This is a genomic window from Stenotrophomonas sp. AS012628, assembly GCF_010608305.1.
Taxonomy (GTDB): Bacteria; Pseudomonadota; Gammaproteobacteria; order Xanthomonadales; family Xanthomonadaceae; genus Stenotrophomonas; species Stenotrophomonas geniculata.
Genome location: NZ_VMBJ01000018.1, coordinates 1 through 57,671, shown reverse-complemented (window position 1 = coordinate 57,671; position 57,671 = coordinate 1). Strand labels below are relative to the sequence as shown.

General features: G+C 67.1%; 47 protein-coding genes (1 of these 47 running past the window's edge). 26 read left to right on the top strand and 21 right to left on the bottom strand.

Annotated features, from left to right (window positions below):
* The 3 genes from G5A07_RS10310 to G5A07_RS10300 all read right to left on the bottom strand — a co-directional run.
* Positions 1-422 carry the 5' portion of a flavodoxin gene (locus G5A07_RS10310; RefSeq protein WP_191863282.1) on the bottom strand. The gene continues 46 nt to the left of window position 1, outside the view, so 422 of the gene's 468 nt are visible here — the first part of the coding sequence; the start codon lies at positions 420-422; the stop codon falls past the left edge of the window.
* 25 nt (positions 423-447) lie between these two features.
* Positions 448-1,488, bottom strand: coding sequence for a ribonucleotide-diphosphate reductase subunit beta (locus tag G5A07_RS10305; protein WP_010485189.1), 1,041 nt, complete (start codon positions 1,486-1,488; stop codon positions 448-450).
* Positions 1,489-1,587: 99 nt separating this feature from the next.
* On the bottom strand, positions 1,588-3,951 hold the full coding sequence (locus G5A07_RS10300; RefSeq protein ID WP_010485187.1) for a ribonucleoside-diphosphate reductase subunit alpha: 2,364 nt from the start codon (positions 3,949-3,951) through the stop codon (positions 1,588-1,590).
* A 431-nt stretch (positions 3,952-4,382) separates the two neighbouring features.
* Between G5A07_RS10300 and G5A07_RS10295 the strand changes: the two genes are divergently transcribed.
* Together G5A07_RS10295 and G5A07_RS10290 are read left to right on the top strand one after the other, a co-directional pair.
* Positions 4,383-5,360: a zinc-binding dehydrogenase gene (locus G5A07_RS10295; RefSeq protein WP_191863281.1), complete on the top strand. Its 978-nt coding sequence runs from the start codon at positions 4,383-4,385 to the stop codon at positions 5,358-5,360.
* Between the two features lie 231 nt (positions 5,361-5,591).
* Entirely contained in the window at positions 5,592-8,219 is a 2,628-nt protein-coding gene (locus tag G5A07_RS10290; RefSeq protein WP_191863280.1) for a TonB-dependent receptor, read from the top strand.
* Between the two features lie 107 nt (positions 8,220-8,326).
* Here the strand turns inward: G5A07_RS10290 and betT are convergent, their stop codons facing one another.
* On the bottom strand, positions 8,327-10,306 hold the full coding sequence (betT, locus tag G5A07_RS10285; RefSeq protein WP_010485181.1) for a choline BCCT transporter BetT: 1,980 nt from the start codon (positions 10,304-10,306) through the stop codon (positions 8,327-8,329).
* 193 nt (positions 10,307-10,499) lie between these two features.
* Positions 10,500-10,880 carry a VOC family protein gene (locus tag G5A07_RS10280; protein ID WP_010485179.1) on the bottom strand — a complete coding sequence of 127 codons (381 nt, stop codon included), beginning with the start codon at positions 10,878-10,880 and terminating at the stop codon, positions 10,500-10,502.
* 150 nt (positions 10,881-11,030) lie between these two features.
* On the opposite strand from G5A07_RS10280, the gene G5A07_RS10275 reads away from it, so the two are divergent.
* The 3 genes from G5A07_RS10275 (at position 11,031) to G5A07_RS10265 (ending at position 15,508) form a co-directional block, all read left to right on the top strand.
* Positions 11,031-11,549, top strand: a complete 519-nt coding sequence (locus G5A07_RS10275; RefSeq protein ID WP_191863279.1) for a sigma-70 family RNA polymerase sigma factor — start codon at positions 11,031-11,033, stop codon at positions 11,547-11,549.
* Positions 11,546-12,490, top strand: a complete 945-nt coding sequence (locus G5A07_RS10270) for a FecR domain-containing protein (protein WP_191863278.1) — start codon at positions 11,546-11,548, stop codon at positions 12,488-12,490. The genes G5A07_RS10275 and G5A07_RS10270 overlap by 4 nt, the downstream gene beginning before the upstream one ends.
* 69 nt (positions 12,491-12,559) lie before the next feature.
* Positions 12,560-15,508, top strand: a complete 2,949-nt coding sequence (locus G5A07_RS10265; protein ID WP_191863277.1) for a TonB-dependent receptor — start codon at positions 12,560-12,562, stop codon at positions 15,506-15,508.
* 142 nt (positions 15,509-15,650) lie between these two features.
* On the opposite strand, the gene G5A07_RS10260 is transcribed toward G5A07_RS10265, so the two are convergent.
* Both G5A07_RS10260 and G5A07_RS10255 read right to left on the bottom strand, forming a co-directional pair.
* Complete coding sequence (locus G5A07_RS10260; protein ID WP_049437687.1) at positions 15,651-15,974, bottom strand: SMR family transporter; 324 nt, start codon at positions 15,972-15,974, stop codon at positions 15,651-15,653.
* Entirely contained in the window at positions 15,974-16,327 is a 354-nt protein-coding gene (locus G5A07_RS10255) for an SMR family transporter (protein ID WP_010485170.1), read from the bottom strand. The genes G5A07_RS10260 and G5A07_RS10255 overlap by 1 nt, the downstream gene beginning before the upstream one ends.
* A gap of 150 nt (positions 16,328-16,477) precedes the next feature.
* Here G5A07_RS10255 and G5A07_RS10250 point away from each other — a divergent pair, with 150 nt between their 5' ends.
* Positions 16,478-17,329 carry a LysR family transcriptional regulator gene (locus tag G5A07_RS10250; protein WP_010485168.1) on the top strand — a complete coding sequence of 284 codons (852 nt, stop codon included), beginning with the start codon at positions 16,478-16,480 and terminating at the stop codon, positions 17,327-17,329.
* 72 nt (positions 17,330-17,401) lie between these two features.
* Here the strand turns inward: G5A07_RS10250 and G5A07_RS10245 are convergent, their stop codons facing one another.
* A complete protein-coding gene (locus tag G5A07_RS10245) occupies positions 17,402-18,322 on the bottom strand; it encodes a M14 family metallocarboxypeptidase (protein ID WP_191863276.1) in 921 nt (306 codons plus the stop codon).
* 131 nt (positions 18,323-18,453) lie between these two features.
* Between G5A07_RS10245 and G5A07_RS10240 the strand changes: the two genes are divergently transcribed.
* The 3 genes from G5A07_RS10240 to G5A07_RS10230 all read left to right on the top strand — a co-directional run bounded on the left by G5A07_RS10240 (position 18,454) and on the right by G5A07_RS10230 (position 23,179).
* Positions 18,454-20,535, top strand: a complete 2,082-nt coding sequence (locus G5A07_RS10240; protein WP_191863275.1) for a TonB-dependent siderophore receptor — start codon at positions 18,454-18,456, stop codon at positions 20,533-20,535.
* A gap of 62 nt (positions 20,536-20,597) precedes the next feature.
* Positions 20,598-22,370 carry a chloride channel protein gene (locus G5A07_RS10235; RefSeq protein WP_049481304.1) on the top strand — a complete coding sequence of 591 codons (1,773 nt, stop codon included), beginning with the start codon at positions 20,598-20,600 and terminating at the stop codon, positions 22,368-22,370.
* Between the two features lie 92 nt (positions 22,371-22,462).
* On the top strand, positions 22,463-23,179 hold the full coding sequence (locus tag G5A07_RS10230) for an MgtC/SapB family protein (protein WP_024957423.1): 717 nt from the start codon (positions 22,463-22,465) through the stop codon (positions 23,177-23,179).
* A gap of 15 nt (positions 23,180-23,194) precedes the next feature.
* Here G5A07_RS10230 and G5A07_RS10225 read toward each other — a convergent pair whose 3' ends face one another.
* Positions 23,195-23,602 carry a MerR family transcriptional regulator gene (locus tag G5A07_RS10225; protein ID WP_019337863.1) on the bottom strand — a complete coding sequence of 136 codons (408 nt, stop codon included), beginning with the start codon at positions 23,600-23,602 and terminating at the stop codon, positions 23,195-23,197.
* 63 nt (positions 23,603-23,665) lie between these two features.
* Between G5A07_RS10225 and G5A07_RS10220 the strand changes: the two genes are divergently transcribed.
* Positions 23,666-24,493, top strand: a complete 828-nt coding sequence (locus G5A07_RS10220) for a class I SAM-dependent methyltransferase (protein ID WP_029550798.1) — start codon at positions 23,666-23,668, stop codon at positions 24,491-24,493.
* 85 nt (positions 24,494-24,578) lie between these two features.
* Here G5A07_RS10220 and G5A07_RS10215 read toward each other — a convergent pair whose 3' ends face one another.
* The 4 genes from G5A07_RS10215 to G5A07_RS10200 all read right to left on the bottom strand — a co-directional run bounded on the left by G5A07_RS10215 (position 24,579) and on the right by G5A07_RS10200 (position 32,210).
* Positions 24,579-24,869 carry a hypothetical protein gene (locus G5A07_RS10215; protein WP_014037513.1) on the bottom strand — a complete coding sequence of 97 codons (291 nt, stop codon included), beginning with the start codon at positions 24,867-24,869 and terminating at the stop codon, positions 24,579-24,581.
* Positions 24,870-24,990: 121 nt separating this feature from the next.
* Positions 24,991-25,827: an OmpA family protein gene (locus tag G5A07_RS10210; protein WP_043401444.1), complete on the bottom strand. Its 837-nt coding sequence runs from the start codon at positions 25,825-25,827 to the stop codon at positions 24,991-24,993.
* A 61-nt stretch (positions 25,828-25,888) separates the two neighbouring features.
* Positions 25,889-30,994 (bottom strand): YadA-like family protein, encoded by a 5,106-nt coding sequence (locus tag G5A07_RS10205; protein WP_191863274.1) that lies wholly within the window; start codon positions 30,992-30,994, stop codon positions 25,889-25,891.
* A gap of 235 nt (positions 30,995-31,229) precedes the next feature.
* Positions 31,230-32,210, bottom strand: coding sequence for a helix-turn-helix domain-containing protein (locus G5A07_RS10200; RefSeq protein ID WP_010485148.1), 981 nt, complete (start codon positions 32,208-32,210; stop codon positions 31,230-31,232).
* A gap of 686 nt (positions 32,211-32,896) precedes the next feature.
* Between G5A07_RS10200 and G5A07_RS10195 the strand changes: the two genes are divergently transcribed.
* From G5A07_RS10195 to G5A07_RS10135, 13 genes are all read left to right on the top strand, one after another.
* Positions 32,897-33,088, top strand: coding sequence for a Flp family type IVb pilin (locus tag G5A07_RS10195; protein ID WP_019337868.1), 192 nt, complete (start codon positions 32,897-32,899; stop codon positions 33,086-33,088).
* A 65-nt stretch (positions 33,089-33,153) separates the two neighbouring features.
* Positions 33,154-33,699: an A24 family peptidase gene (locus G5A07_RS10190; RefSeq protein WP_191863273.1), complete on the top strand. Its 546-nt coding sequence runs from the start codon at positions 33,154-33,156 to the stop codon at positions 33,697-33,699.
* A complete protein-coding gene (locus G5A07_RS10185; protein WP_049437704.1) occupies positions 33,696-34,172 on the top strand; it encodes a TadE/TadG family type IV pilus assembly protein in 477 nt (158 codons plus the stop codon). The genes G5A07_RS10190 and G5A07_RS10185 overlap by 4 nt, the downstream gene beginning before the upstream one ends.
* A 23-nt stretch (positions 34,173-34,195) precedes the next feature.
* On the top strand, positions 34,196-35,233 hold the full coding sequence (cpaB, locus tag G5A07_RS10180; RefSeq protein WP_171954439.1) for a Flp pilus assembly protein CpaB: 1,038 nt from the start codon (positions 34,196-34,198) through the stop codon (positions 35,231-35,233).
* Between the two features lie 18 nt (positions 35,234-35,251).
* Positions 35,252-36,610 carry a type II and III secretion system protein family protein gene (locus G5A07_RS10175; RefSeq protein WP_191863272.1) on the top strand — a complete coding sequence of 453 codons (1,359 nt, stop codon included), beginning with the start codon at positions 35,252-35,254 and terminating at the stop codon, positions 36,608-36,610.
* 27 nt (positions 36,611-36,637) lie between these two features.
* Complete coding sequence (locus G5A07_RS10170) at positions 36,638-37,894, top strand: fimbrial protein (protein WP_049455076.1); 1,257 nt, start codon at positions 36,638-36,640, stop codon at positions 37,892-37,894.
* Positions 37,879-39,228 (top strand): CpaF family protein, encoded by a 1,350-nt coding sequence (locus tag G5A07_RS10165; protein WP_010485132.1) that lies wholly within the window; start codon positions 37,879-37,881, stop codon positions 39,226-39,228. The genes G5A07_RS10170 and G5A07_RS10165 overlap by 16 nt, the downstream gene beginning before the upstream one ends.
* Positions 39,229-39,230: 2 nt before the next feature.
* Entirely contained in the window at positions 39,231-40,187 is a 957-nt protein-coding gene (locus G5A07_RS10160) for a type II secretion system F family protein (protein WP_049410331.1), read from the top strand.
* A gap of 28 nt (positions 40,188-40,215) precedes the next feature.
* Positions 40,216-41,151: a type II secretion system F family protein gene (locus G5A07_RS10155; protein ID WP_010485128.1), complete on the top strand. Its 936-nt coding sequence runs from the start codon at positions 40,216-40,218 to the stop codon at positions 41,149-41,151.
* The gene (locus tag G5A07_RS10150; protein ID WP_010485125.1) at positions 41,151-42,047 is read left to right on the top strand and encodes a hypothetical protein; all 897 of its coding nucleotides are present in this window, start codon (positions 41,151-41,153) and stop codon (positions 42,045-42,047) included. The genes G5A07_RS10155 and G5A07_RS10150 overlap by 1 nt, the downstream gene beginning before the upstream one ends.
* Positions 42,044-42,502, top strand: coding sequence for a DUF3613 domain-containing protein (locus G5A07_RS10145; protein WP_191849546.1), 459 nt, complete (start codon positions 42,044-42,046; stop codon positions 42,500-42,502). The genes G5A07_RS10150 and G5A07_RS10145 overlap by 4 nt, the downstream gene beginning before the upstream one ends.
* Positions 42,503-42,510: 8 nt before the next feature.
* A complete protein-coding gene (locus tag G5A07_RS10140; RefSeq protein WP_191863271.1) occupies positions 42,511-44,670 on the top strand; it encodes a TadG family pilus assembly protein in 2,160 nt (719 codons plus the stop codon).
* 99 nt (positions 44,671-44,769) lie between these two features.
* Complete coding sequence (locus tag G5A07_RS10135; RefSeq protein WP_043402505.1) at positions 44,770-45,483, top strand: DUF2968 domain-containing protein; 714 nt, start codon at positions 44,770-44,772, stop codon at positions 45,481-45,483.
* 69 nt (positions 45,484-45,552) lie between these two features.
* Here the strand turns inward: G5A07_RS10135 and G5A07_RS10130 are convergent, their stop codons facing one another.
* Positions 45,553-45,939, bottom strand: coding sequence for a hypothetical protein (locus G5A07_RS10130; RefSeq protein WP_071305362.1), 387 nt, complete (start codon positions 45,937-45,939; stop codon positions 45,553-45,555).
* A gap of 186 nt (positions 45,940-46,125) precedes the next feature.
* On the opposite strand from G5A07_RS10130, the gene G5A07_RS10125 reads away from it, so the two are divergent.
* Positions 46,126-46,950, top strand: a complete 825-nt coding sequence (locus G5A07_RS10125) for an alpha/beta hydrolase (protein ID WP_053443200.1) — start codon at positions 46,126-46,128, stop codon at positions 46,948-46,950.
* A gap of 101 nt (positions 46,951-47,051) precedes the next feature.
* On the opposite strand, the gene G5A07_RS10120 is transcribed toward G5A07_RS10125, so the two are convergent.
* From G5A07_RS10120 to G5A07_RS10090, 7 genes are all read right to left on the bottom strand, one after another.
* A complete protein-coding gene (locus tag G5A07_RS10120; protein ID WP_191863270.1) occupies positions 47,052-48,701 on the bottom strand; it encodes an MFS transporter in 1,650 nt (549 codons plus the stop codon).
* Complete coding sequence (locus G5A07_RS10115; protein ID WP_053443202.1) at positions 48,695-49,978, bottom strand: alginate export family protein; 1,284 nt, start codon at positions 49,976-49,978, stop codon at positions 48,695-48,697. The genes G5A07_RS10120 and G5A07_RS10115 overlap by 7 nt, the downstream gene beginning before the upstream one ends.
* Positions 49,957-51,804, bottom strand: coding sequence for an amidohydrolase (locus tag G5A07_RS10110; RefSeq protein WP_191863287.1), 1,848 nt, complete (start codon positions 51,802-51,804; stop codon positions 49,957-49,959). The genes G5A07_RS10115 and G5A07_RS10110 overlap by 22 nt, the downstream gene beginning before the upstream one ends.
* Before the next feature lie 119 nt (positions 51,805-51,923).
* Positions 51,924-52,349: a DoxX family protein gene (locus G5A07_RS10105; RefSeq protein ID WP_191863269.1), complete on the bottom strand. Its 426-nt coding sequence runs from the start codon at positions 52,347-52,349 to the stop codon at positions 51,924-51,926.
* 2 nt (positions 52,350-52,351) lie between these two features.
* Positions 52,352-53,008: a hydrolase gene (locus G5A07_RS10100; protein ID WP_010485105.1), complete on the bottom strand. Its 657-nt coding sequence runs from the start codon at positions 53,006-53,008 to the stop codon at positions 52,352-52,354.
* Positions 53,005-53,448 carry an AraC family transcriptional regulator gene (locus G5A07_RS10095; protein ID WP_019337880.1) on the bottom strand — a complete coding sequence of 148 codons (444 nt, stop codon included), beginning with the start codon at positions 53,446-53,448 and terminating at the stop codon, positions 53,005-53,007. The genes G5A07_RS10100 and G5A07_RS10095 overlap by 4 nt, the downstream gene beginning before the upstream one ends.
* 50 nt (positions 53,449-53,498) lie before the next feature.
* Positions 53,499-53,831 carry a hypothetical protein gene (locus G5A07_RS10090; RefSeq protein WP_019337881.1) on the bottom strand — a complete coding sequence of 111 codons (333 nt, stop codon included), beginning with the start codon at positions 53,829-53,831 and terminating at the stop codon, positions 53,499-53,501.
* Between the two features lie 96 nt (positions 53,832-53,927).
* Here G5A07_RS10090 and G5A07_RS10085 point away from each other — a divergent pair, with 96 nt between their 5' ends.
* Entirely contained in the window at positions 53,928-56,957 is a 3,030-nt protein-coding gene (locus G5A07_RS10085; protein ID WP_191863268.1) for a sensor histidine kinase, read from the top strand.
* On the top strand, positions 56,950-57,603 hold the full coding sequence (locus G5A07_RS10080) for a response regulator transcription factor (protein ID WP_010485096.1): 654 nt from the start codon (positions 56,950-56,952) through the stop codon (positions 57,601-57,603). The genes G5A07_RS10085 and G5A07_RS10080 overlap by 8 nt, the downstream gene beginning before the upstream one ends.
* Positions 57,604-57,671: the final 68 nt, after the last annotated feature.

The following is a 57,671-nucleotide window of genomic DNA, read 5'->3' as shown; positions in this document are numbered from 1 at the left end:
TGGGCCAGGACCGCATCGGTCCAGGCATCGATGGCCCCGGCATGGCGTTGGCCATGCGGCATCTGTTCGATCTCCAGCGGCGGATAGTCGCTGCGGAAATAGCGGATCAGGCGGTGCACGGCGCCGCAGTAGTACTCCTGCCCCCACTGCGTTTCGCCGGTGCCGAACACCGCCAGCTGCCGTGGCCGCTCGCCGCGCTCGGCGATGCCGGCCACCCATGCCTTCATCTCCGCCGGCGTGCGGCCGGCGTTGTCGGTCCAGCAGCCCAGCAGCACCAGGTCGGCCTCATCGGTCGCCAGCGGCGGTGCCTGGCGCAGGTCGTCGGCCTCCTGCCAGTGCACCGCATGACCGGCAGCGCGGCAGCGTTCGGCAATCTGCCGGCCGAGTTCGCGGGTGTTGCCGCTCAAGGAGGCGACCACCATCAGGATGCGCAGCGCGGCGACAGGCTCAGAGATCGTCGAAGCCGTTGTCGACGTTGGTCTTCTTGTAACTTGCATTGCGCATCTCGAAGAAGTCGGTCTTGGTCTCGGTGAAGTTGTCGGCGTAGGCCTTGATCCACGGCATCACGTTGTCGGTGGTGTCGCTGTACAGGCGCTCGATGCCGAGCATGCCGGCCATCTTGTTGGCGCGGTATTTCACGTAGCGCACCATCTCGTCCACGTCGATGCCATCGATGCCATCCAGCACCTCCGACGACCACTGCGTCTCAAGCTCGATGGCATGTTCGAATGACTGGTGCACATAGGCGGTCAACTCATTGGTCTGCAGCTCGGGGTTTTCACCGATGATGGCGCGGATCAGCTCGCTGATGAACTTGGTATGGGCCAGCTCGTCGCGATTGATGAAGCTGATGATCTTGCCGGTGCCGTTCATGCGGTTCTGCCGCACCATGTTGTAGAAGTAGGCGAAACCGGAATAGAAGTTGATGCCTTCCAGGATCGAGGACTGGATCAGCGACTTGAGCAGGGTCTCGGCGGTCTTCTCGCGCATGAAGTCGTCATACGCGCTCATGATCGGGGCATTGCGCTTGATGATGGTCGGGTGGGTGCGGGCGATCTCGAAGATGCGGTTCTGGTTCGGCAGGTCGGTGATCGAGGCCAGTACGTAGCTGTAGCTCTCGTTATGGATCACTTCCTGCTGGCCGATGATCGCCGCATTGGCATGCGCGGCCGGGTCAGTGATGTACTCGGCGACGTTGTAGATGAAACGGGTCTGCGGTGAGTCGAGCGTGGCCAGCAGGCCGATGATCGAATCGTAGGCGTTCTTTTCGCGTGCGTTGAGCTCGCCGTACTGGCGGGCATCGAGCTTCATGTCGACCTCGTCGGGAATCCAGAAGTTGGTCGACAGCTCCTTGTAGGCCCGATAGAAGGACGGATACGGGATATCGTTCCAGTTGAGGATGCCGCTCGTACGGCCGTTGATGATGCCGGTGCTGCGGTTGGGATGGCGCGGTTCGAGGATCTTGATGCGGTCGAGGGGGGTTGCCATGGTGTTACCTGCAGGGGGTAGCGCCGGGCCATGCCCGGCGGAATGTGCGACGGCCGCGCGATGCGCTCGCCGGGCGTGGCCCGGCGCTACCGTGGATGGTCAGCTGGAGCACCATTCGCATTCGCTGATGTCGATGTCGTTGGAGCGCACGTAGTAGGTGGTCTTCAGGCCTTCGCGCCAGGCGCTCAGGTGCAGCTCCAGCAGGGTGCTCGCGCGGATCGTGCTCGGCACATACAGGTTGAAGCTGATCGACTGGTCGACATGGCGCTGGCGGCGGGCGTTCTGGCGCACGCTGGCGAACTGGTCGACCTTGTAGGCACCCTTCTCATAGTACGGCCAGGTTTCCAGCGACAGGCCCGGGGCCGCCACCGGCCGCCGGAAGTCCTTCTTTTCCTCGTAGTAGAACGCGCTGTAGATCGGATCGATCGACGCGGTGGAACCGGCAATCTGCGCGGTGCTCATGTTCGGCGCGACGGCCAGCAGCCAGCCGTTACGCAGGCCGTGCGTGGCGACCTCGCGGGCCAGGCTGTCCCACGCGGCCCCGCTGTAGTCGCGGTCACGGAAGTAACGCCCGTTGTGCCAGTCGCTGCCCGCGAACATCGGGTAGCTGCCCTTCTCCTTCGCCAGCTGCGCGCTGGCCTGGATGGTCAGGAAGTTGATGCGCTCGTAGAGACGGTCGGCCAGATCCTCGGCATCCGGTGATTCCCACTGGATCGCCTGTTGCGCCAGCAGGTGGTGCCAACCGAACGTGCCCAGGCCGATGGCGCGGTACTTGCGGTTGGTGATGGTGGCCTGCGGCACCGGCAGCGCGTTGAGGTCAATCACGTTGTCGAGCATGCGCACCTGGATCGGGATCAGGCGCTCCAGCACGTCGGTGGCCAGCAGGTCATCCGGCGCACTGATTGCCCGGCCGAGGTTGATCGAGGACAGGTTGCAGACCACGAAGTCACCGGCGCGGCGCGTGGTGACGATCTGGTCGCCGCTGACGATCTCCTGGATCATCCGCGTCGGACTCATGTTCTGCAGGATCTCGGTGCACAGGTTGCTGGAATAGATCATGCCCGCGTGCTTGTTCGGATTCCGGCGATTGACCTCGTCGCGGTAGAACAGGAACGGGTTGCCGGTCTCCAGCTGGCTGAGCATTATCCGCTTGAACAGATCGATCGCCTTCACCGTGCGGCGGCTGATGCGCTCGTCGGCCACCAGTTCGGCATAGCGGTCGCGGAAGCTGCCCGCACCGCGCGTCTCATCGTAGAAGTCCTGCAGGTACCAGCCCTTGGCCTGCTTCACCTCGTGCGGGTCGAACAGGTACCAGTCGGCGCGGCGCTCGACCGCTTCCATGAACAGGTCGGGCACGCACACCGAAGTGAACACATCGTGCGCGCGCAGGCGCTGGTCGCCGTTGTTGAGGCGCAGGTCCATGAACGCTTCGATGTCGCGGTGCCAGATGTCCAGGTACACCGCCACCGCGCCCTTGCGCTGGCCAAGCTGGTCGACCGACACCGCGGTGTTGTTGAGCTGCTTGATCCACGGCACCACGCCGCCGGAGGAATTGGCCACGCCCCGGATCGGCGCGCCGCTGCTGCGCACATAGCCCAGGTAGGCGCCGACGCCGCCACCGTGCTTGGACACGCGGGCGATATCGGTGTTGGAGTCATAGATGCCCTGCAGGCTGTCGTCCACCGTGTCGATGAAGCAGCTGGACAGCTGCCCACCCACCTTGCCGGCATTGGCCAGGGTCGGTGTGGCGACGGTCATGTACAGGTTGGACAGCGCCCAGTACGCCTCGCCGACCAGCTGCATGCGGCGTTCGCGCGGCTTTTCCTCCTGCATCAGGTACAGCGCGATGGTCAGCCAGCGCTCCTGCGGCAGTTCGTAGACCTCGCGGCTGCGGTCGCTGGCCAGATAGCGCGTGGCCAGCAGGTACAGGCCGTTGTAGGCGAACAGGCGGTCGCGCTCCGGGTCGATCATCTCGCCGGCCTGCTGCAGCTCTTCCTTCGAATAGCAGCGCAGGATGTCGTTGCTGTAGATGCCGCGGTCAGCCAGGCTTTCCTGCAGGCCCACATACGAACCGTACTTCAGGCCGACGTCGTAGAAGCGGTTGCGGCTGGCGCGCTTGTACAGGCGGCGCAGGTAGATGCGCGCGGCAAACTGTTCCCACTCGGGTGCAACCAGGTCCACCCGCGATTCGGCCTCGCGGATCAGCAGATCGACCAGGTCGTCGGCGCTGATGCTCGGTTTGCGCTCGACCATCGCCTGCACCACGCGGCGATAGTCGCTCACGTCCAGCTGCGGGAACTCGGCATGCACGGCGTCGATGCTGCGCTGCAGGCGCTCGGCCTCGAACGGCAGGCGGCGGTTGCCGGCCTCCTTGGTGATCCAGGTCGGCACGCGCTCGCCACCGGCGCGCAAGGCGTCGCCGGCGCCGGCCAGATCGGCCACGCGGAAGGTACTGTCGGTCATGGTGGTGAAACTCCAGGCTCGCACGCGCGTTGGCGGTCGATGCCATGGCGGCCCTGAACGCGATACCGGCGCACGGGGCGAACGGGTGGATTGCCAGGGCACGGGAACGTAGGTCGTCGGCATCTGCCTGCGCCTGCGGCCGGTATCCGGGCCGTGGGGGCGACCTGCGTCCGCACGATGGCGGCCGCGTCGACACGGCAAGCCTTCAGGGGCGGGCCGCGGGACGTTTGCTGCATGTCCGGCGGCGGCGGCTGACCGGGAGTGACGGCCACAACATAGTGGGGATATCCCGAACCGTCAACACAAGATGCGGTAATCAGCACATGTCGCGACGATCAGTCGCAGGATGCCGTGTTGCAGCTGCGGCGCCTTGTCGACAGCCCCTGCGTCCCCAGTTCGGTACAACATCCACTTTCCCCGGAACACCACCCATGCGCGCTGCCCAGTACCCCTCCTTCGGCAACCCGGCCGACGTCCTTGCCATTGCCGATGCGCCGCTGCCCGAGCCCGGCCCCGGCGAGGTGCGCATCCGCACCGTGCTGGCCTCGATCCACAACCACGATCTGCTGACCGTGCGCGGCCTCTACGGCTACAAGCCGACCCTGCCGGCGATCGGTGGCAGTGAAGCGCTGGGCGTGGTCGATGCACTCGGCGATGGTGTCGACGGCCTGCAGATCGGCCAGCGCGTCGCCGCAGCCTCGGTACACGGTACCTGGGCCGAGGCCTTCATCGCGCCGGCACGCATGGTGATTCCGATGCCGGAGGCGATCCCCGACGAAATGGCCGCGCAGCTGATCGCCATGCCGCTGAGCGCGCTGATGCTGCTGGAGTTCCTGCACGTCGAGGCGGGCCAGTGGATCGTGCAGAACACCGCCAACGGCGCGGTGGGCAAGTCGCTGGCGATGCTGGCGCGGGCGCGTGGCGTGCATGTAGCCAACCTGGTGCGCAATGCGGATGCCGTCGCACAGTTGCAGGCCCTGGGTATCGATCATGTGTTCGACACCTCGGTGGACGGCTGGAAGGATCGCGTTCGTGAAGCGACCGGCGAAGCACAGGCGGCGGCCGCCGTGGATTCCATCGGCGGCGACGCCAGCGGTGACCTGGTCGACCTGCTCGGCCACAACGGCACGCTGGTGTCGTTCGGCGTGATGAGCGGCGAACCGATGCGCATCCCGGCCGGCGGCCTGATCTACAAGGAAGCGACGGTGAAGGGCTTCTGGGGCAGCAAGGTCAGCCAGGCGATGGCGGTGGAGGACAAGCGCCGGCTGGTTGGCGAACTGCTGAAGCGTGCGGCTGGCGGCGAGCTGACCTTGCCGGTGGAGAAGATCTTCGCGCTGGACGACATCGCCCAGGCGGCGAAGGCCGGGGCCGGTTCGGGCCGCAACGGCAAGGTGCTGCTGCGGCCTTGATGGGCTGGCATTGCCTTCTGTAGAGCCGAGCCACGCTCGGCTGCTTCCGGTCAGTGCGCGGAGCCGAGCGTAGGCTCGGCTCTACAGCAGCGTGCGCACCAATGCTCTGCACTCCTCGCACCGTTCGTTAAGAACCTGTGATGTATAACTGAATGCGCTTTCGTCATTGGAAGGCGCATGTACCTACATGCGGTACTGACGGCTCCTCCCCCGTTCGGCGTTGTCGCTTCCATGTACCGCACCACCCTGAACCTGCTTGCCGGCGCGATCGCGCTGGGCCTCACCGCCGGCGCTGCCGGTGCCGCTGAATCCGCCGACACCGGCAAGGACAGCACCACCCTCGGCACCGTGCTGGTGACCGGTTCCAACATCAAGCGCAGCGATACCGCCGGGCCCAACCCGGTGCAGATCGTCAGCCGTGAACAGATCGAGCAGACCGGCCGCTCCACCCTCACCGACGTGCTGCGCAACCTGTCGGCCAATGCCGGCAACAGCTTCGACGAGCAGTACACCGGCAGCTTCGCCGCCGGCTCGGCCTCGATCGGCCTGCGTGGCCTGTCGCCGAAGAACACACTGGTGCTGGTCAACGGCTACCGCGTGTCCAACTTCGGCTTCGCGCTCAATACCCAGGACACCTTCGTCGACCTCAACGCGCTGCCGATCAGCGCGGTGGAACGCATCGAAGTGCTGAAGGACGGCGCCTCGGCGGTGTATGGCTCCGACGCCATCGCCGGTGTCATCAACATCATCCTGCGCAAGAACTTCCAGGGCGTGGAAGTCGGCGGCGGCTTCGGTACCGCCACCCAGGGCGGCCTGGACGAACGCAAGGCCAACCTGCTGGCCGGCTTCGGCGACCTGGAGCAGCAGGGCTGGAACGTGCTGTTCGGGCTGGACCTGCTCAAGCGTGATCGCCTCGACGCCGACCAGCGCGCCTATACCCGCAGCGGCGATTTCCGCGACAAGCCCGGCGGACGCCTGGCCGGCTGGTCCACCGCCGGTGGCAATTGGCTGTCCAACCCGCGCGCGCCGCAACCGTTCGCCAACTGCCCGGATGGCAGTCAGCTGCGTCCCTACAGCGATTTCGGCAGCACCCTGCCCGGCCAGGCCTGCGCCTTCAACGCGCAGCCGTTCAAGACCCTGCAGCCCGGCGCCGAGCGCCTGCAGGCGTCGTTGAGCGCGACCTACCGCTTCAATGACAGTGTCGAAGCGTTCGCCGACGTGCTGTACAGCCACAACAAAGCCGACCAGATCTTCAGTGCGCCGCTGACCGTTGGCCCTGGCCTGCGTGCCTACAACCCGGCTACCGGCACGCTCATCGACGTGCCGGCGGTGCTGCCGGTCGGCCATCCCAACAACCCGGGCAGCACGCCACTGCCGTTCGAGTACACCTTCTTCGACCTCGGCCCGCGCCTGAAGGACAACACGCAGGTGTTCTACCGTGCCCTGGCGGGCGTGCGCGGCAGCGGCGAACGCTGGGACTGGGAAGTGGCGGCACTGACCTCGCAGAGTGCACAGCGCGAGTACGTCGACAACTTCGTCAATCGCTATGCGTTCGAGCAGATCCTGCGCGAGGGCAGCTACAACTTCCTCAACCCGTCCAGCACGCCGGGCGCGCTGGATGCACTGCGCCTGCAGACCAAGCGTCCGGGCTGGTACAAGCTGCACGCGTTGAACGTGAAGGCCTCCACCTCGCTGTGGGAGATGCCCGCCGGTACGGTCGGCTTTGCCTGGGGTGCGGAGTTCCGCAAGGAATCGCTGGACGCGCGCACCAGTGCGCAGGTGCTGTCGGGCACCGAACTGCGTCCGGCCATCAACGTGGTCAATGGCGAGCGCCAGGTCAGCGCCGCCTATGCCGAACTGAGCGTGCCGCTGCACCGCACGTTGGAGCTGCAGGTGGCCGGTCGCGGCGATCACTACGATGACTTCGGCAAGGCGTTCTCGCCGAAGGTGGCGCTGCGCTGGCAGCCGCTGGACAGCCTGCTGCTGCGCGGCTCGTTCTCGCGCGGCTTCCGCGCACCCTCGCTGCCGGAGATCGCGCCGGGCCAGACCGTCAGCTACGGCTCGGTGATCGATCCGCTGGATCCGCTGCAGCCCGGCGGCAGCCGTGGCGTGACCAACATCCGCACCGGCAACCCGGATCTGAAGGCGGAGCGCTCGCGCAACTTCAACGTGGGTGCAGTGTGGTCGCCGGATGCCGATACCAGCATCGGCCTGGACTGGTACCGCATCGAGCAGGACAACCTGGTCAAGCCAGACAGCGCGCAGTTCATCGTCGACAACCCGACGCTGTTCCCCGGTCGCGTGCAACGTGATGCGCAGGGACGCATCCAGTTCATCACCAACCAGTACGCCAACCAGGGCGAACTGACCACCTCGGGCCTGGACCTGGACGCCAACCGCACCTTCCGCACCGTGGGCTGGGGCACCTTCACCGTGGCCGGCAGCTGGACCCACCTGCTCAGCTTCAAGCAGCCGCTGGTGGCTGGGCAGGCACCGTATGACGGCGCCGGCAACAACCGCCACGGCGCGCTGCCGCGTACCCGCGGCACCACCTCGTTGAACTGGGCGGTGGGCGACTGGAGCAGTACGCTGAGCCTGCAGTACGTGAGTGGCTACGACCAGCGTGTGGCGACGGCAACCAGCAACCCGGGCCTGCGCGACCGCATCAAGCCGTATCACCAGCTGGACCTGTACGTAGCGTACGAAGGTATTCCCAACACCACGCTGTCGCTGTCGGTGCTGAACCTGACCGACAAGGACCCGCCGTTCGACCCCGCCGGTGGCTCCAACGGTTTCGACATCAGCCAGTACAACCTGCGCGGACAGTTCGTCTCGCTGGGCGCTCGTTACAGGTTCTGATTGCCACTGTAGAGCCGAGCCATGCTCGGCTGCTCTTCCGACACCGAGGAGCCGAGCGCGGGCTCGGCTCTACAGGGGGTGCGGACCAACGGTCCGCCCCCACCGCATCACCGGCTCAGGTGCAGGAACTGCAGGTGCCGTTCGTACTGGCTGATGATGTCGTTGATGATCTGCTTGCGGCTGTAGCCCACCAGGTCGTAGTCCTGGCTGCCTTCGAACAGGTGCACCTCGGCGCGGTAGTAGCGCTGGTTGCGCAGCTGCTGTGCGGCGAACGACGGGGTCAGGTAACCGCTCAGAATCACCCGGTACAGGAAGTCCTGCTGCTCGCCATGGTTGACCGTCAACTCCATGTCGCCCGCCTCGAAGCGCGTGGCCACGTCCCAGCCCTGCCCGCGCAGCTGCTCGGCCACCGCTTCCATCGCCGGCTTCACCGTGTCATCCATGAAGCGGTAGACCTGGTCGCGCACCGGGAAATGCATCGCCTGGCTCAGGCGCTGGCGCCAGCCCTGGTGGTGGCGATCGTCGCCGATCAGCGGCGATGGCCGGTACTGCAGCGCGCGCTTGCGGTGCGATTCGTCACTGAAGGCGCGGGTCAGCCCCCACATCATCAACAACAGGATCGCCGAGAACGGCAACGACGCCAGCACCACCGCCGATTTCAGTGCGTCGATACTGCCGGCCAGCAACAGGCCCGCGGTCAGCACCGCGATCACCGTGCCCCAGAACACCCGCAGCCAACGCGGACCATCATCCTCGGGTGCGCCGCCATGCGAGGACAGCGTGGACAACACCACCGCCCCCGAGTCGGCCGAGGTCACGAAGAAGATGAAGCTGACCAGCACTGTCACCGTGATCACCGCGCGGCTCCAGGGGTAGCCGTCCAGCAGCGCATACAGCACGGTCGGTGGATCATCCACCGCCAGCTGCGCCAACTGTTGCTGGCCGTGGTGCAGCACCTGGTCCAGCGCGCTGTTGCCGAAGATCGACAGCCAGGCCAGGGTGAAGCCCAGCGGAATCAGCAGCACGCCGAACACGAATTCGCGGATGGTGCGGCCGCGCGAGATGCGCGCGATGAACAGCCCGACAAAGGGCGCCCAGCCGATCCACCAGGCCCAGTAGAACACCGTCCAGCCGCCCAGCCATTCCGGTCGGCCGCCGTAGGCATACACATCGAAACTCTTGCCGACCACGCTACCGAGGTAGTCGCCCAGGTTCTGCATCAAGGTGCTGAACAGGTACTGCGTCGGCCCGGCAAACAGCATGAACAGCACCAGCGCGATCGCCAGCAGCATGTTGATGTTGGCCATCCAGCGCACGCCTTTCTCCACGCCGGAGACGGCCACGGCCACCGCCGCGCCCATCATCGCCACCACCAGCATGATCTGCACCAGGTTGGAATGCGGGATGTTGAACAGGTGCGCCAGCCCGGCATTGAGGTGCAGCACGCCGAAGCCCATGTCGGCGCCGATGCCGAACACGGTGGCGACGATGCCCAGCGCGTCCACGGTGTAACCGATCGGGCCATTGATGCGCTTGCCGATCAGCGGGTACAGCGCCGAGCGCAGTGCCAGCGGCAGGTTGTGGCGGTAGGCGAAGTAGGCCATCGCCATCGCCGCCAGCGCGAACACACCCCAGCCATGCAGTCCCCAATGCAGGAACAGCAGCTGCATGGCCTGGCGCGCGCCGGCCTCGCCCGCCGCCGGATCGCCCTGCGGCGGCTGCAGGTAGTGGGTCAGCGGCTCGGAAACGCAGAAGAAGAACAGGGTGATGCTGATGCCTGCAGCGAACAGCATGCCGGCCCAGGAGAGGTAACTGAACTCCGGTTCGTCATGGTCGGCACCGAGCTTGATGCCACCGTACTTGGACAGCGCCACGCCGACCACGAACACCAGGTACAGGGTCATGGCCAGCAGGTAGTACCAGCCGACGTTGAGTGCGGCCCAGTCCTGCGCCTTCAGCAGCAGGCGGCCTGCGCCCAGCGGGAACAGGCTGACGAACAGCGCGAACGCCACGACAACGATCGCCGCGAAGGCGAACACAGGCCGAAGGGTGCGCACCGGGGATTGTTGCGGCTCCAGTACATCCATGGGGCGGCGTTCTCCGGTAGATCAAAGGGTTAGCCGACCGATTGTGGCTGAACCGCAGTGGACAGAGCATGAAGTTGTGGCCAGCGGTCACAGGCCCGATCCACCATTACGTGTTATCACGCGCGCGCCGGCAGACGCCTGCGAGCACAGCCGCGCGCACTGCCTGCGACGCGGCCACGCGCGTACTGTCCAATTACGACATCACATGCACCGCGCACAGCTTGTTGCCATCCGGGTCGCGCAGGTAGGCCAGGAACAGCTGGCGCCCGGCCATGCTGCGGATGCCGGCCGGGTCTTCGATGGCGGTGCCGCCATGGGCCACGCCGGCGTCCTGCCAGCCACGCACGGCCTCAGCACTGTCGAGGGTGAAGCCGATGGTGCCGCCGTTGGCGTGGCATGCCGGCTGACCGTCGATCGGCGCGGTGACGATGAACATACGGCCATCCTTGAAATACACCAGACGGCCCTTGTCATCGAAGACGCCCGGACGTGCGCCCAACGCACCGAACAGTGCATCGTAGAAGCGATGCGCGGCGTCCATGTCGTTCGTTCCAACGGTGATGTGGCTGAACATGCGGGCACTCCCTGTGGAAAACCGCAGTGTCGGCGAGCACGTCGGGCATCGCAAATCCGGCGACCTCCCCCGCTGCGCCCCGCGCAACGTTTGTCGCGCGCCGCTCGATCACCCTATAATGGGAATCATTCTCATTAATGATCAATGCCGATGGCCGTGCCCGCCGCCTCCAGCACTGCGCTGGCGGGGTTCTACCGCGAACACCATGGCTGGCTGCTCGGCTGGTTGCGCCGCCGCACGCACAACGCCGACTGCGCCGCCGACCTGACCCAGGACACCTTCCTGCGCCTGCTCAGCCGTCGTGTCGATCCATCAGAACTGCGCTTGCCGCGCGCCTATCTCAGCACCATCGCGCACGCCCTGCTGGTCAACCACTGGCAGCGCGCGGACCTGGAACGCGCCTATCTGGCCGCGCTGGCCGCGCAACCGGAGCCGGCGCACCCTTCTGCCGAGGAGCGCACACAGGCATTGCAGCTGCTGCACGCCGTCGCCGACATGCTGTCCGGCCTCGCCGAGCGGCCACGGCGCGCGTTCCTGCTGGCGCGGCTGTCCGGCCTTGGCTATGCACAGATCGGCGTGCAGCTGGGCGTGTCCGAGCGCATGGTCAAGAAGTACATGGCGCAGGCGATGCTGCATTGCCTGCGCCTGTCCGGCGACGCGGCGGCATGAGCGCGGCATTGGCCGGCCCGGCGCTGGAACAGGCTGCCGAATGGTTCGCGCTGCGCCAACAGGGCTGGAGCGACGGCGACCAGCAACGCTGGCACGCCTGGCTGCAGGCCGATGCTGATCACGCCGACGCCTGGCGACGGGTCGAGGCGGTCTGGCAATCGTTCGCCCCGCTGTCGGCTCCGGCAGCCGCAACGGCACTTGATGCTGCGCGCCTTCGCCGGCGGCGGGCGCTGCGCGGCATCGGTGGCGCCCTCGGCATCGGCGCGGTCTCCCTGCTCGGCCTGCATGGGCTTCAGGCGCAGCGCCGCCTGCACACGCACCGCACCGCTGCCGGGCGTACCGGTCATTGGACGTTGGCCGATGGCAGCCAGTTGTGGCTCAACGCCGGCAGCGAAGTGACCGTCGACATCGGCAACGGCCACCGCGCCCTGCATCTGCTGCGCGGCGAACTGCTGCTGCAGACCGGCCACCACCCTGCATTCGTCGGCCTGCCCCTGACCGTGCATGTGCCCGGGGCGCGCCTGCAGCCGATCGGCACCCGCTTCGCGGTCGGCCGCGAAGCGCAGGACGGCCGGTTGGACGTGTTCGAGGGTGTGGTGCGGTGCCTGCCGATGTTCGGTGCGGCGCTGGATGTTCCTGCGGGAAGTGCGCTGCAGATCGGACCGATGGGGGGACTCACAACGGTCGCTGCCGATCCTCTGCGCGGCGACTGGCAGGACGGACGCCTGCAGGTGCAGGACACGCCGTTGATCCGGGTGATCGACGAACTGGCCCGTCACCATCAGGGCTATCTGGGCTGTGATCCGGCACTGTCCGCATTGAATGTCACCGCGGTATTGCCGCGCCTGGACAGCCTGCAGGCCCTGAAACTGCTGGCGCGCGCCCTGCCGATCCGCATCGAGCAGCGTTGGCCGTGGTGGACCGTTGTGCGTCCGCGTTGAAATCGCGGTTCCCTTTGTGCGCGCTCGGCGGGCCCTACAAGGGAACCCCTTGCGGATGTTGCCGCCCCCATGAAACGACCCTGCCCTTCCCCTCGCCCGCTTGCCATCGCGCTGTGCCTGGCCCTGGCCACGCCGTGCCTGTTGCCGGCGGCCGCCCACGCACAGGATGCCGCCGCTGCCGTTCGCTGGCAGATCCCGGCCGGACCGCTCGACCAAGCCTTGACCACGTTCGGCCAGCAGTCCGGCCTGTCCATCGCCACCGATGCGCGCCTGACCCGCGGCCGCCACAGCAGCGGCGTGCAGGCCTCGCTCAACACCGAGGCCGCGCTGGCGCAGCTGCTGGCCGGCACCGGCCTGTCGTTCCAGCGTGATGCCAGCGGCGTGGTGCTGCAGGCCGCCCCCGCCACCGATGCTGGTGTGCGCCAGATCGGCACCCTGCGCGTAGCCGGCCAGGCCAGCGAAGGTGCTTCGCCGTGGGGCTTGGCCGATGCCGATGCCGTATACCGCGACAGCGGCTCGCGCGTGCATCTGGACCACCAGCAGCTGGAACGCTTCCGCGGCCAGTCGATCGGCGATGTGCTGGCCGGCGCAGTCGGCGTACACACCGGAGACGTACGCAACGGTGGTGCGCTGGACGTGAACATCCGCGGCCTGCAGGGCCAGAACCGGGTGCCGGTGATCATCGACGGCGGCCAGCAGGCCATCGACGTGTACCGCGGCTATGCCGGTGTGCAGCAGCGCAGCTACCTCGACCCGGACCTGATCAGCGCGATCAGCATCGAGAAGGGGCCGAGCCTGGCCGCCAACGCCGCCAGCGCGATCGGCGGCGTGGTCTACATGGAGACGCTGAACATCGATGACATCCTCGACGAGGGCGAGGCCTGGGGACTGCGCGTGCGCGGTGGCGTGGCCGACAACAGCATCGACCGCACCCGTACCTTCAAGCAGATCGCGCGCGGCAGCGACAACCGCAACAGCCTGCGTGACCCGCGCGACTGGAACGGCAGCGTGGCCTTCGCCCAGCGCGGCGATGACTGGCAGCTGGTGGCGGCCTACGCACGGCGTCGCCAGGGCAACTACTTCGCCGGCAGCAACGGCGCGCACCGCTACGACGACCAGCACCTGTCCAGCGGCGGTACCGGCATGTCCAGCCAGGCGGTCTCGGACATGTACCACTCGGGTGATGAAGTGCTGAACACGCACACCGACAACGAATCGGCGCTGCTGAAATTCACCTGGACGCCCAACCCCGACCAGCGGCTTGAGCTGAGCCACCGCTACTTCAACTCCAGCTTCGGCGAGATCATGCCCTCGGCGATCGGCCGTGTCGGTGAGTCCAACGAATGGGTGACCTACGTGGACAAGGCCAACACCATGTTCCAGTTCGAGCCGGGGAAAATGCGGCTCAATGCCACCTCGCTGCGCCACCGCTACCGGCCCGAGGCACATCCGTGGCTGGACCTGAGCAGCACGCTGTGGTTCACCACCGCCACCAGCCGCATGTTCAACAGCAATATCGCCAACACGCCGCTGTTCAAGGACGTACCCAACGACCAGATGCCGGACACGCTGGGGGAAACCTATGGCCCGGGCCTGCAGTCGGACGTGAAGACCCGGCGCTGGGGCGTGGACAGCAGCAACACCACCCGCTTCAGCAACAGCCTGGGCGACTGGACGCTGCGCTACGGCGCTGCGTTCCAGCATGAGGACACCGCACCGAACTCGCCCGTGCTGCCGGTGGACTACAACAACAACCGCTACCTGCGCTCCGGCACGCGGCGCGAAGCCAGCGTTGTCGCCTCGCTGCAATGGCAGCCGTGGGACTGGCTGTCGCTGACCGCTGGCGGTCGCTTCATCGACTACCGCACCCGTGACCGCAACCGCGTGGCCTTCGTCAGCGAATCGCGCGACCTGCGCTACACCTTCGCGCGCCTGAGCAAGGGCGGCCAGCTGCTGCCGGGCTGGTACAAGGAGTGGTACCCGGATGCACAGGGCAAGTACACCTACGACTCGCTGCGCGCTACGCCCTACGGCGACAGCACGCTGGGCCAGAGCTACGACTTCGATGGCTTCATCCCCGACCCGCGCGGCGCCAACGGTTTCTATACCAAGCAGATTCCCACCGCCTGGGGCTACAAGCCGGCGATCCGCCGTTCCGGCCACGGCTTTGCGCCGTACGCAGAGGCCCGCTTCAACCTCGACCAGGACATGTTCTTCTACGTGAAGTACGCGCAGGGCTGGAAGATGCCCAGTCTGTTCGAATCGACGCTGGGCAACAGCACCTCGGCACCGGTGGCCGACCTGAAGCCGGAGAAGAACCGTTCCTGGGACATCGGCTTCAGCCTGCTCAAGCAGGACCTGTGGCGCGATGGCGACCGCCTGGCGTTCAAGGTGGCCTGGTTCAAGAACGATATCGACAACGCGATCACCCGTCGCTTCGACTCCAGCAACTGGGCGTTCTATGTCGACAACGTGGACAACTACACGGTATCCGGCTACGAGCTGCAGTCCGGCTATGACGCCGGCATCGCCTACCTGGACCTGTCGGCCAGCTACTACCAGCGCGCGCGCACCTGCGACGCGGCCACCGCCAAGCGCCTGCGTGAAGACCCCTATGCGAAGTGGAGCAAGCTGGACACCACGCCGGATTGCGTGGATGGCGGCTTCGGTACCTCGTTTGTCAACGCACAGAATCCGCCGAAGTACTCGATCCACAGCACGCTGGGCTTCCGCCTGTTCGACAAGCGGCTGGATACCGGCATCCGCCGCACCTACAACAGCGGCCCCACCCACGAACTGGACAAGCCCTGGAATACCACCGGCTCGACCGGGTTGCAGAACATCTACCTGCCCACCGCGATCTACGACTTCTATGCGCGCTGGCAGTTCACCCCGAAGGCCGAAGTGGAACTGGTGGTCAGCAACCTGCGCAACACCTACTACATGGACACGCTGGCGATGAGCCTGATGCCCGGCCCGGGCCGTACCACGCGATTGAACTTCACCGCACGCTTCTGACCGCTGCAGAAACCGCAACGCCCCGGGGAGATCATCCCCGGGGCGTCTGCATGCGGCGGCTCACGCTCTGACAGGTACCAACCCGGGTTGGCACAGCAACTCAGCACGCGTAGGTGCCAACCTTGGTTGGCACAACAACGCGTTACTTCGCGGTGCTGAGCAGCAGCACCGCAACAGTGACCAGCGCGATGCCGATCCAGCCGATCGGGCGCAGGCGGTTGCCGAACAGCAGGCGGCCGCAAGTGGCGGTACCGATCACGCCGATTGCACCCCACATCGCATAGGCGGTGGCCAGGTCCATGTAGCGCACCGCCTGGCCCAGCAGGGCGAAGGCGATCCAGACCATGACGACCGCGCCGACGCCCCAGCGCCAGCGGCGGAAGCCCTCCGACTTGGCCACCATCATGTTGGCGGCAACGTCGATCAGCGCAGAACAGATCACGAAAAACAGAGCCAGGGTATTCATCAGTGCGCCTCCCCGAGGGTGACACAGACGATGCCGACCACCGCCAGCACGAGGCCGGCCAGCTGCTGCAGCGACAGGCTCTCGCCAAACACGGTGAGGCCGACCACGGTCAGCAGGGTCAGGCCCAGGCCTTCCCAGACTGCGTAGGCCACACCCACGGCGATGCGGCGCACCGACTGAGCAAGGAAGAAGTAGGACAGCGCCAACGCGCCGGCCATGATCAGGTAGCCGGTCCAGCCACCATCGCGGGCGGCATGGGCCATGAACGAGGTGCCGACCACTTCGGCAACGATCGCCACGGTCAGGCAGGCCCAGGCGACCAGCGCGCCACGGGCGGGAACAGTACGGGACATGTGAAACTCCTTGCGGGACGCGGACAGCGCCCCGCCCTCAGTAGATCCACGCCATGCGTGGATGCCCCGCAGACAGGGGCGACGGCGGACAGTATCATCGTCTTTTACGGTCTATTCAAAATGGATACCATCGACAGGAGCGATGGATCAATGCCCTATTCCCCTGAATCCCTGCAGGCGTTCGTCGAAGCGGCCGCGCTCGGATCGTTCTCGGCGGCGGCGCGTCGCCTGCGCAAGACCCAATCAACGGTCAGCACCGCCATCGCCCACCTGGAGGCGGACCTGGGCGTCAGCCTGTTCGACCGCAGTGGACGCTACCCGCAGCTGACCGAAGCCGGGCGCCAGGTGCTCGGCCATGCCCAGGAAATCCTCGCCGCCGATACCCGCCTGCAGCAGTTGAGCGTGCGGCTGGCCGCCCCGGTCGAAGCGCGGCTGACCGTGGTGTTCTCCGACGTGTATCAGCTCGATCCGGAGCAGCGCGTGTTGCAGCGCTTTGCCGAAGCGTTCCCCGAGATCGAACTGGAATGGCTGGATGCCGAAGGCGAAGACGTGCTGGAACTGGTCGGCAGTGGTCGCGCCGCGCTGGGCCTGCTGCCGCGCCAGGAAAGCTATCCGGATGGTCTGGTGGCACGGCCATTGGCCCATCACAGCGAGCTGTCGGTGTATGTGGCGCACGACCATCCGCTGGCCGACGCCGGCCGTCGCGCAGCTTCCCAGCTGGCACGGTACCGGCAGGTGCGATTGAGCGCGGAGGTCGACCATGCGCGGGCGGTTACCGGGCTGGCGTGGACCGCCACCGACTACCTGATGGTGATGGAGATGGCCGAGGACGGCATCGGCTGGGCCGAGCTGCCACGCGCGCTGGTACAGCGCTACGACCGCGGGCAGCTGGTGGAACTGACTCTGCCCGGCTGGCCACGACGCATCCACAGCGACCTGCTGTGGCGCCGCGACACGCCGCCGGGGCCGGCGGCGCTGTGGTGGGCCGACGCGTTGGGGTGAACCGAAAAAGGGACGGAGGGGATCAAGTCGTTTGTGCCGCAAACGACTTGATCCCCTCCGTCCCCTTTTCCATCAACGATGGGCGAGCGCGTAATCCAGCGACGCGCACACCGCTGCCACCTGGGCGTCGTTGCACTGCTGCGGGGTCGCCCGCGGGCTGTCCGGGTAGACCTCGGTGGTGGTGGTGTAGGTCGCACCGGTGATGCCGGCACACAGGCCCAGCTTCACCAGCGGGTACTCGATCACGCCGTGAGCGACCACCGGCGAACCGATGATCTCGCCCTTGTCGTCGGCCGGCGCGATGTGGGTGACCTTCTCCACCGCGGCAATCACCGCCTGCTGGAAGGCCGGTTGTGGGTTCTCGCTGTCGTCCACCAGATAGAAGCCATCCGGAATCAGGCCCGGCTCGAACGGCTTGCCGTCACGCGCGGCCAACGCCGGGCGGAACTCACTCTCGTCGCTGTCGGTAGTCTCGTGCAGGTCGATGTGCAGCACGAACTGGTCCTTGATCGGTGCGATCAGCTCGATCAGCGCGGTCGACTCGCCGGCCGGGCCATCGGCGCGGAAATTGCGGTTCGGGTCGATCGCATCGAAGTTCCAGCGGTTGATGCGCTCGAAGCCCCACGGATTCACGCACGGTGCCACCAGCAGATTGGCCTTGCCGGCGTAGTCGGCGGCGTGCCTTTCGAGGAATTCCAGCGCGCCCATCACGCCGCTGGTCTCATAACCGTGCACGCCACCGGTAACCAGGGCAGCCGGCAGCGCCGGGTTCCAATCGCGGCTGCGCAGGGCGAACAGAGTGTAGGTCTCGCCAGCGTAGTCGAGCTGGCCATAGGCCACCTTGTCGAAGCGCGAAGCCAGCGCCTCGATGCGGGGCAGCACCTCCTCGTCATAGCGACGCAGGCGCTGCTGGCGGCCACGCCACACCTCCCGTTCCGCCGCTCCCCACGGCTGGCCAGGGGTTCCGACGGGGTAGAAGGCGGCTTGGGACATGGCAGATCTCAGCGAGTCAGGAAGCAATCGCCCACTCTACCACCGGGGGAACAGCGTGAACCGGCGGCGCATTCCATTGGCGAATGGAATCAGCAATAATTCTCATTTACCGCCTTCCACAGCTCGCACCGATGCCCATCCCTGCCCTGCAACCGGCCCGCCTGCCGCTGGCCGCCGCCCTTGCCCTGTGCCTGCTCCCGGCCACCACCGCCTTCGCCCAGGATGGCGCCACCACGCTGGACAGCATCCAGGTCTCCGGCAGCTGGCTGGGCACCGGCCTGCATGACAGCGTGAAGCGCTTCGCCGGCGCGCGCACCGTGGTTGACCGCCAGCGCATCGAGGCCAGCGGCGCGGCCAGCCTCGGCGATGCCATGCGCCGCATCCCCGGTGTGCAGGTCACCGACAACTCCGGCACCGCTGGCAGTTCGGTGTCGCTGAACATCGGCGTGCGCGGCCTCACCGGGCGCTACTCGCCGCGCTCGACCGTCCTGTTGGACGGCGTGCCGCTGGCGGTGGCGCCGTATGGCCAGCCACAGCTGTCGTTCGCGCCGACCAGCCTGTCCAACATCGAGTCGATCGACGTGGTGCGCGGCGGCGGCGCGGTGCGCTACGGGCCGCAGAACGTCGGTGGCATCATCAACTTCAGCACCCGCGGCATTCCCACCGAGGCCGGCCTGCACGGCGAAGCCGGCGTGCGCTACACCGCCTACGACCATGGCGGCGGCGACAGCGCCCAGTACAACGCCTTCCTCGGCGGCACCGGCGACAACGGCTTGGGCGCCGCCCTGCTCTACTCCGGCCAGGATGGTCGCGGCTGGCGCCAGGGCAGCGATGACCGCTTCAACGATCTCGCGCTGAAGTTCGCCTACGCCATCGACGAACAGCAGGAGCTGCGTGCCAAGCTGTCCTACTACGACGTACGCTCGCTGACGCCGGGCGGCCTGACCCGTGCGCAGTACGAGGCCGATCCGTTCCAGAACACCCGGCCGACCGATTTCTGGAAGGGCCACCGCACCGGCATCGACCTGGGCTACACCAACACGCTGTCGGCCAACAGCGAGTTCGAGGTGCTGGCCTATTACAACGAGAGCACCCGTGCCAGCTCGCTGATCAACGCCGCCAACACCCAGCTGACCGTGCAGCCGCGCGACTACCGCGTGCTCGGCATCGAGCCGCGCTATACCCAGCGCCTGCACTGGGGCAGCGCGGTGCATGACATCACCGCCGGCTACCGCTTCCTGCGCGAGCGCGGCAACGACCGCAGCTACACCGTCGCCCGCCGCACCGGCGCGGCCAGTGCCACCACCCGCTTCGACAACGCCACCGACGCGCACGCCTTCTACATCGACGACCGCATTGCGATCGGCCAGTGGCGGATCACGCCCGGCGTGCGCATGGAATGGATCGACATGGACCGCCGCCAGGCCGGAGGCACGGCGACCTTCAGCAGCCGCAACGACAAGGCCCTGCCCTCGATCAACATCGCCTACCTGCTGACTCCGCAGCTGACCGTGTTCGGCAACTACACCACCTCGTTCGGACCGGTACAGAACATCCAGCTCAATTCGCAGACCGCCAGCAATCCGCTGAACCCGGAAGTGGCCAAGACCACCGAGCTGGGCGCACGCTGGCAGGATGGGGCACTGCGCGCGGAAGTGACCGTGTTCAAGATGCGCTTCGACAACCAGATCCTGCAGGTGCCGGGCATCACCCCGCCCACCTTCCAGAACATTGGTGCCACCGACCACAAGGGTGTGGAGAGCGCACTGGAGTACCACTTCGCCGAGGATAGCGCGCTGGCCGGGCTGGAGCTGTACGCCAACTACACCTGGACCAAGGCGATCCAGCAGTCCGGTGACAACCGCGGCCTGGACGTGCCGTTCTACTCGCGCGACACCGACAGCATCGGCGCCCGCTACGCGCTGGCCGGCTGGACCTTCAACGTCTCCAGCACCCACCAGAGCGGCCAGTTCTCCGACGCCGCCAACACCTGGGCCGAGAGCGCTGACGCGCGCGTGGGACGCGTGCCGGGCGTACGCCTGTGGAATGCCCAGGTGGCCTGGCAGGTGCCGGGGCTGGGTGACAGCGAGATCGCGCTGGGCGTGAACAACCTGGCCGACAAGCGCTGGTACACCCGCAATGTCGATGGCAACGCCGGCCGCATGGTGGCCGCGCCGCGCACCTTCTACGTGCAGGGCCGCTACCGCTTCTGAGCCGGTAGCCGCCCGATGCGGTGACGGTGGCGCTCACGGTGGCGGCGTATCATGCCGCCACCATGTCTTCGCCCGTTTCGCCATCGCGCCTGCATCTGGCCTTCCAGGGCCTGCGCCTGCGGCTGCGCGGCAGCGACCTGTGGTTCATCGCGCTGGCGCTGCTGGTTGGCCTGATCGCCGGCTACCTGACCCTGCTGCAGTCGGGCATCGCGCGCTGGCTGCAGGGCACGTTGTATGGGCTGGACGACGGCATGCGGCTGAGCTCCCTGCCCTCGCTGACCTGGACCGCGCTACTGGTGCTGCCACTGGGCGGGCTGCTGGTCGGCCTGGTCAGCCTGGCGGCGACGCGACTGAAACGGCCACTGCTCGATGCGGTGGAAGCCAATGCGCTGCACGGCGGCCGCATGTCGATGCGCGACAACCTGATCGTGCTGACCCAGACCCTGCTGTCCAACGGCTGCGGCGCGTCGGTCGGCCTTGAGGCTTCGTATACGCAGATGGGCGCGGGCAGCGGCTCGCAACTGGGCAGGGTGATGCGCCTGCGTCGCAACGACGTGCGCATCCTGGTCGGTGCCGGTGCCGCCGGTGCCATCGCCGCTGCGTTTGGTGCGCCGCTGGCCGGTGCGTTCTACGCCTTCGAGATCGTCATCGGCGCCTACACCCCCGCTGCGCTGGCACCGGTGGCCGTCGCAGCGCTGGCCGGCGCGTTCGTGGCCGACCAGGCCGGCATCGAAGCCTATCTACTGCCAGCGGCCTCGACCATCGACGTGCGCGCCGCCGACTACGCGATCTACGGCCTGCTCGGCTGCTGCTGCGCGATGGTCGGCATCGCCATCATGCGGCTGATCGCCTCGATCGAAGGCACGGTCAAGCGCAGCCCCCTGCCCGCGTGGGGACGGCCGGTGGTGGGTGGACTGCTGCTGATTCCACTGGCACTGGCCAGCCCGCAGGTACTGTCGTCCGGCCACGGCGCCCTGCATCTGGACCTGACCACGCACCTGCCGCTGATCTGGATCGGCGGCCTGTTGACCCTGAAGTGCCTGGCCTCGGGCATCTCGCTCGGCTTCGGCTTCCGTGGCGGACTGTTCTTCGCCTCGCTGTTCATGGGCACCCTGGTCGGCGCGCTGTTCGCTGGACTGCTGGGCATGGCCACCGGCGTTCCGGTGATCGACGCCACCTCGGCCGCGCTGGCCGGCATGGCCGCACTGGCCGCCGCCGTCGTTGGCGCGCCGATGACCATGGCCATGCTGGTGCTGGAAGGCACGCACGATTTCCTGCTGACCAGCGTGGTGATGAGCGCGGTACTGGTGTCCAGCACGCTGGTGCGGCAGTGGTTCGGCTACTCGTTCTCGACCTGGCGCATGCACCTGCGCGGCGAGACCATCAAGAGCGCCCGCGACGTGGGCTGGGTGCAGAACCTCAACGCCGGCCGGCTGATGCGCAAGGGCGTGGCGACCGCCCCGGCCGATCTCGATGCCGCCGCGTTCCGCCAGCGCTTCCCGCTGGGCTCGGGCACCCGGGTGATCCTGATCGACAGCGAGGGCCACTATGCCGGCATCGTGCAGATTCCACGGGTCTACGGCGATGGCGTGAAGCCGGAAACCCTGATCGGCGAACTGGCCGAGAACCGTGACGTCTCGCTGGCACCGTCCTCCGACGTGGTCAGCGTGATGCAGCGCTTCGACCAGACCCAGGCCGACGAGCTGGCGGTGGTGGCTGCCGACGGCCAGGTATTGGGCGTCGTCTCCGAAGCCTTCGTGCGCAAGCGCTACGCCGAAGAACTGGACAAGCGCCAGCGCGAGCTGATGGGCGAGCGCGTCGACGATACCGACTGATCCCGAAAAAGGGGATTAAGTCGTTTGTGGCCCATCCGGGTATCCACGCATGGCATGGATCTACCGTCACACGACCGGGGTAGACTCCGGCCATGCGCTTTATTGAGACCTTCCAGGCCGGTCCCTTCGCCGACACCGTGGTCAGCCTGCTGGCCGCTTTCGTACTGGGCACGCTGATCGGCGCCGAACGCCAGTACCGGCAGCGCACCGCCGGCCTGCGCACCAACGTGCTGGTGGCCGTGGGCGCGGCCGCCTTCGTCGACCTGGGCATGCGCATCGCCGGCAGCGCCGAGGCGGTGCGGGTGATCTCCTACGTGGTCTCCGGCGTCGGCTTCCTCGGCGCGGGCGTGATCATGAAGGAAGGCATGAACGTGCGCGGCCTGAACACCGCCGCCACCCTGTGGTGCTCTGCGGCGGTGGGCAGCTGCACCGGCGCGGACATGCTGGCCGAAGGCGTGCTGCTGACCGTGCTGATCATCGCCGGAAACACCCTGCTGCGGCCGCTGGTGAATGCGATCAACCGCATTCCGATCAATGAGACCGCCACCGAGGCGACCTACGAAGTGCGCCTGAGCGTGGATGCCGAAGCCGTGCCGCGCGTGCGCGAGCGGTTGGTCGACGCGCTGGAAGCAGCGCAGTATCCGGTCGGTGATGTGCAGGTGGTCGAGCATGCCGATGCACCCACCGATGTGATCGCGGTGCTGGTCAGTACGGCCGTCAGTGCCGATGAGCTGGACGTGGTGCTGGCGCGGATGGAGCACGTGCCGGGCGTTCTGCATGCCACCTGGGAAGTCAGCACCCGCGATTGAGCCGGTTCCGGCAACTCACCCACCCGCCATGCGCTGCTGCGCCCGCAGCAGCTTGCGGAATGAACCGCACTGCCGCGCATCCTGCGCTTCCGGGCAGGCCGCCGCGCGCTGCAGGTGCCGGCGCACCCGCTGCAGCTGGGTGATCTGCCTCTGCAGCACATCAGCCTGCGCCAGCAGCGCCTCACGATCCAGGGAGATACATCCACGCTGCGGCGGCAGCGATGCCCCGATCTGCTGCAGTGACATCCCGGCCGCCTGGCCGAGACCGATCAGCGCCAGCCGTTCCAGCACCTGCTCGTCATACTGCCGGCGCAGGCCGCGACGCCCAAGTGCCTGCAGCAGCCCCAGCTGTTCGTAGTAGCGCAGGGTCGAGGCCGGCACGCCACTGCGCTTGACCACCTCGCCGATATCCAGTTCACGCATGGGCTTGACCTCAAGTCGTCTTCAAGCAGCAACCTATGGGCCACTTCCCGACAAGGCAAGACCATGGCCAGCCCATCCCCCGTTGATCAGAACACCCTCTGGAACGGCCCCGGCGGCCAGATCTGGGTCGCCCAGCAGGCCATCCTCGATGGCCTGTTCCAGCCGATGGCCGACCTGCTGGTCGCCGAGTTGCCAGAAACCGTCACGCAACTGCTCGACATCGGATGCGGCACGGGCGCAAGCCTGCTTGCCGCCGGTGCGGCACGCCCGGCCGCCCACTGCACCGGCCTGGATATCTCCGCACCGATGCTGGCAATGGCGCGCGAACGGGCAGAAACGGCGGGGCTGGACGCTGACTTCATCCTTGCCGACGCGCAACGGCACCCTCTGCCTTCCGCGCACTTCGACTGGATCCAGTCGCGGTTGGGGGTGATGTTCTTCGAGGATACCGGTGCGGCCTTCGCCAACCTGCACCGCGCCACGCGGCCCGGTGCCGGCCTGCGTTTCATTGCCTGGCGCAGCGCTGACGAGAATCCATTCATGACCACGGCCGAGCGCGCGGTCGGCGATGCGCTTGAGCTTCCGCCGCGCGTACCCGGTGCCCCGGGACAGTTCGCCTTCGCAGATGGCCAACGCGTGCAGCGCCTGTTGCAGGCTGCCGGCTGGAAGGATGTGGAGGTGGTTGCGGTGGACCTTCCGTGTTCGATCGCACGCGATGAGCTGCCGACCTACGTCGGCCAGCTGGGCCCGGTGGGCCAGGCGCTGCGGGCGCTGCCCGAAGCGGAGGCCGCTGGGCTGCGCGACCAGGCGCTGGCAGCATTCACACCATTCATCGACGGCGATCGGGTCCGCGTGGATGCTGCCTGCTGGTTGATCCGCGCACGCGCATGACACAGAAAAGGGGACGGAGGGGATTAAGTCGTCCATGTCCCTGCCGTGCCGGGAACGACTTAATCCCCTCCGTCCCCTTTTTCTTCTACAGTGCCTCGCCGGCGTCGGCCAGGCGCGATTCGATCAGCGCATACCACTGCTGCAACACGTCGATGAGCATGTCCAGTTCGGCGTCGGTGCGCTGTGCGCGACCACTGCGCAGGCAGGCCTGGGCTTCCTGCAGCTGGGCAAGGAAGCCGGCCACGGTGTCTGCCTGCAGGATCAAGCCCGGCAGGCGCCGCCCGGGAATGCGCACCACCGCATGGTTGCCGAGCTGGCCGTACACACTCAATGTGGCTTCCGTCTTCATGGAAAGAGGCAGGAATTGGGCGTTCATCGCGTGCACCATGGAAAACCTGAGCCGCCGGCAGGCATGGTCAACGGGGGAGACGTAACCACGTCCTGCCGACGGTCAGGGGGGACTCGGGATACCGGGGCATGACCCCGGTGTTGGACTCTCAGCGCGGCTGGGCCATTCCAGCAATCTGCACACGCCGGTTCGGCGCCAGGCAGGCGATCAGCTCGCGACGGTTGCGCTGCTCGCACTGCACGATCGGCTCGGCTGCGCCCCGCCCTTCGGCGCTGATGCTGGCCGCAGGCACCCCACCCTGCACCAGCGCGCTGCGCACGGCCTCGGCACGCCGCTGCGACAGGGTCTGGTTGTAGCTGGCACTGCCGATACGGTCGGTGTACCCGGTCACCCGGATCGACTGCACCTGACTGGCCTCGCGCACCTGCGCCAGCACGCCCTGTATGGCCTGCTGGCCTTCGGCACTGAGCACCGCGCTGTCGAACCCGAACAGCGCATCCGCCGACAACCGCAGCGGCTGCTCCGGCAACGGTGCCGGTGCTGGCGGCGCTGGCGGCCGCGGCGGTTCCAGCACCGCCGCGCACGATTCCGGCTTCCAGTAGCCCCCTTGGGCGATGCCCTTGCTGTCGAAGCGCACCTGGAACTGGCAGGTGAAATACTCCGCGCCCTGCGCAGTGCGGAAGTTGAACAGGTAGTTCCACTCGCGCACGCCCCACATGCCTTCGTTGAAGTGCGGCGTGCCCAGCAAGGTATACAGCTGGCGCTTGCTCATGCCCGGCGCGAAGCGGCGCAGGTCGGCGACGTCGGGATAGATGCCTTCCTTCAACGAGGCCTTCGAAGCCTCCGGGAACTGCACGGCGGTGGTTTCGGCAGGACCCTCGGCGGCCGGCGCATGGCTGCGACAGGCGGCCAGCAGGCCCATTCCCAGGACCAGGCCCAGCACTGCGGCCATCTGGCCGGTGCGGGCGATGCGATGCTGTTTCATGTCATTCCCCCTATGGACGTTTCCGCGATGCCGGGCCGCGCGTGCGGCCCGGCGGCGGGGATCACCACTGGATGCCGGCACCCACGGCCACACCGGCCTCGCCACGGCTGTTGGTGGAGCCGCTGAACTTGTAGATCCAGCGCCCTCCCTCGGAGACACCGGAGATACCGACCGCCACGCCCGACTCGCCGTTGTAGCTGCCGGCAGCGACCGAGGCCATGCTGCGGCCCGCTTCGCTGGGCTGCGGCAGGGCTGCGGTGGCCATCGCCGAAGCGATACCGGCCGAGGCGCGGTTGTCGGTCTTGCGCAGGTCGCGCTCGAAGCCCCCCATGCGCTCGTCGGTGTAGGCCTTCGACCAGTCCAGGGTCTGCGCCATGCCCGACTTCAGCTGGTCCACGTTGACTGCGTCGGTACCGGCGGTGCCGGCGGCGACGTTGCGCACCGTGGTCGGGCCGCTGTTGGTGCTGCCCAGCGTGACACTGTTGTAGTTGGTCGCACCGTTCACCGTGGTGTCGTAGCGGATCGTGCCCTGCTGCGAGGCCTGCAGCTGGCGCACGTTGACCGCATCGGTGGCCTGCGAACCGTCAGCCACGTTGACGACCTGGCGTTCGGCGCCGCTGGCACCGACCGAGACCGTGTTGGCCCGGTTCGCCACCGAACCCGCCCCCAGCGCCACCGAGTTGTCGGCCTGCGCCTGCGAACCATTGCCCAGCGCGGTCGAGTTGGCACCGGCGGCGGTGGAGCCTGCACCACCGGCGGCCGAGTTGGCACCGCTGGCGGACGGATCGGCCAGGTTGTTGGTGTTGTTGGCGCGGAAGCTGCCGGCCACGTTGGTGATGTTCTGGATCTTCTGGTCGGTGTACTTCTTCGACTCATCGATGGCGTAGTTCACACCATTCTTCAGCTGGCCGACATTGGTTGCGTCGTAGGTGTCGGAGCCATCGGCAACGTGGGTGATCTTGCGCTCGCTGCCGGTGCTGCCGACCGAGACCTCACCGGCCGAGTTGCTGGCGCCGGTCTGGCCGTAGGCACCGGTGTAGCCGCTCTGCGCACCAACGCTGGCCACCGAACCGGCACCCAGGGCGACGCTGTTGCCTGCACTGGCGCTGGCACCGTTGCCGACCGCCACGCTGTTGGCACCGGCCGCACTGGCCTGCGGGCCGACAGCCACCGCTTCCGCGCCGGCAGCCGATGCAGCCGCTGCGGTCGAGTTCACCGCCAGGTAGGCGCTGCCACCGCCGCCGTTGGTGATGCGCTGGTTGAGGACCTTCAGCGAGCCGTCCACCGCAGTGAAGGCGGCGGTGACGTTGTTGTAGTCGCCGCTGGTAAACGTGCCGTCGGTGGCGATGCTGGAGATGCTGAACTTCGGCGCGGTCCACACATTGGTGGTGCCGTTGTACGCGGTGGTGCCACCGAAGTAGTTGGCGATGGTGCTGTTGGTGTTGAACAGCTGGTCGCCGGTGATGGCATCGCTGCTGCCGGCCAGGATGCTGCCGGCGGCGACGTTGGTGATCTTCACCGCGCCGGTGCCGGTGCCCGTCAGCGTCACGCTGTTGAGCACGTTGCCGCTGCCGTCGACGTCGTACTTCACGGCCAGCTTGTCGATCTCGCCGGTCTGGTCGGCGACGTTGGCCAGCGAGTTGCTGACGGCATCGAAGGCGGTACCGACGTCGTTGTAGCTGCCCTTGGTGACGGTGCCGTTGGCGGCGACGTTGTTGATCGCGTAGGTCGGTGCGGTCAGCACACCGCTGGCATTGACCGCTGCACCACCTCCGAGGTGGGTGGCCACGGCCTGGTTGGCGGCGAACAGCTGGGCACCGTTGATGGCCTCGCTGCTGGTGGCACTGACCTGGCCCGGGCCGAGGTTGCGCAGCGTGGTGGCGGTGCCAGCCTGGCCCAGCGTGGCGCTGGCATAGTTGACGCTGCCGTCGCCGTTGAGGTCATAGCGCAGGGCGCCCTGCTCCGAGGCCTGCAGCTGGCCCAGGTTGACTGCATCGGTCGCTGCGGTACCGGCCGCCATGTTGGTGACCTGACGCTCGGCACCGGCGGCACCGATGGACACGCTGTTGGCACGATCGGCCAGGCTGCCGGCACCGACCGCGATGCTGTTGGCGGCGGTTGCGCGGGCGTTGGTGCCGACTGCGATCGAGTCGGCACCGCTGGCCAGGGCCTCGGTACCGGTCGAGTTCACCCGCAGGTACTTGGTGCCACCGTTACGGATGTCGGTGATCTGCGTGTTGAGGTTGACCAGCGAGCCATCGACCGCGGCGAAGGCATCGGTAGCGTTCTCATACAGGCCCTTGGCGATGGCGCCGCCGGTGGAGATGGTGCTGATCTCGAACAGGGGCGCAGTGAACGCGCCACTGGCAGGATCGAAGGCTGCGCGGCCGCCGAAGAAGCTGGCGATGGCAGCATTGGTCGCCGCCAGCTGGCCACCATTGACTGCTTCCAGGCTGCCGGCCGTGACCGCACCGCCAGCCAGGTTACCGATGGTGGTGGTGCCGGTGCCCGCGCCGAGCGTGACACGGCGATAGTTCGGGTTGCCGGCACCGTCCAGGTCATAGGTCACCGCAGCGGCCGCCACATCATCGATCAGGCTGATGGCCCCCTTCAGCTGGGCCACGTTGACCGCATCGGTATTGACACTACCCGCCGCGACGTTGGTGATCTGGCGCTCACCGCCACCGGCGGTACCCACCGACACTTCGCCGGCAGAGACCTGCGGCGCAGTGAGGCCATAGGCGCTGTAGCTGGCCTGGGCACCGCGCAGCGCGGCCGAGCGGTAGCCCAGTGCGACCGAATTGGCCTGGTTCGAGGTGGCCTCGGCACCGAGCAGGGTCTGCCCGTTGGCAGTACCCACCGCGCTGTCACCGACGATCACCGAGTGGCCCATGCGCGCGGCGTAGTCCGCGGTCGGCACGCCGGTCGGGTTGCTCGGGTCATTGGTGCCTGCACCCGGGAAGGCCACGTTGGCATCGACCTTCGGCAGTTCGTGCCGCGCATTGGCACCGATCACCACTTCCTTCGAGCCGTTGGCGAAGGCGCCGTCGCCCATCAGCACCTGGTAGTCCTGCGCGGCGTTGACGGCCCAGCAGGAGATGTCGGCCAGGGCGATGTCCAGGCACTTGGCGGCCCAGGCCGGCGAATCCTTCGGCAGCAACAGGCCCAGCAGGCCACCCGGATTGCCGTTGTTGATGTTGTAGATGTAGCTGTCGGAGGTGACGCCACCGATCAGGGTCAGGTGCGAGCTGCCGCCGGTGACGGCGCCGCCGAGGCCATTGAGGGTGCTGCCGACCGGCGACAGGTTGACCACCGGCAGTCCCAGCACATTGACCGTCGAGTAGGTCTGCATCACGTTGGCGTTGCTGAGCTTGAGGTTGCCGTTGCTCAGGTAGCCGTTGCCGCCGAACAGGCTGGTGGTGGTCGGGCCGATCAGCTGCCCGACATTACCGACCAGGCCGCCGGTGCCGATGATCAGGCCAGCGTTCGGGTCGGCCGGAGCCGGCGCCTTCGGGCTGGTCGGCGGGATCGCCGAGGGCTTGGTCAGGCCGAGGCCGCCGAGCGTGCCACCGACCAGGCCGCCTACGGCACTGCCGAGATTGCCGATGGTGCCGTTGAGGTTGCCATCGAGCAGGTTACCGACGGCGCCGCCGACATTGCCGAGTGTATCGCCCAGCAGGCCACCCAGGCCGCCGGTGCTGCCACCTGTTGCGCCGTTGAGTACACCGCTGACGGTGCTGCCTACTGCACCCACCGTATTGTTGAGCGTGCCGCCCACGGCACCGCCAACCGAACCGACCGTGCCGTTGAGTGCACTACCCACGGTGCCGCCGACTGCGCCAACCGTGCCAACCGCACCGTTGAGCGCGCCGCCGACGGTGCTGCCGACCGAAGCGACCGTCCCGTTGAGTGCACCACCCACGGCGCCGCCAACTGCACCGACCGTGCCAACCGCACCGTTGAGCGCACCACCGACGGTGCTGCCGACCGAACCGACCGTCCCGTTGAGTGCACCACCCACGGTGCCGCCAACTGCACCGACCGTGCCAACGGCACCATTGAGCGTGCTGCCCACTGCGCCGCCTACCGTTCCAACCGTGCCGTGCAAGGCGCCGCCGACCGCATCAACCGTGTTGCCTACGGTGCCATCAAGCACGCCGCCCACGGCGCCACTTGCTGCGCCGACAACGCCGCCCACCAGGCCACCGACGCCCAGCGCGCTGTTCTGCGCTGCCACGGTGGCTTGGCCGGCCAGCTTCAGATTGCGGTCGGCCACGACCTCCTGGCCATCCGGCGCCTGCACGCGCACTTTGCCGGCAACACCGGTATCGAAGGCCGCGGTGATCGCACGATCATGAGTCTCGCCCGGCAGCTCCTCCTTGGCCGGCAGCGTGACCGCCGCCGTCGCCTTGACCTGCCCCTGGCCGTCGATCTGGTGGCCCGCCAGCTTCAGCTGCGAATCCACCTTGCCGTCAACGGACGCCTTGAGGCCGGACAGCGAGCCAGCCGGTGCGCCAGCAACAGCGGCGGCCGCCTTGGCACCGGTATCGATCGAGGCCACCTGGGTACCGGCGATGCCAACGCCGGCCTTCGCCTGGGCATCCGCAGCCACACCGAGCGGCGCATGCGCGGACGGCGCAACGTTGGCCGCCAGCGATGCATCAATCTTCGCCGCATTGGACGCTGCATGACCCAGCCCGACATTGGCGCGAACATCGGCAGCCAGCGCAGGAACCGCGACCTGCTTCGGCGCGGCGTTCGCCGCCACCTTCACCTGCACGGTGGCCGGCAGCACGTCGCGTACGATCGGCAGCGAGTTCGTACTCAGCTGCAGGCCGACACGTGCGTCAGCGCTGATCGCCGGACTGCTCTGCGCCTGGCGCGATGCGGCGGCCAGCGCCACTTCCGCGTCGACCTTGACCGGCATCGGCTGCGCGTACTTCGCGGCCAGTGCCTGCAGGTCACGTAGAGACTGATTGGATTCGGATGCGCCTGCATGCCCGCTGGCCAGCGCACACAGCAGGGCCAGGGCCAGTGCGGTCGGCATCAGCAGTGCACTGCGCGGATCGCGGGCGGCGCTGCCGCCGCTGTCGCCGGTGGCCAGTTCCGAGGCCACAACCAGAGCATTGAGCTGGCGGTTCCATACACGCCGGTAGATGCGGTTCATGAGCATTTCCCCCGTAGGCGAACAACTGGAATGTCAGTGGACTTGCCGTTAGGCAGGTGACTGACATTTCAGCGTTTGCAACGGCGGCTGCGCACTTCATTCCGGCACGGAAATCGCGCATTCCGGCAAATCCACGGTCGGAATCGGCAGCCGGTTATGCAGAAGCGGCAACCATATCGGCAAGCGGATATGCAATTCCGGCAGGAACTGCCGGGAAACCCTTACGGGGCTTGAATCAAGCTGGCTGGCCGATCTGCGCGGGAGCGCGCATCAGCGTGTCACGCGGCAGTTCACCGAAGACCTTGCGGTAGTTGTCGGCGAAGCGCGACAGGTCCCACAGGCCACAGCTGAGGGCGATGGCCTTGACCGAACGGCGGCTGGAATCAGCCATCGACAGGCTGCGGCAGGCCGCGCACAGGCGCAGCATCGACAGGTAACGATTGGGCGACGTGCCGAACAGGTCCTCGAACGCGTAGCGCAGCCCACGCTCGCTGACACCGGCAGCATCGCAGATCTCATTCATGTAGATATTGCGGCGCAGGTTGAGGCGCATGAAGTTTTCCGCCCGCTGTGCGATCAGATAATGTGTGCGCCGCGCACGGCTGCAACCCGGGCGATCGGCGGAACCCGCGCCCAGCAGTGCCTGCACGTGTTCGTGCAGCAGCCGCTCGGTTTCTTCCGGCTGCAGGCCCGTGCCCTGGCCCAGCTGCAGGTGCAGCTGCTGGTAGTGCTGTGCCAGCGGGGCGGCCTCGCTGGCGAGATTGAACAGCGAAAGTGCCTGTCCGGCCGGCGGTGTACTGCGCAGGCTCAGTTCGGTCAGCTTGCGCTGCACCCGTGCCACCGGCACCAGCATCAGGGTCATGTGCGTGCCCGGGCTCAGGGTGAACTCGCTGATACCCTCCGGCATCACGGTCAACGCCATTCCAGGTACGAGCGGTACACCGTGGCACCAGCTCAGGGTTTCATCGGTCGCGTGCAGATACCCCAGCATCGCCCAGTCCGGCGGCAGCATGAATCGTCCACGGCAATGGAATCCACAGCTGATGCTGCAGAACAACGCCTCCTCGTGCACGCGTGAAGCGAAGGCCGCCCGCGGCCCATTGCCATCGAGCAGTAGCAGTTCGACATCACATACACGAAGCACGCCGCTCAGCGTCGCCAGGTCGATCGACCGCAGGCCGCTGTCGTCGCTGTCTCCTACCCCACCATCGACCATGACAGTGTCGTCCCCCGATTATCCGTCGTGCGATACGGCCCCCACTGCCTGACAGGGCGCGCACCTCTCATGGAATCTCTTCCATCGCCGGGATGCGCGCCAGCAAAGTGCGCGCCCCAAAAGAAACGCGAGTACTTGAATACGAGTATGCCCGATAATTCAACGGGGTAAACATCTGCACCGCATTGAATAAGATGGATACAGACGTGAAAACAAGGTCGTGGTGTTTGGCACAGTTTTCGCATGCAACTGAAAAACCCGCCTCACATTATCTGCACGTCGATGAATCGTTTTGCGAACGAACGGATTTCCGTCACAGAACCCGCGTGAAAAATTAAGGACCGAAGGGATTCTGCCGAATTTGCATATAGGTTCCGGTTGCAGCCGGCCGCCATTCAGGCAAAGTCGATAACACGGTGATCCGGTCTTTGATAATGACCACACCCAGGGGGACAGCATGACCATGCACGTATCGCTCGACACTTCGACCAACGGCTCCGCGCCGTGCGGTCGCGGTTGCGCGAACGGCGTCCCGCCTGGAATCGATCACCCTGCTTGAGCATGGCGGGTCCGTCCCGCCGTGCCTCCTCCGCCAGGACGTGCGGAGGTCCACGGACGATCCCGGCGGAGCCGGGCCACCGCCCAACAGGTGTCCTGTAGCAGACAGGTAGAGGGAGACAAACGTCATGAACGCATCGATCCGCAAGTTCCTGAAGGAAGAAGATGGCGTTACCGCACTCGAGTACGGCCTGCTGGCGGCTGTGATTGCGGGTGTCCTGATCGCACTGGGCAGCACGCAGATCAAGGATTTCTTCGAAACGCTCTTTGAGAATCTCACCAAGCTTGCCGACAAGGCGTCAGGCAACACACCGGCCTGAGCCGCTCCCAGGCTGATCAGGGACAGCAGCGGCTGACCGTCCACTGACGGACAAAGGAGGGTGCGATGACACTGCTGGGATTGCTGGCCATCGGTGTGTGCCTGCGGATCGCGATCAGTGATCTGTACGCCCGTCGGGTGCCCAACGCCTGGCTGCTGTCCGCATGCGCGATCACCGTTGTCGTGCTCATCGCCGGACAGTTCAACGCGCCGCGCCTGCCGTGGGCTTCCCACATTGCCGGCGCGGCGCTCGGCCTGGTCGCATTGCTGCCTTTCCATGCAGTGCGCTGGATGGGCGCCGGCGATGTCAAATTCTTTTCGGTACTGGGATTGATGCTGGGCTGGCAGGCACTGCTGCCGGTCTGGATCGCGGCCAGCCTGGCAGCGGGCGCACATGCCGCACTGGTGCTGGTATCACGCCGGTTGGGTCCAGTACTGCCCATCGGCCTTCAAGCCCATATGCATCGGGCAAGTTCGCAATGGCATTCGCACCCGGCGCTACGCGGAATGCAGAGCGCCCGCCAGGGACGCCAAGGCATTCCCTACGCCGCCTACCTGGCGGTATCCGCCATCGCCTGGATCCTCATCAGCACGTACGGAGGTGTGGCATGAACATCCACCACCGACGCCGGCAACGTGGCGCGGCCAGCATCGAGTTCGCGCTGATGTTGATGCTGGGCCTGCTGCCGCTGCTGTTGTTCACGTTCTCCGGCGTGATGATCATGGCGGCCCAGCAGACGTTGGCAACCGCCTCGGCCGAGGGTGCGCGCGCATCGCTGCGCTATGGCAGCGCCAACGAACGCCGTACGGCCGCCTGCGTTGCGGCGCGCAGTTCGATGCAGTGGCTGCTGAACTTCTCGGGTCAGCCGGTCGACTGCAGCAATGGCGGAAGCAACGCCATTCTGGTCTCGGCGCAGGCTCCCTGCGCCGGATTGGCCAGCGCCCAGTGCATGACCGTGACAGTCAGCTACGACTACGCAAGCCACCCCTTCCTGCCCGGCACCGCCACGCTCTACAAGTGGGTGATGCGGGCTCCCATCCGCAGCGTCGCGGTCGCTCAGCTCGACCTCGGCAGCGGCAACTGACGTTCGGTACAGGAGACGGTTCCATGCTCAAGTTGACCCGCATTGCTGCCGTCGCCCTGATCGGGCTGGCCGTGCTGCTGGCGGTGATCGCCTTGATGATCGGGCGCAAGCCGGCCGCGCCGGCCACGGTTGCCCCGGTCGCGCGGAGCGATGCCCAGGCGATCACCGTGGTGGAAGCGGTGGCACGACTGCCGGCCGGCGAACCGATCTCTGCCAACGGATTGCGTCTCGCACAGCGCAGCGCCCCGGTTGCCGGTGCCGCCACCAGCATTTCCGCCGTGGTCGGAAAGGTACCAGTGCAGGACATTGCCGAAGGCACAGCGATCAGCAGCAATGCACTCGCGCAGGGATTCTCGCTGCAGCTGCGCCCCGGGGAACGCGCACTCGCGGTCCCGGTCGACGAGCTGGTGGGTGCCGGCAACCGCATCCTGCCAGGTGATTTCGTCGACGTGTTCCTCAACCTGCGCACGGCCCAATCCAGCGCCAGCGGCCCGGCCGATGCAGCACAGACGCGCCTGCTGTTGTCGCGCCTGCGCGTGCTCAGCTATGGCCAGCAGGACATCGCCCCGGCCAACCATGACGCTGTTGCCAGCACTGATGCCGATGCCCGCAACGATCCACGCGCCGCCGACATCACAGGAAGCAGCAGCACCCAGAGTACGGGCAGCGAGACTGCCCAGCCCGCACGCAGCGCGGTACTGGCGGTACCGGTGGCCGATGCCAACCGGCTGCTGCTGGGTGCACAGCAGGGCAAGCTGTTCCTCGCCCTGCGCAACCCTGCCGATTCCGGCCAGCCCGATCTGGCGCTGTTCCCGCAGGCACGCGGGGTGATCGATCCGCTGCGGGGGCTTGATGCGGAGCAGCAGCTTGCGCTGCAACGGCCAGAGAATCACGCCTTCGCCGGCATCGACGGCGATGCATTGGCCGGCCGCAGCAACACACCGGCGCGCAGTACCCAGGATGCCCCAGCACGCGCACCCGCACCGCGGCGTAGTTCTCCGCGCGCATCGGGTATCGAAATCATCCGAGGCGACAGCTCCGCCCCCCGTGGTTCCCTTTGACCTGCATCGAGCGCATCCATGACCGAACGTCGCCGCAGTCCACGCCCCTCCACCCGCCAGCGCTGGCTGGCCCTGCTGCTGGTGCTGCTGGCACCGGTGACGAGCGTGGCTGCCGACGACCTGGTACTGCAGGCACGTGAGCAGCGCCCCTGGAGCCTGCCGGGCGACCTGGAGCGGGTCGCCATTGCCGATCCGGGCGTGGCCGATATCGTGATGCTGCGCGGCCAGCGCCAGGCATTGCTGGTCGGCAAGGCGCCTGGCACCACCACGCTCCTGCTCTGGCACCGCAAGCAGGCCGAGCCACAGCGCCTGCAGGTGCGGGTACAAAGCGCGGTGCAGGGTGCGGCCGACGCCGGCGCGAACGGGCTGGTATTCACCCAGCAGGACAATCAGGGCCTGCTGCAGGGAAGCACCGACAGCGTGCTCTCGCACATGCAGGAACAGAAGACCGCCGCCATGGCGCTGGGCAAGGAGGGGCTGCTTGCCGATGCGTCGACGGTCAGCAGCGGCGGCGTGGTCCAGGTCGAGGTCAAGGTGGTCGAGTTCAACAAGACCGCACTGAAGCAGATCGGCATCAGTTTCCAGAACCGCAATGGCAACTTCGCCTACGGCTTCGCCCGCCCGGGCGGCCAGTTGCCGGGCAACACCGGCATCCTGCCCGGCATGAAGGAAGGCAACTCCGGCAACGAAGCCGAATCGCCCATTTCTTCGGCCTTCCGCCTGGTGTTCGGCTCGACCAAGGGCCTCTGGAATGCCGATGTCGACCTGCTGCAGAGCAATGGCATGGCGCGCGTGCTGGCCGAGCCGACACTGGTCGCGCTGTCCGGGCAGAGCGCCAGTTTCCTGGCCGGCGGCGAGCTGCCGATACTGGAACCGCAAGGGCTGGGCACCACGACGATCACCTACAAGCCCTTCGGCATCGGCCTGACCGTGACACCGACGGTACTGGCCCCGAACCGCATCGCCCTGAAAGTCGCACCGGAAGCCAGCGACCTGGACTACAGCAACGCCATCGCGCTCAACGGCGTGCAGATTCCCTCGATCACCACCCGGCGTGCCGACACCACGGTCGAACTGGGCGATGGCGAGAGCTTCGTGATCGGTGGCCTGGTCAGTTCCAACGTGGTTTCCAGCGTCGGCAAGATTCCGCTGCTGGGTGACCTGCCGATCATCGGCTCGTTCTTCCGCAACTTCGACTACAAGCGCCAGGACAAGGAACTGGTGATCATCGTCACGCCACGCCTGGTGAAGCCGCTGGCACGCAACACCGACCTGCCACTGCCCGGCGACCGCGAAGCCAAGCCGCACATGCCCGAATGGGGCGCCTGGCTGCTGGGTCCGATCAGCCAGGATCCGGTGCCCGGCTTCTCACGCTGATTCCATGATGCCTGCGATACCACGCCCATGCCCTACGCCACTGCCCAGCCGCTGCATCCGCAAGGACCGCCGATGAACCTGGTCCTGTATGGAATGGATCGCGAACTGCTGCCCCGGCTGGCGGCCAAACTGCCGCCGACCACTACCCTGCACTGGCAGGACAGCAGTACGCCGACCTCCGCCCAGGATCTGCAACGTGGGCCGCAGAGCCTTGTGCTGCTCGATTTCCGCCCCGAACATGCGGCCGCCTCCAGCGTGCTGGCGCAGCAACTGCAACAGACAGAGCCGGATCTGGCATTGGTTGCCGTCGGTGCCACCAGCGCCGGCCAGGTGGAAGGCGTCGTCATCGCATTGCGGGCGGGCCTGCGTGATGTGCTGGATCTGGACAGCGACAACGTCGGTATCGAGGCCGCGCTGCGTCGCGCCCTGTCGCCACGACCGGCTGCCGCCGCGCAGCACGCGCACAAGGCGCGCCTGATCGTGCTGCTGGGCGTGCGCGCCGGGGTCGGCACCAGTACGCTGGCCGCACATCTCTCGGTGCTGGCACAGCAGACCCGTGCGCTGGCACAGGGCGAGGCACTGCATCAGGACGGCCTGCTGATGGAGCTGGCCCAGCCTTCGGGTGACCTCGCGCTGTACCTCAACCTGGACAGCCGCTTCCATTACGAAGACGCGCTGCGCAACGCCAGCCGCATCGATGCCACCCTCGCCCGCACGGCCATGGCCCGTCACGATTCCGGGCTGGTGCTGCTGGACCGCGCCAGCGGCAGCGATGCGGTACCGCCGTCCGATCCGGGTGCGTTGCTGCAGCGCCTGCGCACCGTGTTCGCCAGCGTGCTGTGTGATGCCGGTGGCTGCCCGCTGCGTCAGCTGCCGCCGCTGCTGCTGGACCAGGCCGACGAGATCTGGCTGGTCACCGATGCCTCCATCGCCACACTGGTGTCGCTCGACCAGGCACTGAAGCATCTTGCCGGGCAGCGCGAACGCGAGAAGCGCCTGCAGCTGGTGATCAACCGCCACGATGACAGCAGCGGCATGAGCCCGGAGCAGATCGCGCGCCGCTTCGAGGTGCCCCTGCTGGCGACGCTTCCCGAACGACCGCGCGTGCGCCTGGCTGCCAGCCAGGGCCACCTGCTGCTGCAGGATGCACCGCGCGACCCCTACCTGCGTGCCCTCGCTCCGCTGGTTTCGCGCCTGGATCCGGCTGCTTGCCCGGTCCAGGCGCAGGGCCTGCGGGAAAGACTCTCCCTTGCCCTGGGTGGATCGCAATGGAAGACAAGGTAACCCCGTTCCCGCATGCCGTTGCCCGGCCGGTGCTGCCCGAAAGCTCGCCGGGCCACCAGCCGTTCGCGCAGACCGAGCAGTACCAGAAGGTGCTCTCGGCCGCGCATGAGCACCTGCTCAACAGCATCGAGGACGAGCGCATCGACATCGATTCCTGGGCCCCCGACACCATCGCCCGTTGGGTGCAGGTGCAGACGGTGGGCTTCATCCAGGAGTGGCGCATCCCGATCAACGAAGAGGAAATGCAGGTGGTGGCCAACGGCCTGGTCAAGGAGCTGACCGGCTTTGGCCCGCTGGACGACCTGCTGCACGACGCGTCCATCGAAGACATCCTGATCAACGGTTTCAAGGATGTGCACGTGTCCCAGGGCGGCCAGCTCAAGCGGGCCACCCAGCGCTTCACCGACGATACGCATCTGCTGCGCATCCTGCGCCGCATCCTCGCCCCGCTTGGGCGCCGGCTGGATGACTCCAATCCGATGGTCGATGCGCGCCTGCCCAACGGCGGCCGTCTCAACGCGATCATCTCGCCACTGGCGGTGGATGGACCGATGGTGTCCATCCGCAAGTTCCGCAAGGACCCGTTCACCCCCGATGAACTGCTGGCCAAGGGCACCTTCGATGCGCCGATGCAGGCCTTGCTGAAGGCGATGGTGCTGGGCCGCTGCAACATCCTGGTATCCGGCGGCACCAGCTCCGGCAAGACCTCGCTGCTGAACGCCCTGGCCAGCTACGTCCCCGCGAACGAGCGCGTGATCACCGTCGAGGACACCGCCGAGCTCTCGCTCAACCACCCGCATGTGGTCCGCCTGGAAAGCCGTATCGGTGGCGCCGAAGGCCACGGTGCCGTCAGCATCCGCGATCTGGTCCGCAACAGCCTGCGCATGCGCCCCGACCGCATCGTGGTGGGCGAGGTGCGCGGCGCCGAGGTCCTGGAAATGCTGCAGGCAATGAACACCGGCCACGACGGCTCGATGGCCACCATCCACGCCAACTCACCGCGCGACTGCCTGTACCGGATCGAGATGCTGGCCGGCTTTGCCGGCTTCCAGGGCAGCGAGGACAGCCTGCGCCGGCAGATCGCCAGTGCCATCGACTTCATCGTGCAGATCTCGCGCTTGGGCAGCGGGCGCCGCGTGCTGGTATCGATCACCGAGATCACCGGTGTGAGCGACAACCTGATCACCACCCAGGAAATGTTCCGCCACGAGCTGCAGATCGACGGCAACGGCAAAGAGATCGATCGCTGGGTCGGGCTGGGCTTCCATCCGCACTCACACAAGCTGGAGCCGTTCCGCCAACAACTGCGCGAATCGCTCTACGGAGACTTCTGAGCATGGGAACCGGCGCGCTGCTGGGCATGTTGAGCATCATCGCGGTGCTGCTGGCGCTGGCAGCCTGGCTGTGGGGCACGGCCAGCAGCCGTGAACAACGCCAGGTTTCAATGCGGCACGCCGAGCAGCAGCTTTCGCGCGGAAGCGCCACGGGCGGAGCACCCGCCGGGCCGTCCGTCACCGCTGCCAACGATCCGGCGCGGCCCGCCAGCACCGGGCGCCGCGTGCTGCCGCTGGATGGCCTGCTGCAGCGCGCAGGGCTGCAGACCGGCTGGAAAATTCCCATCATGCTGCTGGTACCGGGGCTGGTACTGTCGGTGGTGGCGATGCTGCGGCTGGGCACCGCATGGATGTTTCCGCTGACCCTGCTGCTGTACCTGCTTGGCTGCTGGCTGTGGGTGATGCGGCGGACCACGAAGCTGCGTGCGCAACTGCTGCATCAGCTGCCGGACTTCCTCGACAACCTGGTGCGGCTGACGGCACTGGGCAACAGCCTGCAGGCCGCGTTCCAGGTTGCTTCGATGCAGACCAGCGCGCCGTTGCGCGGGCTGCTGGACACTACGGTGCGCTTTGCGCGCAGTGGCATGGAGCTGGACCGTGCACTCGCACAGGCCTCGCATCCCTATCGCATGGATGTGTTGAAGGTGTTGTCGGTGGTGATCGGTGTCAGCGTGCGCATCGGCGGGCGCTCCGACCAGATCCTGCAGCGCATGGGCGATTTCATGCGCGATCTGGAACAGGCCCAGCAGGAGCTTGCGGCAACGACCTCGGAGACGCGCATGTCAGCCTGGGTGCTGGGCCTGCTGCCACCGGCCTGCGCGGTGCTGATGGCGATCGCCAGCCCGGACTTCTTCCAGCCGGTGCTGCACGATCCGCTTGGCCACAAGATCCTGCTGCTTGCACTGGGCATGGAGCTTGTCGGTGGCTTCCTGCTGTATCGCCTGGCCAAATCGCTATGAACCACCCCCGCCCCGCCGGAGACGACCGATGAGCGCCAGCGCCTGGTTCGCCCTCTCCCTGCTCGTACTGGCTGCAGGTATCGCCCTGCTGGGTATCGGCGGCTGGGTACGCAGCCATCGTGAGCAGCGTACAACGGCCACGTTGAAGACCGCCCTGCAGCCGCGCGAGGCGTCCCGTGACCCCGAACCTGCACGGCACGATTCGCTGGGCTGGCTCGAACGCTTCGGCCGTGCCCTCAGCGGCGGCCGCCTGGAAGCGGCATTGCTGGCCAATGAAGACCGGCTGCTGTTGGATCTGGCCGGGTGGAACACCCGCCGCGGTACGGCCATCTACCTCGGCCTGCGCCTGCTGCTGGCCGTGCTGGTGCTGGCACTGGTGCTGACATTCAGCAGCGTCACCGGGCTGGCCAGGATCATGGTGATCATCGGCGCCTTGGCCGCTGGCCTGCTGCTGCCCAAGTTCATTCTCTCCTCCTGGGTGAAGCGGCGCCGGCGCGCGGTCGACAACGAGCTGCCGCTGCTGATCGACCTGCTGCGCCTGCTGCAGGGCGTGGGCTTCAGCATGGACCAGAGCCTGCAGACGCTCGGCGACAAGCTGCGCGATGCATTGCCGGTCCTCGGCGGCGAGCTGCAGGAGGCCAACGTCGCCTATACCCATGGCCGCACGCGCGCGCAGTCGCTGCGCCGGCTGAGCGAGGTCTATGCAGACGATGACCTGACCAGCCTGATGCAGCTGATCCTGCAGGTGCACGCCCATGGCGGCGCGGTGCAGGAGCCGCTGCGGCAGTTCAGCATCCGCCTGCGCGAACAGCGTCGCAACACGCTGAAGGAAAAGGTCGGCAAGCTCTCGGTGAAGATGACCGTGGTGATGATGCTGACCCTGCTGCCAGCGCTGATGCTGGTCCTTGCCGGCCCGGCGCTGGTCGCGCTGGCCACTACCATGTCCAAGATGGGGTCCCCCTGATGCCTGCCCTGCGCACTTCCTGCCTGATTGTTGCCCTGGCCGCCGTTGCCGGCGCCAGCGGCTGTGCATCGACCACACCGAAGTACCTGCGCGCGCCCAGCCTGGCCGCGCCCGAACCGGCGCCGCAGGACAGCCGCAATGCCTACCTGGAGCTGATCGAACGCATGCAGCAGCAAGGCGCATGGTATGCCTCGCTCGCCCACGTCGACGCCTTCCGTCAGCGCTACGGCGATCCGCCGGCATTGCGTCTGCTGCAGGCCGACGCGCTGCGCGAGACCGGCCAGGCCGATGCTGCGATCGCCCTGTACCGCGATCTTTCCAGTGGTCCCCAGGCCGCCGCGGCCGCACATGGCCTGGGCCTGATTGCCGCGCGCCGCGACGACGACGCCGGCAGTGAGCAGGCACTGGCGCGGGCGACCGAACTGCAGCCATTGAATACAAGCTATCTCGGCGACCTCGGCTATGCGCGGCTGCGCGCCGGGCAGTTCGAGCGCGCGCGCGAACCCCTGGCCAAGGCGCTGGAGCTGTCGCCGGGCAATGCCAAGGCCACTGCCAACCTCGCGCTGTGGGCGGTGCTGCGTGGCGACACCACCACCGCCGAACGCCTCGCCCAGCAGGCCAACCTCAACGACGAGACCCGGCTCAGCATCCAGCAGCAGGCGGCGCAGATCCGTGCCCGCCTGCAGCAACGCCAGGCCGCATCGGCCGCTGCCGCAGCCGTGCCGGCCACTGCGCGTGCTCTCGCCAGAGATGCCGTCGGCAACCCGCCCGCCGCCACGCGACTGGCGGCGGAACCACGCCGCGACAGCCGCGACGAACGCGATCCGCAGCGCCTGCCGCCCTCGATGCTGGAACGCTTCAGTACCTCCGACCACCCGAACGGGAACACACCATGACCGCGACGCCCCTGACCCGACGCCTGCTGCCCGTTCTGATCTGCCTGTTACCGGCCACTGCCGTGCAGGCGCAGCAACAGCCGCTGACCGGTCAGATGCTTGGCGGCAGCACGCCGGCTGTGCCGACGCCGCAGCCGCTGCAGTCCGAGTCACTGGCCACCGTGGACCTGATGGCCCCGCCAGCACCGGTGCCGCAGGCGGCGCCCGCAGCAGTGGCCATCACCGATGGCAATGCTGCAGCCGCGCGACCCGACCGCAGCCAGATCGGCGATACCACGCGCAACCTGTTCCGCCTGCAGGCATCGGGGCAACAGGCCGGGCAGCACCTGCCGATCCTCGGCGACCAGGCGACGCTGAGCTACGCCCGCTACATGAAGAGCTTCGAACACGAGATCCCGGACTTCTTTGAAACCGATGTCGCCAAGTCCAAGGGATCATCCTCATCCGGACGCTGAGGTAGGCCATGAAACGCCCACGCCAGTTCAGTTTCAGCCGCCCACGGGGCGGCATGTCGATCACCATGATGCTGGTCATGCTGGCGTTGCTGGCGATGCTGGGCCTGATCGAGATCGGTTACCTGTTCTGGGCCAAGCGCGATGCGCAGAAAGTCGCTGATCTGGCCGCACTGGCGGGAGCGCAACGGCTGGAGCTGTGCACCTCGGACAACAGCGACAACAGTGCTGCGCGGCAGAGCGCACTCACCCAGAACAGGTTCGCTGGGAGCCTGGAAATCCGTTGCGGAAACTGGAACGTGACCCGGGCCACCGAGGGGCACTTCAGCCCGGCCGTCGATGCTGCGAATCAACGCAACGCCGTTCGTGTCATCACCCGCCGCGCGGTGCTTCCCTTCTTCGGGCAGAACAGCAGCCTGCCGACCGTGACCGCCCAGGCCGTGGCGCGCCGTGCAGAGCCCACGGCGGTTTTCAGTGTCGGCTCGCAACTGCTCCGCATCAACGGCAACACGCCACTGGGAAATGTCCTGAAACTGGTGGGTGCCGACCTCGACAAGACCACCCTGCTCGGCTACGACGGCCTTGCACAGGCGCATATCACCCCGAACGGACTGCTGCAGGCACTGGGCATTCCGATCGACGTCAACATGGGCGTGGCCGAGTTCAACAATCTGCTGGCGGGCCGCAAGGTCAAGCTGGGCAAGATCCTTCAGGCGACCGTTGACCTGCTCACCCAGCAGGGCGTTGCCCACGTGGACCTGAATGCGCTGGAGAATGCCCTGGTCGTGCAGGGCATCGACCTCAAGCAGCTGGAGGTGAAACTCGGCTCCGATGACAGCGGCGGCGGCTTGTTCGCACGCGTGGTCGCGCCGGATGGAACGATTTCCAGCGCGCTGCAGGCCGATGTCAATGTGCTGGACCTTATAGGGACCAGCATCAGCATAGCCAATGGCGGCCGTGCGGTCTCGGTCAATGACCTCAACCTGTTGGGCCTGGTCAATGCGAAAGCCGCCGTGGTGGAGCCGCCGTCGATCGCCATCGGAGGCATTGGCTCGCGCGCCTACAACGCGCAGATCCGCGTCTTCCTCGACATCGACACCAACAACATCCCCGTTGCAGGCGGCGTACTTTCCCTGCTGGGCATCCGCCTGAAGCTGCCGGTCCATGCAGACGTGACCAATGCAATGGCGACCCTGACCAGCCTGCAATGTGGCAGCACGCCTCCCACGGCGACGATCAAGGTCGAGTCCTCCGTGCTGCGCGCCTGCGTCGGCAAGGTGGCCGACAGCGAGCGGTTTTCCAAGCAGAATGTCTGTGGCGACACCCTGCAGAAGGAACAGATGCTGACACTGCTCGGCGCCCCGTTGATCAATGACAGCATCAAGGTCAATACGCTGACCGACACGCAAAGCCTCACCCTCCCCGCCGGCGCGACCGGTTCAACCCAGGTCAACTCCCTGGAGGTGGGCACCGCCGTGTCTGAACTGGTCAGCGAACTGCTGCGCGTACTGTCCGGGGTGCTCGATCCTCGCGACGATGGCATGAGCCAGGGCTCGACCGCAGCGCAGTTGGCCGATCGCTACCTGAAAGCAGCCAACGTTGGTCGCAAGCGATACGATGTCGACGCAACCATCAAGCTGCTGGAATTCGGAGACAGTACGCAGGGATTGAAACCACTGGGAAACTGGGACATCACCAAAGGGGTACCGACCAGCTGTGTGCTGGTGACCTGCATGGTCGACGGCAAGGTCTGGCAAGGATTCCGCAACGCAGTGACCGGGGTTGGCTCGGGGCTCCTCGATGGCGTCCTGGGAGCGCTTGTGGGTGGGCTGCTGGTCAAGCAGTGCAACAGCCTGATCGGCGCCCTGGATGACACCACCTACAACAATTGCATGAAGTACAACCTGACTTCCTACCTGCAGACCGCCGATGCCGGCTTCCTGGACCAGTTCGCCGGCGACGGCGTCACCGCCCCCGGCAATGGCCCGGTCAGTTGTTCGGGCCTGCTGTGCTTCCTGCTGAAGCCCGCCCTGGACGTCCTGAAGCCGCTGCTCAACAGTGTCGGCTCGCTGCTGCGCTCACTGCTTGCCCAGGTACTGGGCCTGGAACTGGGCCGTACGGATGTGCATGTCCAGTCCATCCAGTGCACGCCCGCACAACTGGTCTACTGACCCGTGACGGGCGCCCTTGGCGGCGCCCGCGCACATGCTAGACTCCCGGCGGGGAACCACCTTCATCTCAACCCACACTCATCCGTGGATGGTCTAGACATGCGAGAAACTTCAGGGGGCGCGGTCTTCGCCCGGCACGCGCGCGGCGCGGCACTGCTGGCCGTGGCCATGATGCTGGTGGCACCGGCGGCGATGGCTGCCCGTGGCGACCGCGAAGCAGCCGCAGAGCCGGCCGCACGTACCGCACCGGTGGTGCGCAACACCGTTGACGAGCTCAAGCAGCTGATGGATGCCCGCCAGCTGACCGAGCTGCGCACCACCTACAACGGCAATTACGGCGCCAGCCTGCTGTTCAATGCCAACACCCTGACCTACTACGTCGCCCTGTTCCAGGAGAAGAATTTCTGGCGGGTGATCAAGACCGATGCCGTCGACAACGCCGAGCGTGTCTACCGCACCTTCGCGCAGCAGTCCGAGCAGCTGGCCCAGGTCTACATCGACACCACCCGCCTGGAGGCCGGCAAGCGCTATACCGAGCGCCTGGTGGCCTACAACGAGGAACGCCTGCGCACCCTGCAGCAGGAAATGGAACAGCAGCAGGCACAGTCGGCCCAGGTCAGCGCCGCCCTTCAGCAGGCCCAGCAGCAGGCGGTCAGCCTGAGCAGCGACGTGCAGAGCACCAACAGCCAGTTGGATTCCCTGCAGCGCCGCATCCAGATCCTGCAGGCCGAACAGGGCAACCCGGAGCTGAGCCTGCCCAAGCCGGACAGCGTGCCCTCGCCGGCACCGGCGGCTGCCAGCGACGGTCGCTGAGGTCCAACACCTCGCATCCTGTCCAACGGCGCCTGCGGGCGCCGTTGTCGTTTCCGGCACCATTTCGTGTCAGCGGCACGCCTCATGCACGGCATCGTCCAGTTGCCGGCGCTGCACGAAGTCCATGCGCTTGCCATTGGCCAGCACCTTTGCGCGTTGCTGCCGCGCGCGCTCACAGGCGGCAGGATCCGCGCTGATCGATATCAGTGCAGCCCGCGCACGCGCCTGCCGTACCACACGCGGACGGCTTGAGGCTGGGCTCGCTGCCTTGGCCATGGTTGAACCCGTTGAGGCCGGCTCCGCCGGCACCTCCCAGCGCCATTCCGCATGCCCCTGGCACGGCGTCTGCTGGTAGACCGGATGCGGCCCGTCCACGCATTTGTAGACGTTGGTCTGAGCGTGCGCGCCCGCGGCCAGTAGCAGGCACAACAGCGGACTCCAACACGCATTCAACATCGCAGGCTCCTCAGCAGGGCTACCGCCATCCTCAATGCCGGAACGGCTTCGTGCCAGAGCGATATGCGTCACATCCGGTGTAATCCAGCACAGCCGTGCAAGTCGCCGGCCTGGCGCTGCGCTGTACTGCTGGAGGCACCGGCACAACTGCCAGTGCCTTCCCTCCCTTCCGCCAAGGAAACCGCAATGAGCAACTTCGTCACCGTCGCCGACGGCGCCCGCATCTTCTACAAGGATTGGGGTACCGGCCAGCCGATCGTGTTCGCCCACGGCTGGCCGCTGTCGTCCGATGCCTGGGACCCGCAGATGCTGTTCATGGGCCAGAACGGCTTCCGCGTGATCGCTCACGACCGTCGCAGCCACGGCCGCTCCAGCCAGACCTGGGACGGCAACGACATGGACACCTACGCCGATGACCTGGCCGCAGTGATCGAAGCACTGGACCTGAAGGATGCGATCCTGGTCGGCCATTCCACCGGTGGCGGCGAAGTGGCCCACTACATCGGCCGCCACGGCAGCAAGCGCGTGGCCAAGGTGGTGCTGGTCGGCGCGGTGCCGCCGCTGATGCTGAAGACCGAAGCCAACCCGGCCGGCACCCCGTTGGAAGTCTTCGACAGCATCCGCAAGGGCACCGGCGGTGACCGCTCGCAGTTCTTCAAGGACCTGACCACGCCGTTCTTCGGCGCCAACCGCGACGGCAACACCGTTACCCAGGGCATGCGTGATGTGTTCTGGCTGCAGGGCATGCTCGGTGGCGTCAAGGGTCAGTACGACTGCGTGCACGAGTTCTCGGAAGTGGACTACACCGAGGACCTGAAGAAGATCGATGTGCCGGCGCTGGTCGTGCACGGTGATGACGACCAGATCGTGCCGTTCGATGCCTCGGCCAAGCTGTCCTCGCAGATCATCAAGGACGCCGAGTTGAAGGTGTACCCCGGTGCCCCGCACGGCCTGACCGTTACCCACGCCGACCAGTTCAACGCCGACCTGCTGGCGTTCGCGCGTAAGTGATTCACCGCGGCGGCGCTACCCAGCGCCGCCGCACAAAAAGGGGACGGAGGGGATCAAGTCGTTTGTGCACAAACGACTTGATCCCCTCCGTCCCCTTTTTGTCAGATGTCGCTGTGGTGGTGCGGGACCCCGGTCTTCGGCAGCGGGTCATGCCCACCCACGAAGTGGCGTACCACCGGTGCGCGCTCACCGCGATGCAGTTCCCGCAGCACTTCCTGGGTCGCCTTGTCGTCGGCGGTGATGCGCTCGTGCTGGCGCAGGTGCTCCAGCCACGACGGGGTCACGAAATACTCCAGGTGGATGCCCGGGCTGGCCACATCCTCGACCACGCCCCAGACCACGGCACCATCGCGGCGGCGGATCGTGCCCAGCGCGCGCATCTGCGCCTGGAACGCGGCACGATCAGCATCGTCGATACGGTACTCGATGGTGACCAGCACCGGGCCGCGATCGTTCGACACCGGCACCGACAGCTCTGGTGCCGGCCAGTGCCCGGCCGGACGCAGGTTCAGGTCTTCGGTACCGGCGATGCGCACGCGCCACACCAGCAATCCGCCGATCACCGCACCTGCGGCAGCCACCAGCAACGCCAGCTCCGGCGAGGTACGCTGAGCCAGCGCACCCCAGCTCAGGCCACCGGCCGCCATGCCGGCGGAGAACACCATGATGTACAGCGCCAGTGCACGCGCGCGTACCCACGCTGGTACCGCGGTCTGGGCGGCAATCTGCAGTGACGACAGCACGGTGATCCAGGCAAAACCGTTGATCAGCATCACCAATGGCAGCACGTACCAGCTGCGGGTCAGCGCCAGCCCGACCAGGCTCAGCGCAAGTGAGAGCGTGGCCAGCAGCACCAGCAGGTCGCGATCCATCTGCGCGCGCAGCTTCGGCAGCAGCAAGGCACCGCCCACTGCACCGATACCGATGCAGCCCAGCAGCGTGCCGTACTGCCCGGCCCCACCGTGCATCTGCCCACGCACCACCACCGGCAGCAACGCGTTCATCGCCGCGGCAAAGAAAAAGAAGCCGACCGACTTGATCAGCACGGCCTGCAGGCGTCCGGCACGGCTGGCATAACGCAGGCCCGCCTTCAGCCCTGCGCCAAAACCCTCCGGCGGCAGGCTCGACTGCTTCGGGTCGCGCTTCCAGCCCCACACCACGAACAGCATCGCGGCGAAGGTGATGGCGTTGAAGCCGAACGCCCAGACCGCACCCAGCTGCGCCACGATCACACCGCCGATAGCCGGGCCGATCGAGCGCGCGATGTTGATGCCTATCGAGTTCAGCGCCACTGCCGAAGCCAGCATCGGTTGCGGCACCAGTTCAGACACGATCGCGGCCTGCGCCGGCATCGCCATCGCTGCACCGCAGCCCATGCAGAAGGTCAGCAGCACCAGCAGCTGCGGGGTGAGCATGTCCATCGCGGTAAGTGTCGCCATTATCGCGGCGACCAGCAGCATCCAGCCCTGGGTCGCCAGCAGGTACCTGCGGCGATCGACGATGTCGGCCAGCGTTCCGGCGGCCAGCGCCAGCAGCACGATTGGCACGGTGGTGGCCGACTGCACCAGGGCAACCATCAACGGCGAGCCGGTACGCTCGGCCATCACCCAGGCGGCGGCCACGTCGTTGACCCAGGTGCCGATGTTGCTGGCCAGGATCGCCAGCCAGATCGAGCGGAACATCCTGATCTTCAGCGGGGACCAGGCACCTGCGGCCTGTGCGGGGGGTTGCGACGCGGTTGCGTTCACCATTGCCATGCTCCGACGATCGAGGCAAACAGCGTGTCCTGGCCACCGGCCTGCTTCAGCGCAGGACCCGCATCGACCCAGGCCAGCTGCAGCTGCCATTGCCAGTGTTCGCTGGCCTGCCAGCGGGTTTCGGATTTGTACTGATTACCGATGCGGCGCGCGCCACCGGCGCTGCCCGGCAAAGCCACCAGCGGTGCCGGCGTGGTGTACACCGCATCGGCGCGACGATGCTTCCAGGCCATCTGTACGCCCAGCTCCGTCGTCACCGCGTCGTGCAGACGCAGGGCCAGGGTCGGCTGGACGTCCATCAGATTGGCCGGGGCCAGCAGGCTGGCCTCGCTGAAGTAGGCCGATTTCGGGAACAGTGCGTTGAAGGTTCCCAGGCGGCCGTCATGCAGATTGCCATCGCCACTGGCGATGTCCGCCTTCAGCCCCAACCGCGGTTGCAGCGGCAGGTCCGTCCAGCGCCAGCCGGTGTCGGTGGCCAGCGTCCAGGCGCGGATGTCGAGCGTAGCTGCCGAGGTGCGCAGTTCACCGCCCTGCGCCACCAGTTCACTGTTCCAGTCCAGTGAACCGGACTGGCCGAACCAGCGCGTACCCACGGTCTGCCGCCGTTCGATGCCGAAACCCGCCGAGAAGCGTGCTCCTTCCCGGCGGTAGTCCAGCAGGTACAGATCCCATTGTCCTGCGCCCTGCCCGCGTGCCGTGGTGGCATAGGCACCCCACAGGCGGGCACCGTGTTCGCCGCGATCATCAAAGGCTCCCGGCCGGTTCTGCACCGGTCGCAGTGCCATCAGATCAAGCGTGCCGAGGCGGCCCTTCCACACCAGGCGCGCACCATCGAAGGCCAGGCGGATGTTCGGCCCATCGCGCACCGACAGCAGCCGCGAGCTGCCATAGCCGGCTTCCTGCCGGCCCAGTTGCAGGTGGACGCTGCCACGCTGCCAGCGCCAGTACGCCTGCTGCACGTCCAGCGCGCTGCGGTCGGTGCGGCCAGGGCCGCCTGCCTTGCCATTCTCGGCATGCACGCCCAGCTGCAGCTTCGCCTGCCAGCTGTCCTCCGCATAGGTGGCCGAGGCCAGCGCGCGCAGCAGGCCGTAGCCATCTTCACTGCCACCGATGCCGAACCGGGTCGGGTCGTAGTACAGGCCACGCAAGCGCAGCGAGGCGTCCCACCGCAATTGGCCGTCGCCGGCGCCAGTGCAATGGCCACCCTCGCAGGCCAGCGCCAGCGATGGCACGGCCAGCAGCGCCAGGCTCAGAACGCGAAGCACGAGCATCCCATCGCGCCCCAGAAGGCGGCCAGGTCATCGGTGGGCGCCGCACGTCGCGCGGCATGACCGTGAGCACCATGCGTACTGCAGGCCACGCCGTGATGGTGGCGATGGGCGGCGGCCAACCCGGTGGCAGCACCGCCGACATGGTAGCCACCGAACCTGTTGACCGGCGACCAGTTGGGCATCGCCGGCGGCAGCTGCGGCGCCAGCCCGGCGTAGTCGCCGTCGGCATGCACGATGCGGCCACCGACCACGGTCAGCACGCTGGTGATGTCGGCGATCTGCGCATCGTCGACGCGGAAGAAGTCGGCCGAGAGCAGGATGAAGTCGGCCAGCTGGCCGGCTTTCAGCGTGCCCTTCACCGCCTCGTCGCCGGAGAACCAGGCGCTGCCCTGGGTCCACAGGCGCAGGGCCTGTTCGCGTTCAAGCAGGTTCTCATCACCATACAGGGCCAGCCCGCCCACGGTGCGCCCGGTCACCAGCCAGGACAACGCCACCCACGGGTTGTAGCTGGCCACGCGGGTGGCGTCGGTACCGGCACCGACCGGCACGCCTTCGGCCAGCATGCGCCTGACCGGCGGCGTATGCCGCGCGGCCTGCACGCCATAGCGCTCGACGAAGGCTTCGCCCTGGTAGGCCATGCGGTGCTGCACGGCGATGCCGCCCCCTAGCGCGCGGATGCGTTCGATGTTGCGCGGGGTGATGGTCTCGGCGTGGTCGATGAACCAGTGCAGGCCATCGAACGGCACCTCACGGTTGACCTGTTCGTAGACATCGAGAATGCGGCTGATGCTCTCGTCGTAGGTGGCGTGGATGCGGAACGGCCAACGCTTCTCGACCAGCAGCTTCACCACGTCGTGCAGTTCCGGCTCCAGTTCTGGTGGCAGCTCCGGTCGCGGCTCGTTGAACAGCTCGAAATCAGCCGCGGAGAACACCAGCATCTCGCCGGCACCGTTGTGGCGCAGCAGGTCATCGCCCTGGCGCGGCTGCAGGATCTCGCTCCAGCCACGGAAGTCATCCACTTCCCTGCCCTTGTTCTGGGTGAACAGGTTGTAGGCGATGCGCACCGTCAACTGGTCATCGCGGTGCAGCTGCTCGATGACCTGGTAGTCCTCGGGGTAGTTCTGGAAGCCGCCGCCGGCGTCGATCACCGAGGTGATGCCGAGCCGGTTCAGTTCGCGCATGAAGTGGCGCGTCGAGTTCGCCTGGTATTCGATCGGCAGGCGCGGGCCCTTGGCCAGCGTGGCGTACAGGATCAACGCATTGGGTTTGGCCAGCAGCAGCCCGGTCGGGTTGCCCAGCGAATCACGCACGATCTGCCCGCCCGGCGGATCCGGCGTGTCCTTGCTGTAGCCGCACGCGCGCAGCGCGGCACGGTTGAGCAGCGCGCGGTCGTACAGGTGCAGCAGGAACACCGGCGTATCCGGCGCGATGTCATTGAGCTCCTGCAGCGTCGGCAGGCGCTTCTCGTTGAACTGCGCGGCAGTGAAGCCACCGACCACGCGTACCCACTGCGGTGCGGGCGTGCGGTCGACCTGGGCCTTCAGCATGTCCAGGGCGTCGCCCAGCGAGCGCAGGCCGTCCCAGCGCAGTTCCAGGTTGTAGTTCAGGCCACCACGGATCAGGTGGGTGTGGCTGTCGTTGAGGCCGGGTAGCAGGCGCCGGCCCTGCGCGTCGATCAGGGTCGCTTCATTGCCCCAGCCACGCATGATGTCCTCGTCGCTGCCAACGGCGACGATACGCCCGTCCTGAACGGCCAGCGCCTGCGCATGCGGCTGCTGCGGATCGAGCGTGGTAATGCGGGCATTGCGGATGACCAGCGTGCTCATGCGACGCTCCTTGGAAGTGGAATCGAGTGCAGCACCGGCGCGACCGGCCAGGCTGAGCGCAACAGCGGCACCGCTGGCCAACACCACGTTGCGGCGGCCGTGATCGAGGGGATCGTGACTCATGCGAGGTCTCCCGGAAGGCGGTGGACGTCCAGCGCCCAGGTGCCGGGCCCGGCCAGCGCGATGGCCAGCAGTACCGTGGTCCACATCACCGGGTACTCACTGCCGCCGCGCATCCAGAACCAGCCCCTGGGCAGGGCCAACAGGACGGTGAAACCGATGAAGGCGGCCGCCGCAAGCGCAGCGATGCGGGTCTGCCATCCCAGCAGCACGGCCAGCCCGGACAGCACCTGCAGCAGGGCCAGCAGCAACGGCAACGGTGCCGCTGCCGGCAGCCCGAAACCGCGCAGCTCGGTAGCAAAGCCGGACAGCCCCGGTCCACCGAACCAGCCGAACAGCTTGCCCAGTGCGTGCGGCAGCAGGAAGCCTCCTGCCGCCACGCGCAGCATCAGCAGGGCCAGGTCGAGGCCATGGCCAGCCAGCATGCTCAGTGCCCGCCTTCCTGCGCGCCGAACATGCGCTTGGCGTACTGGATGCCGATGCCGTAGCCGCCGGCGTGGTCGCGGGCAATGCCGGTGGTCAGGTCGTAGGTTTCACCCCGTGCCCAGTCGCGCTGCAGCTCAAGCAGGTACTGCACGCTGGTCATCGGCACCGCGCCGGCCTGCACCATGCGGGTGATCGCACGCTCGTGCGCTTCTTCGCTGACATCACCACAGGCATCGGTGATCACATATACCTCGAAGCCCTGCGCCAGTGCCGACAGCGCCGGGCCGACGATGCAGACGCTGGTCCACAGGCCGGCCATCACCAGCCGGCGCTTGCCGATACGGTTGATCTCGTCGATCACCGGCTGGTCTTCCCAGGTATTCATCGAGGTGCGGTCGAACACCGTCTGGCCCGGGAAGATCTGCGGCAGTTCGGGGAACATCGGGCCGGAGAACGAGGCTTCCGCCACCGTGGTCAGCAGCACCGGCACGTGGAAGCCCTTGGCACCCTTGCTGATCAGCGACACGTTGTTGCGCAGCGCGGAGATGTCGATGGTGTGCGTGGCAAACGCCATCTGCGACTGGAAGTCGATCAGCACCAGGGCGTGGTCGGTCGGCGACAGCAGCGCCGGGGCGGGAGTGGCGGTGGCAAGGCTCATGGATGGACTCCGTTGGAAACACGATCAAGGGGAAGCAACAGGGCGGCATCGCCGGCGACGTACTGGCCGGGGCTGCAGCCGGTCTCCGCGCGGAAGCTGCGGACGAAATGGCTCTGGTCGAAGAAGCCCAGCTGCTGGGCCAGGCAGGCCATCGGCAACTGCGCACCCGGCAGCAGCTGGCGCGCACGCTCGATGCGGCGGCGACGCACATAGCGCAACGGGCTGGCACCGGTACCGGTACGGAACAGGCGCACCAGATGGAAGCGGCTGACGCAGGCGGCCGCCGCCAGCTCGGTCACCCGCAGCGGCTGCGACAGGTGTTCATCGACATAGCGCAATGCACGCTGCAATGCTGCGACCTGCTGTGGTGCCAGCGACGCAGCGGGGAATTCCTGTGGAGTAACGGTGGCCATCGAGGTCGCCGCGAGGGGGTGGCCCATGGTGCGGGGCGCCTGCACGATGCCCTACCCCCGTCGGTCGAGGCCAGCACCTACCCGAATGGGGGAGGCCGGCGGCCGATCACGCGGCGACCGAACAGCCGTGCGTCCAGCGAATAGGCGCCCGGCCCCAGCACCAGCAGGGCCAGAGGCAGCAGCGCCAGTGGCCAAGGCCCGGGCAGCGTGGACAGACCCACGGCCGCCATCACTGCCGCCAGTGGTGTCAGCACACCAAGTGCGAGCATCGCTACGGCCAGCAGGTACAAGGCCGACCACCAGCCGCCTGGCATACCGGGCCCGCAAAGAGCGGCCGCAACGCACAGCCGCAGCCACAGCAGGCCGAGGCCCGGGCCACGGTCGGGAAACATCACGAACAGGCGCTGCATGACCGGGCTCCACGGGGCATGCCGGCGTGATATCGGAACGGACCGCGTGCCGCCTACCCCGTTCGGGTCACCCTGGCCTGCCCCGCACCTGCCAGAATGCGCACCATGCGTGGCCGCCCCTTCCCGTTCCTGCGTCGCCTACCGGCGCTGCTGACGTGCCTGCTGTTGATGACCGCCCTGCCCGCGCTCGCCGTGCAGCGTCCCGCCCTGAGCAGCGGACTGCCCGGCTACGAGCACACTGCATGGCGGGTCGGCCAGGGTGCGCCTGGCGATATATGGGACATTGCGCAGGACCGTGATGGACTGCTGTGGCTGGCGACCGGTTCTGGCCTGTACCGCTTCGACGGCCGCCGTTTTGAACGCCAGGCGCCACCACCGGGCAGCAGCTTCCCGTCCACCAACATGGTCACCCTGGCAGTCGGGCGCAATGACGCAATGTGGATCGGCTACTTCCAGGCCGGCATCAGCCAACTCGCACGCGGCCAACTGCACAACTACGGTCGGCAACAGGGCGTACCGGTCGGCGTGGTGCCGCACTTCAGCCAGGACCGCGAGGGCCGCCTCTGGGCAGCGATCAATGGTGGGCTGCGCTGGTTCGATGGCCGGCGCTGGCAACCCCCGCCGGCCTCCGCCGGGCTGCCGGAACACCGCGTGCAATGGGTGTTGCATGACAGCCGTGGCACGTTCTGGGTACTGGCGGATCTGAAGATATGGATGCGCGGACCCCACCAGGCGGCCTTCATTGATACCGGCATCGCCGTCTCGCAGATGGCAACACTGGTGGAAAACCCGCAGGGTGAGGTATGGCTGGCCGACCGCGTCCGTGGCGCCTCGCCACTGGCAAACGCACATGGTCTGCTGACCGGGCCCGAACGTGAGGCGAGGCGCCTGCCCGACCTGGTCGCTGCCCGCATGCAGTTCACCACCGACGGCGCGCTGTGGGCGACGATGAGCCCGCATGGAGGCGTCGCCCGGGTCACGTTCGACGGCACCCGAGCCGTGCGCATGGAGCGCTTCGATTCACCGCATGGCCTGACGGCCACCTCGGCGGTGCCGATCATCGCCGACCGCGAAGGCAACCTCTGGGTAGGTACCAATCTTGGCCTCAACCGCTTCCGCGCGCGCAGCGTGCACACCCTGGCGGTCGGCCCCAGTGATCCCTACCGCTCGCTGGTGCGCACCACTGACGGACGGGTGTACGGCTACGGTGAAGACCTCAAGCCCTACGACCTGCGGCGGTCCCTGCTGGAAGGCAGCGCCGCACAGCTGCAGGCCGCAGCGCGGCAGGCACCTGCGCCGATCTGGCAGTTCGATTGGGTCAATCTGGCGCGCACTGTCGAAGGCCGTACCACGCTGATTCCGCTGCCCGCGCCGTTCACCGGGCAGCCGCTGCACGCCCTGCTGTTTCCCGACGAGACGCAGGCCTGGGTATGCACGGGCGAACGCGGTGTCCTGCATTACCGGGACGAGCAATGGCAGCGGGCGAGTCGCCTGCCCGAGCAGGCCTGCTCCTCCCTGGCGCTGGACGCCCATGGCCAGCTGCTGCTCGGCTACGCCGATGGTCGCGTGCGCCGGATGGGCACCACGACCATCGATGCCTTCGGCGCAGCGCAGGGCCTTTCGGTGGGGCCGGTGACCGCCCTGCTGCAGCATCAGGACCTGCTGCTGGTAGCCGGCGAAGCCGGACTCGCCGCACGCATCGGCGAGGGGCCCTTCGTTGCAGTGCGCACCGACATGGCCGGCGTCCTCGAAGGCATCACCGGCATGGTCGCCGATGCGGGCGGGCATCTGTGGCTCAATGGCAGCCGTGGCCTGGTGCGTCTTGAGAGCAGCCTGTTGCGCCGAGCAATGCAGGCAGGGCAGCAGGTGACGCCCCGCCTGTTCGATGCGGTGGATGGCATGCCCGGCATTGCCCTGCAGAGCGGGCCGATCGCCACCGCCACCCTGGCCGACGACGGTCTTCTGTGGCTGGCGACCAACCAGGGCCTGGCCTGGCTGGACACCAAGCGTTCGCACGTCAACACACTGGCACCCAGCGTTCGCATCGGCGACGTGCTGTATGGCAGCGAACAGCAACCACTGCGGGACGGCCTGCGCCTGCCGGCCGGCACCAGCCAGCTGCAGATCGACTACGTGGCGCTTTCACTGGCCCGCCCGGAGCGCAACCGCTATCGCTATCGACTATCCGGCGTCGATGACGGCTGGCAGGACGCAGGCAGCAGCACCCGCGCCTATTACACCAACCTGGCGCCGGGAAGCTATCGCTTCGACGTGGAAGCCGCCAATGAGGACGGCATCTGGAGCACGGTCCCGGCCAGCCGCAGCTTCCGCATCGCGCCCACCTTCATCCAGACCGTGTGGTTCAAGCTGCTGTGCGTGGCCGCCGTGCTGGCGCTGCTCGTACTGGCCGTGCGCATCCGAAGTGGCCAGCTCGCCGCGCTGTTCCGCGCCCGCCTGCAGGAGCGAAATGGCGAACGTGAACGCATTGCGCGCGACCTGCACGACACCCTGCTGCAGGGCAGCCAGGGCCTGATCCTGCGCCTGCATGCAATCAGCCAGTCCGCGCAGACGCCAGAAGCAGTGCGCGGCCAGCTGGAGTCGGCGATGCAGCTGGCCGAGCGCAATCTGGCCGAGGGCCGCGAACGCGTCAACGCATTGCGCGACGGCCCTTTCGCCGGCCGCGACCTGGCTTCGGCATTGGCCGATGTGCATGCCGAGTACGCGGGGCATGGCACCAATCCTCTGCGCCTGACCGTTGAGGGCGCGACGCCACCACTACAGGCCGATGCCGCGGAGGAAGTGTTCCTGATTGGTCGCGAGGCCATCCGCAACGCGTTGCGCCACGCCAACGCCAGCGCCATCGAAGTGGAGCTGTCGTACGGCACGCGTTGCTTCCTGCTGCACGTGCGCGACGATGGCGTCGGCATCGCCGACGAGAACGCCGGCCATGGTCATTGGGGCCTGCAGGGCATGCGCGAACGTGCACAGCGCCTCGGTGCGGAACTGCAGCTGTGGACCCGCGCCGGGCTGGGAACCGAAGTCGCGCTGGCGGTTCCCGCCCGGCGCCTGTATCACCGCCGCCCATCGCGTTGGCGCTGGCCCTGGAGTAAAGCAAACCATGACTGAGTCCCCTGCCCCGATCGGCGTGCTGGTGGTCGACGACCACCCGTTGCTGCGTGACGGCCTGGCGGCGCTGCTGGGCGCCCATTCCGACCTGCGCCTGCTCGGCGAGGCCGCCGATGGCGAGGAAGCCATCGCACGCTACCAGCAGCTGCAGCCCGACGTGGTGCTGATGGACCTGCAGATGCCACGCCTGGATGGCGTCGAAGCGATCGTACGGATCCGCGCGATGGACCCACGTGCCCGCATCATTGTGCTGACCACCTACCGCGGCGATGTACGCGCGGTGCGGGCCCTGCAGGCGGGTGCCAGCGCGTACCTGCTGAAGGACATGCTGCGCCACGAACTGGTCGACACCATCCGCATGGTGGCCGGTGGCCGCCGTGCGCCGATTCCTCCAGCGGTGGCTGCCAGCATCGCCGCGCATGTGATCGAAGACCGCCTGTCACCGCGCGAGACCGAGGTACTGCGGCACGTGGCCGGTGGCCTGTCGAACAAGCGAATCGGCGAACGCATGCAGATTTCCGAGCAGACGGTGAAGGCCCACATGAAGAGCCTGATGGACAAGCTGGGCGTGGGTGATCGCACGCATGCGGTGACCCAGGCGCTGAGGCGCGGCATCATCAGCCTGGACGACAGCGGTCACGATTAGGGGGGTGTTCGGCAGGGCTGCGCCCTGCACCCACGGTAGTGCCGGCCGCTGGCCGGCAACCTCAACAG

Excerpts from the sequence above, each read along its gene's own strand:
- G5A07_RS10200 (WP_010485148.1), bottom strand. The coding sequence starts at position 32,210 with ATGGTCGATGGTGGGGTAGGAGACAGCGACGACAGCGGCCTGCGGTCG.
- G5A07_RS10210 (WP_043401444.1), bottom strand. The coding sequence starts at position 25,827 with ATGAAACAGCATCGCATCGCCCGCACCGGCCAGATGGCCGCAGTGCTG.
- G5A07_RS10155 (WP_010485128.1), top strand. The coding sequence starts at position 40,216 with ATGAGCGCCAGCGCCTGGTTCGCCCTCTCCCTGCTCGTACTGGCTGCA.
- G5A07_RS10185 (WP_049437704.1), top strand. The coding sequence starts at position 33,696 with ATGAACATCCACCACCGACGCCGGCAACGTGGCGCGGCCAGCATCGAG.
- G5A07_RS10110 (WP_191863287.1), bottom strand. The coding sequence starts at position 51,804 with ATGAGCACGCTGGTCATCCGCAATGCCCGCATTACCACGCTCGATCCG.
- G5A07_RS10175 (WP_191863272.1), top strand. The coding sequence starts at position 35,252 with ATGACCGAACGTCGCCGCAGTCCACGCCCCTCCACCCGCCAGCGCTGG.
- G5A07_RS10235 (WP_049481304.1), top strand. The coding sequence starts at position 20,598 with ATGTCTTCGCCCGTTTCGCCATCGCGCCTGCATCTGGCCTTCCAGGGC.
- G5A07_RS10295 (WP_191863281.1), top strand. The coding sequence starts at position 4,383 with ATGCGCGCTGCCCAGTACCCCTCCTTCGGCAACCCGGCCGACGTCCTT.
- G5A07_RS10245 (WP_191863276.1), bottom strand. The coding sequence starts at position 18,322 with ATGTCCCAAGCCGCCTTCTACCCCGTCGGAACCCCTGGCCAGCCGTGG.
- G5A07_RS10105 (WP_191863269.1), bottom strand. The coding sequence starts at position 52,349 with ATGCTGGCTGGCCATGGCCTCGACCTGGCCCTGCTGATGCTGCGCGTG.
- G5A07_RS10130 (WP_071305362.1), bottom strand. The coding sequence starts at position 45,939 with ATGTTGAATGCGTGTTGGAGTCCGCTGTTGTGCCTGCTACTGGCCGCG.
- G5A07_RS10150 (WP_010485125.1), top strand. The coding sequence starts at position 41,151 with ATGCCTGCCCTGCGCACTTCCTGCCTGATTGTTGCCCTGGCCGCCGTT.
- G5A07_RS10145 (WP_191849546.1), top strand. The coding sequence starts at position 42,044 with ATGACCGCGACGCCCCTGACCCGACGCCTGCTGCCCGTTCTGATCTGC.
- G5A07_RS10170 (WP_049455076.1), top strand. The coding sequence starts at position 36,638 with ATGCCCTACGCCACTGCCCAGCCGCTGCATCCGCAAGGACCGCCGATG.
- G5A07_RS10240 (WP_191863275.1), top strand. The coding sequence starts at position 18,454 with ATGCCCATCCCTGCCCTGCAACCGGCCCGCCTGCCGCTGGCCGCCGCC.
- G5A07_RS10205 (WP_191863274.1), bottom strand. The coding sequence starts at position 30,994 with ATGAACCGCATCTACCGGCGTGTATGGAACCGCCAGCTCAATGCTCTG.
- G5A07_RS10195 (WP_019337868.1), top strand. The coding sequence starts at position 32,897 with ATGAACGCATCGATCCGCAAGTTCCTGAAGGAAGAAGATGGCGTTACC.
- G5A07_RS10190 (WP_191863273.1), top strand. The coding sequence starts at position 33,154 with ATGACACTGCTGGGATTGCTGGCCATCGGTGTGTGCCTGCGGATCGCG.
- G5A07_RS10135 (WP_043402505.1), top strand. The coding sequence starts at position 44,770 with ATGCGAGAAACTTCAGGGGGCGCGGTCTTCGCCCGGCACGCGCGCGGC.
- G5A07_RS10220 (WP_029550798.1), top strand. The coding sequence starts at position 23,666 with ATGGCCAGCCCATCCCCCGTTGATCAGAACACCCTCTGGAACGGCCCC.
- G5A07_RS10140 (WP_191863271.1), top strand. The coding sequence starts at position 42,511 with ATGAAACGCCCACGCCAGTTCAGTTTCAGCCGCCCACGGGGCGGCATG.
- G5A07_RS10290 (WP_191863280.1), top strand. The coding sequence starts at position 5,592 with ATGTACCGCACCACCCTGAACCTGCTTGCCGGCGCGATCGCGCTGGGC.
- G5A07_RS10215 (WP_014037513.1), bottom strand. The coding sequence starts at position 24,869 with ATGAACGCCCAATTCCTGCCTCTTTCCATGAAGACGGAAGCCACATTG.
- G5A07_RS10230 (WP_024957423.1), top strand. The coding sequence starts at position 22,463 with ATGCGCTTTATTGAGACCTTCCAGGCCGGTCCCTTCGCCGACACCGTG.
- G5A07_RS10090 (WP_019337881.1), bottom strand. The coding sequence starts at position 53,831 with ATGCAGCGCCTGTTCGTGATGTTTCCCGACCGTGGCCCGGGCCTCGGC.
- G5A07_RS10260 (WP_049437687.1), bottom strand. The coding sequence starts at position 15,974 with ATGAATACCCTGGCTCTGTTTTTCGTGATCTGTTCTGCGCTGATCGAC.
- cpaB (WP_171954439.1), top strand. The coding sequence starts at position 34,196 with ATGCTCAAGTTGACCCGCATTGCTGCCGTCGCCCTGATCGGGCTGGCC.
- G5A07_RS10305 (WP_010485189.1), bottom strand. The coding sequence starts at position 1,488 with ATGGCAACCCCCCTCGACCGCATCAAGATCCTCGAACCGCGCCATCCC.
- G5A07_RS10250 (WP_010485168.1), top strand. The coding sequence starts at position 16,478 with ATGCCCTATTCCCCTGAATCCCTGCAGGCGTTCGTCGAAGCGGCCGCG.
- G5A07_RS10160 (WP_049410331.1), top strand. The coding sequence starts at position 39,231 with ATGGGAACCGGCGCGCTGCTGGGCATGTTGAGCATCATCGCGGTGCTG.
- betT (WP_010485181.1), bottom strand. The coding sequence starts at position 10,306 with ATGGATGTACTGGAGCCGCAACAATCCCCGGTGCGCACCCTTCGGCCT.
- G5A07_RS10280 (WP_010485179.1), bottom strand. The coding sequence starts at position 10,880 with ATGTTCAGCCACATCACCGTTGGAACGAACGACATGGACGCCGCGCAT.
- G5A07_RS10275 (WP_191863279.1), top strand. The coding sequence starts at position 11,031 with ATGGCCGTGCCCGCCGCCTCCAGCACTGCGCTGGCGGGGTTCTACCGC.
- G5A07_RS10085 (WP_191863268.1), top strand. The coding sequence starts at position 53,928 with ATGCGCACCATGCGTGGCCGCCCCTTCCCGTTCCTGCGTCGCCTACCG.
- G5A07_RS10225 (WP_019337863.1), bottom strand. The coding sequence starts at position 23,602 with ATGCGTGAACTGGATATCGGCGAGGTGGTCAAGCGCAGTGGCGTGCCG.
- G5A07_RS10095 (WP_019337880.1), bottom strand. The coding sequence starts at position 53,448 with ATGGGCCACCCCCTCGCGGCGACCTCGATGGCCACCGTTACTCCACAG.
- G5A07_RS10100 (WP_010485105.1), bottom strand. The coding sequence starts at position 53,008 with ATGAGCCTTGCCACCGCCACTCCCGCCCCGGCGCTGCTGTCGCCGACC.
- G5A07_RS10270 (WP_191863278.1), top strand. The coding sequence starts at position 11,546 with ATGAGCGCGGCATTGGCCGGCCCGGCGCTGGAACAGGCTGCCGAATGG.
- G5A07_RS10255 (WP_010485170.1), bottom strand. The coding sequence starts at position 16,327 with ATGTCCCGTACTGTTCCCGCCCGTGGCGCGCTGGTCGCCTGGGCCTGC.
- G5A07_RS10165 (WP_010485132.1), top strand. The coding sequence starts at position 37,879 with ATGGAAGACAAGGTAACCCCGTTCCCGCATGCCGTTGCCCGGCCGGTG.
- G5A07_RS10120 (WP_191863270.1), bottom strand. The coding sequence starts at position 48,701 with ATGGTGAACGCAACCGCGTCGCAACCCCCCGCACAGGCCGCAGGTGCC.
- G5A07_RS10300 (WP_010485187.1), bottom strand. The coding sequence starts at position 3,951 with ATGACCGACAGTACCTTCCGCGTGGCCGATCTGGCCGGCGCCGGCGAC.
- G5A07_RS10080 (WP_010485096.1), top strand. The coding sequence starts at position 56,950 with ATGACTGAGTCCCCTGCCCCGATCGGCGTGCTGGTGGTCGACGACCAC.
- G5A07_RS10115 (WP_053443202.1), bottom strand. The coding sequence starts at position 49,978 with ATGCTCGTGCTTCGCGTTCTGAGCCTGGCGCTGCTGGCCGTGCCATCG.
- G5A07_RS10265 (WP_191863277.1), top strand. The coding sequence starts at position 12,560 with ATGAAACGACCCTGCCCTTCCCCTCGCCCGCTTGCCATCGCGCTGTGC.
- G5A07_RS10125 (WP_053443200.1), top strand. The coding sequence starts at position 46,126 with ATGAGCAACTTCGTCACCGTCGCCGACGGCGCCCGCATCTTCTACAAG.